General features: G+C 72.8%; 51 protein-coding genes and 1 pseudogene (2 of these 52 cut by a window edge). 28 read left to right on the top strand and 24 right to left on the bottom strand.

Annotated features, from left to right (window positions below):
- Positions 1-240: the beginning of a hypothetical protein gene (locus tag ACIQFX_RS19705; RefSeq protein ID WP_402464751.1), read on the bottom strand. It extends 840 nt beyond the left edge of the window; 240 of the gene's 1080 nt are visible here — the first part of the coding sequence; the start codon lies at positions 238-240; its stop codon lies off the left edge, out of view.
- A 205-nt stretch (positions 241-445) separates the two neighbouring features.
- Between ACIQFX_RS19705 and ACIQFX_RS19710 the strand changes: the two genes are divergently transcribed.
- From ACIQFX_RS19710 to ACIQFX_RS19725, 4 genes and pseudogenes are all read left to right on the top strand, one after another.
- Positions 446-2263: a glycoside hydrolase family 15 protein gene (locus ACIQFX_RS19710; RefSeq protein WP_402464753.1), complete on the top strand. Its 1818-nt coding sequence runs from the start codon at positions 446-448 to the stop codon at positions 2261-2263.
- A gap of 112 nt (positions 2264-2375) precedes the next feature.
- On the top strand, positions 2376-2762 hold the full coding sequence (locus ACIQFX_RS19715; RefSeq protein ID WP_402464755.1) for a cytidine deaminase family protein: 387 nt from the start codon (positions 2376-2378) through the stop codon (positions 2760-2762).
- A gap of 130 nt (positions 2763-2892) precedes the next feature.
- On the top strand, positions 2893-3324 hold the full coding sequence (locus tag ACIQFX_RS19720) for a VOC family protein (protein WP_402464757.1): 432 nt from the start codon (positions 2893-2895) through the stop codon (positions 3322-3324).
- A 166-nt stretch (positions 3325-3490) separates the two neighbouring features.
- Positions 3491-4167, top strand: a pseudogene (locus ACIQFX_RS19725) (2-phosphosulfolactate phosphatase).
- Between the two features lie 177 nt (positions 4168-4344).
- On the opposite strand, the gene ACIQFX_RS19730 reads toward ACIQFX_RS19725, so the two are convergent.
- Together ACIQFX_RS19730 and ACIQFX_RS19735 are read right to left on the bottom strand one after the other, a co-directional pair.
- On the bottom strand, positions 4345-5043 hold the full coding sequence (locus ACIQFX_RS19730) for a VOC family protein (RefSeq protein WP_402464759.1): 699 nt from the start codon (positions 5041-5043) through the stop codon (positions 4345-4347).
- Positions 5044-5077: 34 nt separating this feature from the next.
- Positions 5078-6421, bottom strand: coding sequence for an MFS transporter (locus ACIQFX_RS19735; protein WP_402464761.1), 1344 nt, complete (start codon positions 6419-6421; stop codon positions 5078-5080).
- 340 nt (positions 6422-6761) lie between these two features.
- Between ACIQFX_RS19735 and ACIQFX_RS19740 the strand changes: the two genes are divergently transcribed.
- The 5 genes from ACIQFX_RS19740 to ACIQFX_RS19760 all read left to right on the top strand — a co-directional run bounded on the left by ACIQFX_RS19740 (position 6762) and on the right by ACIQFX_RS19760 (position 10603).
- The gene (locus ACIQFX_RS19740; protein WP_402464763.1) at positions 6762-7076 is read left to right on the top strand and encodes a rhodanese-like domain-containing protein; all 315 of its coding nucleotides are present in this window, start codon (positions 6762-6764) and stop codon (positions 7074-7076) included.
- 171 nt (positions 7077-7247) lie between these two features.
- A complete protein-coding gene (locus ACIQFX_RS19745; protein ID WP_402464765.1) occupies positions 7248-8636 on the top strand; it encodes a rhodanese-like domain-containing protein in 1389 nt (462 codons plus the stop codon).
- 135 nt (positions 8637-8771) lie between these two features.
- Entirely contained in the window at positions 8772-9353 is a 582-nt protein-coding gene (locus tag ACIQFX_RS19750) for a rhodanese-like domain-containing protein (RefSeq protein ID WP_402464767.1), read from the top strand.
- Entirely contained in the window at positions 9350-10273 is a 924-nt protein-coding gene (locus ACIQFX_RS19755) for a sulfite exporter TauE/SafE family protein (RefSeq protein ID WP_402464769.1), read from the top strand. The genes ACIQFX_RS19750 and ACIQFX_RS19755 overlap by 4 nt, the downstream gene beginning before the upstream one ends.
- Before the next feature lie 87 nt (positions 10274-10360).
- A complete protein-coding gene (locus ACIQFX_RS19760) occupies positions 10361-10603 on the top strand; it encodes a metal-sensitive transcriptional regulator (protein ID WP_376482374.1) in 243 nt (80 codons plus the stop codon).
- A 70-nt stretch (positions 10604-10673) separates the two neighbouring features.
- Here ACIQFX_RS19760 and ACIQFX_RS19765 read toward each other — a convergent pair whose 3' ends face one another.
- The 3 genes from ACIQFX_RS19765 to ACIQFX_RS19775 form a co-directional block, all read right to left on the bottom strand.
- Positions 10674-11102 (bottom strand): VOC family protein, encoded by a 429-nt coding sequence (locus tag ACIQFX_RS19765; RefSeq protein ID WP_402464771.1) that lies wholly within the window; start codon positions 11100-11102, stop codon positions 10674-10676.
- A gap of 126 nt (positions 11103-11228) precedes the next feature.
- A complete protein-coding gene (locus ACIQFX_RS19770; protein WP_402464773.1) occupies positions 11229-12005 on the bottom strand; it encodes a hypothetical protein in 777 nt (258 codons plus the stop codon).
- A gap of 81 nt (positions 12006-12086) precedes the next feature.
- The gene (locus tag ACIQFX_RS19775; protein WP_402464775.1) at positions 12087-12761 is read right to left on the bottom strand and encodes a uracil-DNA glycosylase; all 675 of its coding nucleotides are present in this window, start codon (positions 12759-12761) and stop codon (positions 12087-12089) included.
- A 151-nt stretch (positions 12762-12912) separates the two neighbouring features.
- Here ACIQFX_RS19775 and ACIQFX_RS19780 point away from each other — a divergent pair, with 151 nt between their 5' ends.
- Positions 12913-13473 (top strand): PadR family transcriptional regulator, encoded by a 561-nt coding sequence (locus ACIQFX_RS19780; protein WP_402464777.1) that lies wholly within the window; start codon positions 12913-12915, stop codon positions 13471-13473.
- 274 nt (positions 13474-13747) lie between these two features.
- Positions 13748-15496: an acyl-CoA dehydrogenase family protein gene (locus tag ACIQFX_RS19785; RefSeq protein ID WP_402464779.1), complete on the top strand. Its 1749-nt coding sequence runs from the start codon at positions 13748-13750 to the stop codon at positions 15494-15496.
- 415 nt (positions 15497-15911) lie between these two features.
- Here ACIQFX_RS19785 and ACIQFX_RS19790 read toward each other — a convergent pair whose 3' ends face one another.
- Together ACIQFX_RS19790 and ACIQFX_RS19795 are read right to left on the bottom strand one after the other, a co-directional pair.
- Positions 15912-16580 carry a DUF4232 domain-containing protein gene (locus ACIQFX_RS19790; protein WP_402464781.1) on the bottom strand — a complete coding sequence of 223 codons (669 nt, stop codon included), beginning with the start codon at positions 16578-16580 and terminating at the stop codon, positions 15912-15914.
- Positions 16581-16775: 195 nt separating this feature from the next.
- Complete coding sequence (locus ACIQFX_RS19795; protein WP_402464783.1) at positions 16776-17762, bottom strand: aminoglycoside phosphotransferase family protein; 987 nt, start codon at positions 17760-17762, stop codon at positions 16776-16778.
- Positions 17763-17773: 11 nt separating this feature from the next.
- On the opposite strand from ACIQFX_RS19795, the gene ACIQFX_RS19800 reads away from it, so the two are divergent.
- The 3 genes from ACIQFX_RS19800 to ACIQFX_RS19810 all read left to right on the top strand — a co-directional run bounded on the left by ACIQFX_RS19800 (position 17774) and on the right by ACIQFX_RS19810 (position 22161).
- Positions 17774-17920 carry a hypothetical protein gene (locus tag ACIQFX_RS19800; protein WP_402464785.1) on the top strand — a complete coding sequence of 49 codons (147 nt, stop codon included), beginning with the start codon at positions 17774-17776 and terminating at the stop codon, positions 17918-17920.
- Between the two features lie 143 nt (positions 17921-18063).
- Positions 18064-21582 carry a hypothetical protein gene (locus ACIQFX_RS19805; protein ID WP_402464787.1) on the top strand — a complete coding sequence of 1173 codons (3519 nt, stop codon included), beginning with the start codon at positions 18064-18066 and terminating at the stop codon, positions 21580-21582.
- A gap of 189 nt (positions 21583-21771) precedes the next feature.
- Positions 21772-22161, top strand: a complete 390-nt coding sequence (locus ACIQFX_RS19810) for a hypothetical protein (RefSeq protein ID WP_402464789.1) — start codon at positions 21772-21774, stop codon at positions 22159-22161.
- On the opposite strand, the gene ACIQFX_RS19815 is transcribed toward ACIQFX_RS19810, so the two are convergent.
- Entirely contained in the window at positions 22151-23641 is a 1491-nt protein-coding gene (locus tag ACIQFX_RS19815) for an MFS transporter (RefSeq protein ID WP_402464791.1), read from the bottom strand. The genes ACIQFX_RS19810 and ACIQFX_RS19815 overlap by 11 nt on opposite strands.
- Before the next feature lie 73 nt (positions 23642-23714).
- On the opposite strand from ACIQFX_RS19815, the gene ACIQFX_RS19820 reads away from it, so the two are divergent.
- Together ACIQFX_RS19820 and ACIQFX_RS19825 are read left to right on the top strand one after the other, a co-directional pair.
- Complete coding sequence (locus ACIQFX_RS19820) at positions 23715-24704, top strand: GlxA family transcriptional regulator (protein ID WP_402464793.1); 990 nt, start codon at positions 23715-23717, stop codon at positions 24702-24704.
- A 116-nt stretch (positions 24705-24820) separates the two neighbouring features.
- Complete coding sequence (locus ACIQFX_RS19825) at positions 24821-25861, top strand: vWA domain-containing protein (RefSeq protein ID WP_402464795.1); 1041 nt, start codon at positions 24821-24823, stop codon at positions 25859-25861.
- Between the two features lie 140 nt (positions 25862-26001).
- Here ACIQFX_RS19825 and ACIQFX_RS19830 read toward each other — a convergent pair whose 3' ends face one another.
- Complete coding sequence (locus ACIQFX_RS19830; protein WP_402464798.1) at positions 26002-27207, bottom strand: erythromycin esterase family protein; 1206 nt, start codon at positions 27205-27207, stop codon at positions 26002-26004.
- Positions 27208-27266: 59 nt separating this feature from the next.
- Here ACIQFX_RS19830 and ACIQFX_RS19835 point away from each other — a divergent pair, with 59 nt between their 5' ends.
- From ACIQFX_RS19835 to ACIQFX_RS19850, 4 genes are all read left to right on the top strand, one after another.
- Positions 27267-28004, top strand: coding sequence for a TioE family transcriptional regulator (locus ACIQFX_RS19835; RefSeq protein ID WP_402464800.1), 738 nt, complete (start codon positions 27267-27269; stop codon positions 28002-28004).
- Between the two features lie 116 nt (positions 28005-28120).
- Positions 28121-28792, top strand: a complete 672-nt coding sequence (locus ACIQFX_RS19840; protein WP_402464802.1) for a hypothetical protein — start codon at positions 28121-28123, stop codon at positions 28790-28792.
- Positions 28792-29631: a PP2C family protein-serine/threonine phosphatase gene (locus ACIQFX_RS19845; RefSeq protein ID WP_402465606.1), complete on the top strand. Its 840-nt coding sequence runs from the start codon at positions 28792-28794 to the stop codon at positions 29629-29631. The genes ACIQFX_RS19840 and ACIQFX_RS19845 overlap by 1 nt, the downstream gene beginning before the upstream one ends.
- Before the next feature lie 123 nt (positions 29632-29754).
- Positions 29755-30282: an NUDIX hydrolase family protein gene (locus ACIQFX_RS19850; RefSeq protein ID WP_402465609.1), complete on the top strand. Its 528-nt coding sequence runs from the start codon at positions 29755-29757 to the stop codon at positions 30280-30282.
- Positions 30283-30367: 85 nt separating this feature from the next.
- On the opposite strand, the gene ACIQFX_RS19855 is transcribed toward ACIQFX_RS19850, so the two are convergent.
- From ACIQFX_RS19855 to ACIQFX_RS19875, 5 genes are all read right to left on the bottom strand, one after another.
- Entirely contained in the window at positions 30368-30973 is a 606-nt protein-coding gene (locus tag ACIQFX_RS19855) for a hypothetical protein (RefSeq protein ID WP_402464805.1), read from the bottom strand.
- Positions 30970-32628: a serine/threonine-protein kinase gene (locus tag ACIQFX_RS19860; protein ID WP_402464808.1), complete on the bottom strand. Its 1659-nt coding sequence runs from the start codon at positions 32626-32628 to the stop codon at positions 30970-30972. Before ACIQFX_RS19860 ends, ACIQFX_RS19855 begins: the two co-directional genes overlap by 4 nt.
- 148 nt (positions 32629-32776) lie before the next feature.
- Positions 32777-33976: a S8 family serine peptidase gene (locus ACIQFX_RS19865; RefSeq protein WP_402464811.1), complete on the bottom strand. Its 1200-nt coding sequence runs from the start codon at positions 33974-33976 to the stop codon at positions 32777-32779.
- 213 nt (positions 33977-34189) lie between these two features.
- Complete coding sequence (locus ACIQFX_RS19870; protein WP_402464814.1) at positions 34190-35698, bottom strand: right-handed parallel beta-helix repeat-containing protein; 1509 nt, start codon at positions 35696-35698, stop codon at positions 34190-34192.
- Positions 35699-35738: 40 nt separating this feature from the next.
- Positions 35739-37328: a hypothetical protein gene (locus tag ACIQFX_RS19875; protein WP_402464816.1), complete on the bottom strand. Its 1590-nt coding sequence runs from the start codon at positions 37326-37328 to the stop codon at positions 35739-35741.
- Positions 37329-37445: 117 nt separating this feature from the next.
- On the opposite strand from ACIQFX_RS19875, the gene ACIQFX_RS19880 reads away from it, so the two are divergent.
- Together ACIQFX_RS19880 and ACIQFX_RS19885 are read left to right on the top strand one after the other, a co-directional pair.
- Positions 37446-38630 (top strand): sensor histidine kinase, encoded by a 1185-nt coding sequence (locus ACIQFX_RS19880; RefSeq protein WP_402464819.1) that lies wholly within the window; start codon positions 37446-37448, stop codon positions 38628-38630.
- The gene (locus ACIQFX_RS19885; protein ID WP_402464821.1) at positions 38627-39298 is read left to right on the top strand and encodes a response regulator transcription factor; all 672 of its coding nucleotides are present in this window, start codon (positions 38627-38629) and stop codon (positions 39296-39298) included. The genes ACIQFX_RS19880 and ACIQFX_RS19885 overlap by 4 nt, the downstream gene beginning before the upstream one ends.
- 47 nt (positions 39299-39345) lie before the next feature.
- Here the strand turns inward: ACIQFX_RS19885 and ACIQFX_RS19890 are convergent, their stop codons facing one another.
- The 5 genes from ACIQFX_RS19890 to ACIQFX_RS19910 all read right to left on the bottom strand — a co-directional run bounded on the left by ACIQFX_RS19890 (position 39346) and on the right by ACIQFX_RS19910 (position 44354).
- Entirely contained in the window at positions 39346-40254 is a 909-nt protein-coding gene (locus ACIQFX_RS19890; protein ID WP_402464824.1) for a hypothetical protein, read from the bottom strand.
- Positions 40255-40356: 102 nt separating this feature from the next.
- Positions 40357-41001: a response regulator gene (locus ACIQFX_RS19895; protein WP_402465613.1), complete on the bottom strand. Its 645-nt coding sequence runs from the start codon at positions 40999-41001 to the stop codon at positions 40357-40359.
- A gap of 56 nt (positions 41002-41057) precedes the next feature.
- A complete protein-coding gene (locus ACIQFX_RS19900; protein ID WP_402464826.1) occupies positions 41058-42443 on the bottom strand; it encodes a sensor domain-containing protein in 1386 nt (461 codons plus the stop codon).
- A gap of 107 nt (positions 42444-42550) precedes the next feature.
- Complete coding sequence (locus ACIQFX_RS19905) at positions 42551-43405, bottom strand: maleylpyruvate isomerase N-terminal domain-containing protein (RefSeq protein ID WP_402464829.1); 855 nt, start codon at positions 43403-43405, stop codon at positions 42551-42553.
- Positions 43406-43505: 100 nt separating this feature from the next.
- A complete protein-coding gene (locus tag ACIQFX_RS19910) occupies positions 43506-44354 on the bottom strand; it encodes an SDR family NAD(P)-dependent oxidoreductase (RefSeq protein WP_402464831.1) in 849 nt (282 codons plus the stop codon).
- A 103-nt stretch (positions 44355-44457) separates the two neighbouring features.
- Between ACIQFX_RS19910 and ACIQFX_RS19915 the strand changes: the two genes are divergently transcribed.
- Positions 44458-45069 carry a CGNR zinc finger domain-containing protein gene (locus ACIQFX_RS19915; protein WP_402464834.1) on the top strand — a complete coding sequence of 204 codons (612 nt, stop codon included), beginning with the start codon at positions 44458-44460 and terminating at the stop codon, positions 45067-45069.
- 71 nt (positions 45070-45140) lie between these two features.
- Here ACIQFX_RS19915 and ACIQFX_RS19920 read toward each other — a convergent pair whose 3' ends face one another.
- The gene (locus tag ACIQFX_RS19920) at positions 45141-45644 is read right to left on the bottom strand and encodes a DinB family protein (RefSeq protein ID WP_402464836.1); all 504 of its coding nucleotides are present in this window, start codon (positions 45642-45644) and stop codon (positions 45141-45143) included.
- A gap of 43 nt (positions 45645-45687) precedes the next feature.
- Complete coding sequence (locus ACIQFX_RS19925) at positions 45688-47709, bottom strand: SpoIIE family protein phosphatase (RefSeq protein ID WP_402464839.1); 2022 nt, start codon at positions 47707-47709, stop codon at positions 45688-45690.
- Positions 47710-47935: 226 nt separating this feature from the next.
- Between ACIQFX_RS19925 and ACIQFX_RS19930 the strand changes: the two genes are divergently transcribed.
- From ACIQFX_RS19930 to ACIQFX_RS19940, 3 genes are all read left to right on the top strand, one after another.
- Complete coding sequence (locus ACIQFX_RS19930) at positions 47936-48730, top strand: YqjF family protein (protein WP_402464841.1); 795 nt, start codon at positions 47936-47938, stop codon at positions 48728-48730.
- A gap of 301 nt (positions 48731-49031) precedes the next feature.
- Positions 49032-49727 (top strand): type 1 glutamine amidotransferase domain-containing protein, encoded by a 696-nt coding sequence (locus tag ACIQFX_RS19935; RefSeq protein WP_402464844.1) that lies wholly within the window; start codon positions 49032-49034, stop codon positions 49725-49727.
- A gap of 75 nt (positions 49728-49802) precedes the next feature.
- Positions 49803-50753, top strand: a complete 951-nt coding sequence (locus tag ACIQFX_RS19940) for a LysR family transcriptional regulator (protein ID WP_402464847.1) — start codon at positions 49803-49805, stop codon at positions 50751-50753.
- A 39-nt stretch (positions 50754-50792) separates the two neighbouring features.
- On the opposite strand, the gene ACIQFX_RS19945 is transcribed toward ACIQFX_RS19940, so the two are convergent.
- Complete coding sequence (locus tag ACIQFX_RS19945) at positions 50793-51947, bottom strand: sensor histidine kinase (protein ID WP_402465615.1); 1155 nt, start codon at positions 51945-51947, stop codon at positions 50793-50795.
- A gap of 292 nt (positions 51948-52239) precedes the next feature.
- Between ACIQFX_RS19945 and ACIQFX_RS19950 the strand changes: the two genes are divergently transcribed.
- Positions 52240-52794: a heme-binding protein gene (locus ACIQFX_RS19950; protein ID WP_402464850.1), complete on the top strand. Its 555-nt coding sequence runs from the start codon at positions 52240-52242 to the stop codon at positions 52792-52794.
- A 102-nt stretch (positions 52795-52896) separates the two neighbouring features.
- The gene (locus tag ACIQFX_RS19955) at positions 52897-53523 is read left to right on the top strand and encodes an ankyrin repeat domain-containing protein (RefSeq protein ID WP_402464852.1); all 627 of its coding nucleotides are present in this window, start codon (positions 52897-52899) and stop codon (positions 53521-53523) included.
- 80 nt (positions 53524-53603) lie between these two features.
- On the opposite strand, the gene ligA is transcribed toward ACIQFX_RS19955, so the two are convergent.
- Positions 53604-55201: the 3' portion of an NAD-dependent DNA ligase LigA gene (gene ligA / locus ACIQFX_RS19960; RefSeq protein WP_402464855.1), read on the bottom strand. Its footprint extends 478 nt past the window's final position; only the last 1598 of its 2076 coding nucleotides appear in the window; its start codon lies off the right edge, out of view; its stop codon occupies positions 53604-53606.

Raw genomic sequence — 55201 nt, forward strand, 5'->3', positions numbered from 1 at the left:
GCCGTCGTCGAGCCGGTAGCCGGTCTGGCTCGGCTCCGCCTCGCACGGGGCGTAGAGGACCTCGACGCGCTGGCCGTCGAACAGGCCTGGGGAGGTGGAGGGGAGGGTGAGGGTGCCGCGTCGGGGCGGCAGGGCGTGGAGGGTGGTGTCGGGGTCTCCGTACCAAGTGCCGTGGGCATCGCGGAAGGCGTAGATCAGCATGGCGGGCAGCCCCTTCGGCCGGATGAGGTGTCGGTACATGATCGCTTGACCGTGCGGGGTTCGGCCTTGGGTTTCCGCTCATGGCATCGGCGGTCTCCCTGGGGCATGGGCGAGGGCGGACGTTCGTCCCGTACATGACACTGCTCGGAGTGGGTCGGAGTAGCTCGGGTGGCTTGGCGGCGCGTCCCGTCGCAGGGTGGTGTGGAGGACCGCCTACTGCCCTGAGCCCGCGAGGACGACGCCGATGCATCGCTATCCGCCGATCGCCGACCACGGTCTCGTCGGAGACCTGCAGACGTGTGCGCTGGTGTCGGCCGAGGGGGTGGTGGATTGGTTCTGCTCGCCGCGCTTCGACTCGCCGAGCGTGTTCGGGCGGCTGCTGGATCACGAGCGCGGCGGACACTTCTCGATCACGGTGGAGGTTCCGGGGACGACGGTGCGTCAGCTGTATCTGGCGGACAGCGCGGTGCTGCTCACGCGTTTCCTCACGCCGGACGGTGTCGGTGAGGTGGCGGACTTCATGCCGCTCGCGGCAGACCCGGCCGTGCCGACCGATCGGCACACCTTGGTGCGGGTGCTGCGCGTGGTCCGTGGCACGGTTCGGTTCGCGGTGGAGTGCAGGCCGCGTTTCGACTACGGGCGGGAGGCGCACGAGCTGGTGCTCGAAGGGGCCACCGCGCGGTTCACGGGGGCGACGACCGGCGCGCACCTCCAGGTGCTCGGCGCGATCGAGCTGGAGCGGGACGGGGAGGACGTCCGCGCGACGGTGGAGTTGTCCGCCGGGCAGCGTGCCGCAGCGGTCATCACCCTGGACGCGCCCGGCGCGGAGCCGCCCGTACCGGCCGACCCGGTGAGCCTGCAGGCGGCCTTCGACCACGTCCGCTCGTTCTGGCACGAGTGGATCAGCCGCTGCCGGTACCGGGGCCGCTGGCAGCAGCAGGTCAACCGTTCGGCGATCACGCTGAAGCTCCTCACGTACGCCCCGTCCGGCGCTCCGGTGGCCGCCGCGACCATGGGGCTGCCCGAGCAGGTCGGCGGCGAACGCAACTGGGACTACCGCTATACGTGGGTCCGGGACGCCTCCCTGTCGGTGCGCGCCATGGTCGACCTGGGCTTCACCGAGGAGGCGGACGCCTTCCGACTTTGGCTGGGCGCCCGGTTGCAGGCCGGTGGCACGGTCAGCGGCGAGCCGCTGCAGATCATGTACCGGGTGGACGGCGATCCGCACCTGCGCGAGGAGGTGCTCGACCATCTGGAGGGCTGGCGCGGGTCGGCTCCCGTCCGAGCCGGCAACGGCGCCGCCGACCAGCTCCAGCTCGACATCTACGGCGAAGCCGTCTACGCCCTCGCCCAGTCCCGCGACCTCGCCCAGCTGGCCGGCTACGACGGATGGCAGCGTTTCGCCGCCACGGTGGAGTGGTTGTGCGGCCACTGGGACCGTCCGGACGAGGGCATCTGGGAGACCCGCGGCGGCCGCCAGGACTTCACGTACAGCCGCCTGATGTGCTGGGTCGCCTTCGACCGCGCCGTACGCATGGCCCATGAACTCGGCCGCCCCGCCGACCTCCCCCGCTGGACCGCCGCCCGCGACGCCGTGCTCCACCAGGTCATGGAGCACGGCTGGTCCACCGAGCGCCAAGCCTTCGTCCAGCACTACGGCAGCGACGTACTCGACGCCTCCCTCCTCCTCATGCCCATCACCGGCTTCGTCGCCCCACGCGACCCCCGCTGGCTCTCCACCCTCGACGCCATGGACGCCGAACTCGTCTCCGACAGCCTCGTCTACCGCTACGACCCCGCCGCCTCCCCCGACGGCCTACGCGGCTCCGAAGGCACCTTCTCCCTCTGCAGCTTCCTCTACGTCGACGCCCTCGCCCGCGCCGGCCGCACCGAACAAGCCCGCTACGCCTTCGACAAAATGCTCACCTACGCCAACCACGTCGGCCTCTTCTCCGAAGAAATCGGCCCCACCGGCGAACAACTGGGCAACTTCCCCCAGGCCTTCACCCACCTCGCCCTGATCACCGCCGCCCTGTCCCTCGACGCGGCCCTCGACCGGTGAGCCGCCACCTCGCCCTCATACGAACCCACCCAACGGCCGAAGCCCGCCCCGGCCCCCACGTCCCCGCCCCGCCCCCGCCCCCGCCGCCATCGCCCTCCAGGCCCGGACCCACATGGCCGACGTAGTCGAAGCCGCGGCGCATGTCGCTCGTACGCGGTGCCAAGGCGACAACCACACCATGGCGGCGGGTCGTGCTCGGGACGGCAGGATCGTCACCGCTGTGAATGCCTACCACTTCACCGGAGGTCCGTGCGCCGAGCTGGTGCTCATCGGGGCGGCTGCGGCTCAGGGTGCGTACGAGCTCGACACGATCGTCGCCGTGGGTGACAGGGATCGGGGGGTGGTGCCGCCCTGCGGTCGGTGTCGTCAGGTGCTGATCGACTACTTCCCGGCCCTGAAGGTCATCGTCGGTGGAGGCGACCGCATCCGAACCGTGCTCATCGCCGACCTGCTGCCCGAGAGCTACGTCTGGGCTGATCACCAGCTCGACACCGAGTGAGTTCCCGTCGCGCCCGCACGGTGCGGCGCGGCGGACCCGCAGGGGCGATTACCCGAAGGGGCGATTCGGCTTCCAACGTGCCTCTTTCAATGGGGAGATGGGCTGCGGAGCCCCCTGCTACCGTGGGCCGATGGCAGCGATCAAGGAAGTCCAGGTCACCTTCGACTGTGCTGAACCCGACCGCGTCGCACGCTTCTGGGCGGCGGCGTTGGGGTACGTCGCATCGTTGCCGGAGGGGTTTGCGACGTGGGAGGAATTCGATCGCCCGCGCCCGCCTGGCCACCGGGTTTCCTCGTCCGCATGCGCGGATCCCTCGGGCGAGGGCCCACGACTGTACTTCCAGCGGGTTCCCGAGGGGAAGGTCGTCAAGAATCGGGTGCACCTCGACGTACGCGTCGGCACCGGACTCGTGGGCGCGGAACGCCTTGCCGCCCTTGAAGCCGAGTGCACGCGACTGGTCGCCCTCGGTGCGGTGCGCGTACGACTGCTTCCCGCCGATGGCTTCAACGAGTCGTGCATCGTGATGCAGGACGTCGAAGGCAACGAGTTCTGCCTCGACTGAGCGGCCGGCCAGCGGCCTGCAACTGGCAACCGGCAACCGGCAACCGGCAACCGGCGGTCAGCCGATCGCGGACGCTACCGCGGCGCTGGTCATCTGGTCACGGTCATGAATCGATGCGCTGGTCTTCCGTCCCGGACTCGGCGAGCCCGGTGCCCGGCGGCCAGCGGTGGCCGGCGTCGTGCAGATTGGTCAGCGCCAAGTGGTCGATGTGATGCGCGCCTTCACAGTGGCGGGTTGGGCCTTCGCCCGGGGTGCGGAGAAGATCGTTCTTGCCGAGTCGCTGGACGAGGCACTGGCGCTGAAGGCGGGCCACCCGGGGTGGGTGGCGCTCAAGGACGGTCCGCCGGCGCCCGGGTTCGACGCGGTCAACTCGCCGGGGCGGCTGAGGTCCGTCGACCTCGCCGGGCGGACGGTCGTGCAGAAGACCACGGCGGGGACGGTCGGGGCCCTCGCGGTCAAGGAGGCGTCGCTGGTGCTGCGTGCCGGCTTCGTGGTCGCGGAGGCGACGGCGCGGGTCCTGCGGGCGCGTGGGGGTGACAGCGTCACGTTCGTGGTGACCGGCGAGGAGGGGCGCGCGGACGAGGATCTGGCGTGTGCTCAGTACATCGCCGAGAGGGCCGTCGGGGCTGACGTGGATGCGTCCGAGTTCCTCCGCCGTGCCGGCGAGTCGCGGGCCGCGGCCGAGTTGACGGAGCGCGTGCGCAAGGGGTTCACCGTGATGACGTCGAACTCTGCCTGGAACTCGACCGGTTCCCGTTTGCCATGGTGGCAGCGCTGGAGGACTCGCTGATGGCGCTCCGGCCGTACGCGGTTCCCTCGCTGACCGACGGCACTTCAAGCTGACCCGAGTACGTGTGACGTATGACGTGTGACCTGAGTACGTGTGACGTGTGACGTGTGACGACCGAGCCCGTCCGCTCCGAGCTCCCCTCGCCCTGCCGCCCGCGGTGAGGGCGTCGGGTGACACGTCCACCGCGTCACGGGGTGCTCAGGGGACGGACGTCCGCCCGCGTGGGGTGCTCACGAACGGGTGGTGGCGGGCTCCGGGGGGCCGGCGACGCCGATGCAGGCTTCGTTGCCCTCGGGGTCGGCGAGGACCCAGTTCGACGGAGCGTCGGTGTCGTTGACGAGGCGGCCGCCGGCTGCGAGGGCGGCGGCGATGCGGGCTTCGGCCTGGTCGTACGGCACCCAGACGTCCACGTGGACGCGGTTGCGCTGCGGGCGGGGTGCGTCCATCTGCTGGAAGTAGAAGGGGGCGCCGCGGCGGTGCGGGTCGATGAGGTCCTCGGCGCTGTTCGCGCGGTCCTGGTAGCCGAGGAGCGCGCGCCAGAAGGCCACCACGCCGGGGGCGGCGAGGGCGTCGACGGTGACCTGGACGGTCTGGACGGCGGACGGGTCGGCCGTGACGTCCAGGGTGCGGGCAACTGCCGAGATCTGTCGGGCCAGTTCGACGTGCTGCTCGGTCAGGCCGTAGTAGTCGTCCGTGACCCTGATCAGTCGGACGAACACGCCCTCCTGCCTCACGTCGACGTCGGGGTGGTGGTCCGCGACCGCCGGGATCTCACTGATCACCCGTACGAACTCGGCGCCCGCGGCGAACGTTCCGGTGCGGAAGTACGCGCACGCGCCTTCGCCCACCACGCGCCAGTCCTCCAGCCCGGCGGTCCCGTGGAACTGCTGCGGCCTGATGCGCTCGATCGTGGTCTCTTCGTAGGTCATGGGGTCAACGTAGCGCGCCGGTCCGACACTCTCATCAGCCGTTACGCAAAGCGGTCGTTGCGTCGCTGTCGCGGCCGTCGCGGCCGTCGCGGCCGTCGCGGCCGTCGCGGCCGTCGTGGCGGTCGTGGCGGTCGTTGAGCCAGCGGGCGGCGAGGAGGCCGGAGGCGGCGGTGAGGAGGGCGGCTGCGATGACGGTGGCTTCGAGGCCGAGGAGGTCGGCCAGGAGGCCGCCGACGAGGGCTCCGGCCGCGTAGCCGATGTCGCGCCAGAAGCGGTACGTGCCGAAGGCGTTGGCGCGCCAGGCGGGGTGGGCGCGGTCGGAGACGGAGGCGATGAGGGCCGGGTAGACCATGGCGGTGCCCAGGCCGAGGGCGATGGCGGAGAGGAGGCCGGCGAGGAGCGGGCGGTCGAGGAGGGCGAGGGCGAGGAGGAGACCGGCGGACTGGACGAGCATGCCGGTGACGATGAGGGGTTTGCGGCCGATGCGGTCGGCGAGGTGGCCGGTGGGTATCTGACCGAGGCCCCAGAGGATCGGGTAGAGGCCCTTGATGAGGCCCACGGCTGCGATGCCCAGGCCGTGGTCGGTGAAGAGGAGTGGGAAGACGCCCCATGTCAGCCCGTCGTTGAGGTTGTTGACCAGGCCGGCCTGACTGGCGCCGCGCAGTGGGCGGTCGCGCCAGGAGGTGCGGACGAAGGTGGCCCCGAGTCCGGCGTCCTCGCCCGCGGGGAGGGGCGTGGGGTGCTGGGCCAGTTCCAGGGCGACGTGCGCGGCGGTGTCGCGGACGACGAGCGCCAGGGCGAGGCCGGCGGCGACGAAGACGACGCCGACGAGTTCGGGGATCGGGCGCAGGCCGTGGGCGGTGGCGAGGTAGCCGGTGAGCAGGGCCGTGACGCCGACGGCGGTGTAGCCGGCGGCTTCGTTGAGCCCGGTGGCGAAGCCGCGGCGGGTCGGACCGACCAGGTCGATCTTCATGTTGACCGTCATCGACCAGGTCAGCCCCTGATTGAGGCCGAGCAGCACGTTGGCCGCGACGATCCAGCTCCACGAGGGCGCGTACGCGAGTACGAACGGGACGGGGACACCGATCAGCCAGCCCGCCACGAGGAGCTGCTTCCGGCGGAAGCGTGCGGTCAGCGCCCCGGCCGCGAGGTTGGTGAGGGCCTTGGTGAGTCCGAAGGCGATGATGAACGAGAAGACCGCCAGCTCACTGGTCAGACCGAACGTCTCCGAGCCGATCAGCGGCACGGTGGTGCGTTCCAGGCCCACCAGACCACCCACGGCCATGTTGACCACGACCAGTAGGGAGAACTGGAGCCAGTTCTCCCTGAGCCCCAGTCGTACGGGGCGCGCCGAGGTGCTGATGGTGCCGTGGTTCATGGGCGGGTGTCCTTCGGGACGGGAACGGCGTACTGCGGTGCACAGATGCCGCCGTCTGGATGTGGCGGTCCATGCGGCACGGACAGCCCGGGCACGGACAGCCCGGGCACGGGTAGGCGTGGCAGGTCGCGCGGGGCGGCACGTATGGCCGGGCCGCGCGGATCAGCGTGTGTAGCCGCAGGCCAGAATACCCCTACCCGTATTTTTGTCGAGCATCGGGACGCTTCCCACCCCACCTCACTCAATACCCAGGGGGGTATTTGACTTCCCGCACGGGATGCCCTTACGGTCGAGTACATCAATACCCCGGGGGGTACCTGCGAGAATGAGGGATACCTCGATGCGTGAAGTAGATCTGGAGGCCTTCGCGGCCGGCCTGGCCGCCGGCGCGTTCGTCATCGACGTCCGTGAGCCCGACGAGTACGTGGCGGGCCACGTACCGGGGGTCCACAGCGCACCACTGTCCGCGCTCGGGTCGGTCCTCGACGGGCTGCCCGCCGACCGGCCGGTGTACGTGATCTGCGCGAGCGGCAACCGGAGCCTGTGGGCCGCCGAGCAGCTCGCGGCCCACGGGGTGGACGCGACCTCCGTCGCGGGCGGCACCGCGGGCTGGGCCCGCACGGGTCGCCCGCTCGTGAGCGGCTCAGCCGCCTGAACGCCGGGCCGCGCAGGAGCCCGATCACCTGAGGGCCCTGCCCAGCCGTACGTACGTACGCACGCCGGCGCGCGCGACCACCCCTTACTCAGCCTTACGCACCCGCCCCGATCGGATCGATCGGCCCGATCGATCCGGTCCGGGTGCACGTTTCCTCGAAAGGGATCCATCATGTTCTTCAGTCAGTACTACCTCGACTGCCTCTCCCAGGCGTCGTACATGATCGCCGACGAGACGACCGGGCAGGCCGTGGTCGTGGACCCGCGGCGGGACGTCTCGGAGTACCTCGCCGATGCCCGGGCCCGCGGGTTCACGGTCGTCGGGGTGATCAACACGCACTTCCACGCGGACTTCGTCGCGGGCCACCTGGAGATGGCGGACGAGACCGGCGCGTGGATCGGCTACGGGTCGCGGGCCGAGACCGAGTACCCGATCCGCAAGCTCGCCGAAGGTGAGCGGATCGCGCTGGGCGAGGTCGCCCTGGAGGTCATGGAGACGCCTGGGCACACGCCCGAGTCGATCAGCGTGCTGGTGTACGAGCGGGCCGACGACGAGGTTCCGTACGGCGTGCTGACCGGCGACGCACTGTTCATCGGTGACGTCGGTCGGCCCGACCTGCTCGCTTCGGTGGGGGTGACCGCCGAGGCGCTCGGCGCGATGCTCCACGACAGCGTGCAGAACAAGCTGATGGGCCTGCCCGACGCGGTGCGCGTCTTTCCCGCGCACGGCGCGGGATCGGCCTGCGGCAAGAACCTGTCGACGGAGAAGCAGTCGACCATCGGCGAGCAGCGCGCCACCAACTACGCGTGTGCGCCGATGGGTCGCGAGCAGTTCGTCGCACTCGTCACCGCAGGCCAGTCGGCCGCGCCCGGCTACTTTGCGTACGACGCGGAGCTGAACCGCAAGGACCGCGTGCGTTACGACGCGACGGCCTCGGCCCGGCCGCTGACGCTCACCGAGTTCGTGGCGCTGCGCGCCGGCGGGGCGGTCGTCGTCGACGCCCGCGACCCGCAGGAGTTCGCCGCCGGGCACCTGCGCGGCGCGGTCAACGTGCCCGCCGACGGCAGGTTCGCCGAGCAGGCCGGCACCGTCCTCGACCCGGCCGACGAGCTGGTGGTCATGGCGCCGCAGAACCGGGAGGAAGAGGTCGTCACCCGGCTCGCCCGTATCGGCTTCGACCGGGTGGTGGGCTACGTACGCAACCCCGAGGACGCCCTCAGGGTCATGGACGACGAGGTCACCCCCGCCAGCCGTGTCACCGCGGCGCACCTGAAGGCCGCCCTCGCCGGCGACAACCCGCCGCTCGTCGTCGACGTCCGCACCTGCGGCGAGCGCCAGGCCAACGGCTTCATCCCCGAAGCCCTGCACATCCCCCTGAGCGAACTCCCCGCGCGCGCGGACGAACTCCCCGCCGACCGTCCGCTCGTCCTGCACTGCGCCGGCGGCCACCGCTCCTCCATCGCGGCCAGCCTCCTTCGCCACCGCGGCGTCGAGGACGTCTCCGACATCCTCGGGGGTTACGCCGCCTGGGCCCTCGCCGTGGAATCCACCGACGCCTGACGGTTCCCCGGCCCCCCCACACCCTGCCCCCACCCCTCCCCTTGCCCCTACGCCCAGGCCCCCACCTGTCACCCACCACTGGGTCTCGACACCCCCGCATATACCCCCCTGGGTATCAATCCATCGGAGTCACGCATGAGTGCCAAGTCCACCGCCCCGTCCATCACCACCGCCGTACTGCGCAAACTCACCGAGGAAGGACGCGCACCGCGCCTGCTCGACGTGCGCACTCCCGCCGAGTTCCGCACCTCCCACATCCCCGGCGCCTACAACGTGCCGCTGCACACCCTGCGGGAGCACCGGGCGGAGCTGCGGTCCCACCTCGACGAGGAGATCGTGCTCGTCTGCCGTTCGGGGGCGCGGGCGTCGCAGGCCGAGCAGGCGCTCGCCGAGGTCGGGCTGCCGAACCTTCGCGTCCTCGACGGCGGCATGAACGCCTGGGAGGCGGCCGACGCGCCCGTGAAGCGGGGGCCCGAGCGCTGGGACATGGAGCGGCAGGTTCGCCTGGTCGCCGGCTCGATCGTGCTGACGACCGGACTCCTCGGCGTCCTGGTGCCCGGTGCCCACCTCATCGGTACGGCGGTCGGCGCGGGGCTGACGTACGCGGCGCTCAGCAACTCCTGCATGATGGGCGTCCTGCTGTCCAAGCTGCCGTACAACCGGGGCCCGCGCACCGACATCAGCGCGGTGATCGCGGAGCTGCGGAGCGCGGCGTGACCGCCCTCATCATCGCGGCCTCGCTGCTGATCGGCGTCAGCCTCGGCATCCTCGGCGGCGGCGGGTCGATCCTGACCGTTCCCATCCTGGTCTACCTGGCCGGGCAGGAGACGAAGGAGGCCATCGCCACCTCGCTGTTCGTGGTCGGCGTCACCAGCATCGCCGCGCTGATCCCGCACGCCCGCGCCCACCGGGTCCGCTGGCGGACCGGTCTGCTCTTCGGCGCGTTCAGCATGGCGGGCGCGTACGGGGGCGGCCGCCTCGCCGAGTACATACCCGGCACGGTGCTGCTCGTCGCGTTCGCCCTGATGATGCTCGCCACCGCCGCGGCCATGCTCCGCAAGCCGCGACCCGGCCGCGAGCGCGTCCGGACCGCGCACAAGGACCTCCCCCTGAAGCACATCGCCGTCGAGGGCCTCGTCGTCGGCGCCGTGACCGGCCTCGTCGGGTCGGGCGGCGGATTCCTCGTCGTACCGGCGCTGGCCATCCTCGGCGGACTGCCGATGGGCATCGCGGTCGGCACGTCGCTCCTGGTCATCGCGATGAAGTCCTTCGCCGGACTCGCCGGCCACCTGTCAGGCGTCTCGATCGACTGGGGCGTGGCCCTGACCGTGACCGTGGCGGCGGTGATCGGCAGCCTGATCGGCGCCCGGCTCGCGGGACGGATCCCGCAGGACACGCTGCGCAAGGCCTTCGGCTGGTTCGTCGTCGTGATGGGCGTCTTCGTCCTCGCCCAGCAGCTCGACACCGCCGTGTGGACCCACCCGGCCACCTGGTCGGTGCTCGGGGCCGCGGCGACGGTCACGGTCGCCGTTCGACTGCTCCGGCACGCGAGGCAGTCGCGCGCGGGCGCGGGGTGCCTCTCCCGGGAGCACCCGCGGCCCGAGGGCAGACCCCGCCAGCGCACGGTATCCAAATAGATCACATTCGCACCATTTATACCCCTAGGGGTATCATCGGGAGGGGGAAGGAAAAGGAGGAGATCCGTGCAGGTCGAAGAAGAAGCGATGAAGCCGGTCCTGAACCGCCTCAGGCGGGCCCAAGGACAGCTGGCCGCCGTGATCGCGATGGTCGAGTCCGGCCGGGACTGCAAGGACGTCGTCACCCAGCTCGCCGCCGTCTCCAAAGCCCTGGACCGGGCCGGCTTCAAGATCGTGGCCAGCGGCATGCGCCAGTGCCTCGCCGACACCCCCGATGCCCCGCCCATGACACAGGACGAGCTGGAGAAGCTCTTCATGGCCCTCGCCTGAAGTCGCCCCTCTCCTCTCCCTCTCCCCCTCCCCCTCCCCCTCCCCCGGATCGAGTGCCACTCGGAGTGGGTCAGTCGATGCAGAACTCGTTGCCCTCGATGTCCTGCATCACGATGCACGAGTCGTGGCCGTCGTAGAGGAGCTGGACGCGTACGGCTCCGAGCGCGACCACGCGCGTGCACTCCGCTTCGAGGGCGGCGAGGCGCTCCTCACCGACGAGCCCGGTCCCGACGCGGATGTCGAGATGAACCCGGTTCTTGACCACCTTGCCTTCGGGAACGCGCTGGAAGAACAGGCGCGGTCCCACACCGGTGGGATCAACGCACGCGAACCACGACCCCTGATCCTCGGGAGGCCGAGACTCCTCGTACGCGTCCCACGTGGCGAAACCCGTCGGCGGTGGCGGTACGACATAGCCCAGCAGTTCGCACCAGAAGCGAGCGAGACGCTCGGGTTCCGCGCAATCGAAGGTGACTTGGAACTTCCTGATGACCGACACCAGCGCACCCTAACAAGGGGCGCTCGGCCGACGAACGGGATTTTCGTCGGCCGGTCGACCGGTCGACAGCCCGGTCGGCCGGTCGGTCCTTCAGAGCCTTCAGGGCCTTCAGGGCCTTCAGGGCCTTCAGTCCGCCAGTAGGCACACCTTGTCGTCGTCCGTCACCTCGTACACGTCGATGCGGAGTGACCGACGGACATGGGTCGGGACGCGTTGGGCGGCTTTCGTCGACGAGGTGGGGACGACGAGGGCGTAGCGGATGCCGGGATCCTGGTCGGTCATGCGGCGGAGCAGCTGGCCGTAGGCGATGTCGGCGTCGATGCCCTTCTCGCTGGTACGGCCCTTGGCCTCGCAGATGAGCCGTTCGGGACCGCGTACGGCCTCCAGGTCGGTCCAGCGGTCCGTGGGGTCGACGGGGGTCCAGCCTTCGGCGAGGAGCCAGGTGCGGAAGGCGTCGACGACGCGGTCCTCGTCACTGGCGCGGGCCAGGAGTGCGCGCAGGGCCGCGAGGTCGGCCTCCGCGTTGCGGCGCAGGCGTCCGCGGGTGTCCGCGTCGAGGTCGGCGGGGCGGACGACGACGAGCCGCAGCCCGTGCGCGGGGATCTCGGAGTCGCGCCGGGCGTCGTACAGGGCGCGCTGTTCGCCACGGTGGACGCCGCTGACCGTCATGCGGTCCGGCTTGTCGAAGTGGGGCGTCGGCTGGTCGTGCTGGAGCTCGCGGTACTCGACGACCAGTCGATGGCCGGGCCAGTACGCGTCCACCGGCAGCCTGGCCCGACGGCCACCCGCCCCAGGATCACCGAGCAGCCAGTCGAACTTGTGCTGCGTCGAAGCGACTTCGCCGAGGACCTGGTTGCACAGCCCGACGACGTACGCCTCGTCGCTGTCGTCTCTCGTTCCCATGACCAGGCATCCTTCCACGCCATACCGACAGACGCCCCGAGGTCGGACAACTCCCTTGGGGCGACGCCATGTACGCCTTTCTCAGTGGGAGTTCAGAAGGTCGGCCGCCTGGCGCAACACGTCCAGGATCTCCTGGCGGGCCGTGGGCCGGGAGGCGAAGACCCGAGGGCTGGGGTGCCACGTGGGAAGCGTGTGGACTTCGGGAGCGTGTGCTTCCTGGTAGGCGGCCCAGCCGGCCTGGGCTTTGCGGCCCATGGGGACGACGACTTCGAGGGCGGGGAGCATGGAGATCACCTCGTGCAGGAAGGGCGCGGCGCGCTGGATCTCCGTCTTCCCCGGTGCAGCGATGCGGTCCGCCGTGCCCAGGTACCACGGCACGACGTTCCAGTGCAGGGACAGTTCGTAGCGGAGGCCGGCCTCGTTGCGCAGGTTCCAGCAGTTCTGCGCGGTCGGATCGTCGTTGTCGACGGAGATGATCCCGCTGCCCGTGCGGCGCAGCGCGGCCTCCGCTCCCATCGCCTTCCGGCCGGGCGCTTCCAGCAGGAACAGACTCCGCGCCTCGACGCCCCCGGACGCGGGGTCGAACCACGGCACGGACTCCCCTTCGCCGAGGCGCCCCCGCAGCTTCTCCACCCAGTCGTTCAGTGGCCGCACGACCGGCTCCGTCCGCACGGCCTCCAGCCTGGTCCGCAGGGCCTCCGGGTCACGGAGCGACCGTGGGGCCGTGGAGCGGAGGCGGTTGCGTGAGGGCGTCATGGCCGAGAGTGTGCCAGGCCCTCCGGCACGCCACGCAGGAGGGCGAGAAGCACGTCCGGACGGTCGATCGATCCGGCGCGCAGGGGTGAGCCGCGTCTCACCGGCGCGGTCGCGCTTGCTATGCACCTCGTTGCATAGCAAGATCCGGCACATGGCGCTCGACCACGCGATCCTCGTGTCCCTCCTCGAGAAGCCCGGGTCCGGCTACGAGCTGGCTCGGCGCTTCGAGCGGTCCATCGGGTACTTCTGGACGGCGACTCATCAGCAGATCTACCGGGTGCTCAAGCGGATGGAGCAGGACGGGTGGATCGATGTGCGGGAGGTCCCGCAGCAGGGACGACCGGACAAGAAGGAGTACTCCGTGGCCGGGCGGGGGCGGGAGGCGCTCTCCGAGTGGCTGCAGGAGCCCATCGAGCCCGAGAGTGTGCGACACGACCTCGCCGTGAAGATCCGAGGGGCCGCGTTCGACGATCCGGCGGCCTTGATCGGTGAGGTGGAGCGGCACCGGTCGGCGCACGCGGGGCGTCTCGCGCACTACCGTGCCGGCGAGGTGCGGGACTTCGGGGAGACGGTGCCTGGGGACGGTCCGCTGGACGCCGAGCGGGAGCTCCAGCACGTCGTGCTGCGGGGCGGGATCGCCTACGAGCAGATGATGATCGCGTGGCTCGACGACGTCCTCGCCACGCTCGAACGATTCCGCACCGAGCGGTGAGCCGGGCAGCCTCCGTCGCCGTACGGCTGCGGCCGCAGCCACGGCCACGGCTACTCCCGCACCCGCACCCGCACCCGCACCCGCACCCGCACGATACGGGCACATACCCGCCCGTCCCGTAGACAGCCCCACGCGCCGAGCTCCGGCGTGCCCCGTACACCCCGCACGGCGACCACTCGCACCACCGACCAGCGTCACGGCCGTACAGCCAGCATGTCCGTACGGCCGTGTGCAAGCACCACCACCCTCATCCCCAGCCGGAAAGGCGGACGTCATGGCCGACGCGCTGCTGTTCAACCCGCACACTTACGACCCCGCACACTTCGACCCGGAGACGCGCCGGCTGCTGCGCGCGACCGTGGACTGGTTCGAGGCGCGGGGGAAGCGCCGGATCATCGAGGACTACCGGACGCGGGCGTGGCTGGGTGACTTCCTGGCCTTCGCGGCCGAGGAGGGGTTGTTCGCGACGTTCCTCACGCCGTCCGCCGACGCGGGCGCGGGCGCGGGTCAGGACGAGGGTCAGGGCGGGGGCGACAAGCGATGGGACACCGCTCGTATCGCCGCGCTGAACGAGATCCTCGGCTTCTACGGGCTCGACTACTGGTACGCCTGGCAGGTGACCATTCTGGGACTCGGTCCGGTGTGGCAGAGCGAGAACGCCGCCGCGCGTGCCCGTGCCGCCGAACTCCTCGCCCAGGGCGAGGTGTTCGCGTTCGGCCTGTCCGAGAAGTCGCACGGCGCGGACATCTACTCCACGGACATGCTGCTGGAGCCCGACGGCGAGGGCGGCTTCCGGGCGACGGGTTCCAAGTACTACATCGGGAACGGCAACGCGGCCGGGCTCGTGTCGGTCTTCGGGCGCCGGACGGACGTCGAGGGCCCGGAGGGTTACGTCTTCTTCGCGGCCGACAGCCGCCACCCGGCGTACCACCTGGTGAAGAACGTCGTCGACTCGTCGAAGTTCGTGAGCGAGTTCCGGCTGGAGCAGTACCCGGTCGCCGCCGAGGACGTCCTGCACACCGGGCGTGCCGCGTTCGACGCCGCGCTGAACACCGTCAACGTCGGCAAGTTCAACCTGTGCACCGCGTCGATCGGCATCTGCGAGCACGCGATGTACGAGGCCGTCACGCACGCCCAGAACCGCATCCTGTACGGGCGTCCGGTCACCGCGTTCCCGCACGTGCGGCGGGAGTTGACCGACGCGTACGTGCGTCTGGTCGGCATGAAGCTGTTCAGCGACCGTGCCGTGGACTACTTCCGGACCGCGGGTCCCGACGACCGGCGCTACCTCCTCTTCAACCCGATGACGAAGATGAAGGTGACCACGGAGGGCGAGAAGGTCATCGACCTCATGTGGGACGTCATCGCGGCCAAGGGCTTCGAGAAGGACAACTACTTCGCCCAGGCGGCGGTGGAGATCCGCGGCCTGCCGAAGCTGGAGGGAACGGTCCACGTCAACCTGGCGCTGATCCTGAAGTTCATGCGCAACCACCTCCTCGACCCGGTGGCGTACGAGCCCGTGCCGACGCGACTGGACGCGGCCGACGACACGTTCCTCTTCCGCCAGGGACCGGCGCGTGGCCTGGGTTCGGTCCGCTTCCACGACTGGCGGGCGGCCTACGACGCGTACGCGCACCTCTCCAACGTCGCCCGCTTCCGCGAACAGGCCGACGCACTCTGCGAGTTCGTCCTCAAGGCGGCGCCCGACGAGCAGCAGAGCCGCGACCTCGACCTGCTCCTCGCCGTCGGCCAGCTCTTCGCGCTCGTCGTCCACGGACAGCTGGTCCTGGAGCAGGCCGCGCTCACCGGTCTGGACGAGGACGTGCTCGACGAGCTGTTCGCCGTCCTCGTCCGCGACTTCTCCGCGCACGCGGTCGAACTGCACGGGAAGGACTCCGCGACCGAGCAGCAGCAGCTCTGGGCCCTGGGCGCCGTCCGCCGCCCCGTCGTCGACGAGGCGCGGTCGGGCCGCGTGTGGCAGCGCGTCGAGGCGCTGTCGGGTGCGTACGAGATGGCGCCGTAGGCGTCGGAGCAAGGCTCTCGGCGTCGGCCCCGCCCTCGGCGGCATCGTTGGCGTCGGCTGATCGAGGGGTCTTCCCCTCCGACCGGGCCCGTATCCGTCCCGTACCCCCGGGAACGGTCTGGTCGGAGGGGCAAGTCCTCGTCGCGACGCAGGTGGAGAGGAACTCGTCGACGCCGTCGAGCGCCACCTCGTCCGGCAGGGGCTGCGGGGCCCCCACGGCGAGTTGGGCGTCGTACGTGTGCACCGCCATCTCCTGGAGCTGGTGCCGGGCCACGGCGTCGCTGGTGCGGGGCGCCGACCGAGCTCCGGTGCCTTCGCCGCGGGGCGAAAGCACCGGAGAACATCCGGGTGGGGCAGGCCCGCACTACAGACAGATCCGTACTACGGGCAGATCCGTACTACGGGCAGATCCGTACTACAGGCTGAGCGCGTCCTCGGCGTTGTCCACCCACGCGGTGACGGAGTTGTCCTCGGAGACGTTCAGGCCGGGCGTCGAGGCCTTGAGCGGCACCTGCGTGAGGTCGGACTCCGTGTTCATCTCCATGGCGATCGACGAGACCGTCTTGCTTTTGGGGCCCTTCAGGCCGCCCATGAGTCCAGCGTAGGCCGACTGGCCCGGGGCGAGCCGGATCGCGTCCTCGATGCCGGGAGCGGTGCCGCGCTCGGTGGCCTGTCCGTCGAGGTCGCCGAAGGTGACGACGGGGTGGCCGAGCACCCGGCAGGGCTTGCCGGTCTTGTTGGTGATCTTCAGCAGGTAGCTGCTGGTCGTGGGCTCGGCGAGGTTCGCGGTGAACGTCACGTCGAAGGTGCTGCAGGGGAAGACGTCGTAGTCCGGGTCCGTCGTCGGCTTGCCGGGCTTGGCGGGCGGCGTCGTCGGCTCGGCCGGCTTCGACGTCTTGGCGGGCGCGGAAGGGGTCGAGGGCGTCGTCGGCTCGGCCGACGCGGACGGGGAGGCCGAGCCGGTGGGGGCCGCGGTGGGCACGTCGGGGCCGCCCGAGGCACCGTCCTCGGAGGGCCCGCAGGCGGTGAGGGCCAGCGCGGACGCGGCGACGAGGACGACGGCGGCTCTGCGAACGGTGCTCATGGCGGTGCTCCCCCCGATGTCAGCGCACGGACCGCGCTGTGGTGAAGACCAGATTTGCGCGCTTGTTTCACAGTTCGGTGACGGCGTCTTACCGAATTCACCACGGTTCGCCCCAGGATTCCCAGAGGGATTTTCGGCCTGGGCGCCGACCCGGGGATCGGCACGACACCCACGCCTCCAGCACCTCCGACACCTCTAGGAACGCTCGGTGAGCAGCTCCGCCAAGCGGTCGACGAACTGGGTGAGCCAGTCCAGCCGCGGGCCGCTGCGGGCGGCCCGGAAGCCGTGGTGGCGGCCCCAGTAGGCGGCCTTCACGGCGTGGAACTGCGACCACCGCCGGACGCGTTCGCGGTCGAGTTCCGCGGCGTCGGCGAAGACGTCCAGGACGCGGTGGACGGCCTTGCCCAGGTCGTCCGCGGCGAGGAGGGACAGAGCGCGTGACTTCAGGAGGGTGCCGCCGTCGTACGCGGGGTCGCCCGCGTATCCCTTGGGGTCGACGACCAGCCACGGCTCGCGGTCGGCGGCCAGGATGTTGCGGGCGTGGAGGTCGCCGTGGAGGAGCGTGTCGGGCTGGTTCCGGCCGAGTTCACGGATGGTCGCCAGGGCGGCGTGCAGTACCCGGTCCGGTAGTGCGTGGGGCAGCTCCTCGGCGTCCGCGCGCAGCTGTTCCGCCCAGGCGTCGGCCTGTCGGCTCAGGCGGGGCAGGCCGGGTGGTGCGGGGATCGCGAGGCGGTGGTTGAGACGTCCGGCGACCGTCACCACCACGTCACCGTCCTCGACGTCCGCCAGGGTCGTCGGTCGGACCCGCTCGAGGAGCATGGCGAACCGTGCGTCGTCCCGCTCGTACAGGTGGACGGCGCCGCGGCCACCCCAGGCCGCGAACGCGTCCGGTTCATGGACGTTGCCGGGGTGCGGAAACGACACCTTGAGGACGGCGCCCTCCTCGGCCGGCCCCGGTACCGGTACCGGTCCCCGTCCCTGTACCGGCCCCCGCCCCTGTCCACGTCCGCGTACCGGGACGATGACGCCGACGCCGCCGTGCATGACCTCGCCGTCCGGTACGCAGTCCCACTGTTCGAGCAGCGTCTCCACGATCCCGGGCAGCTCGGCGAGCCAAGCCGCTCCCGCCCCTCCTTCGCGGTCGACGGTGCTCCGGGCGAACTCCTCCGGCATCGCGATCATCCCGGCAGCCTATGCGGCTGCTCGTCGCCTCCGCCAAGGACTTCGAGCGGGCGGCGCCGGCGGTGACGACGGAGGACCTCGGCCCGTTCTGGACGGAGCACCGGATCCTGTGGCCGACGGCCGGGGGCCGGGGGGGCGCGCGGACCGTGCGCCGGTGAGGGGCCGCCGAAATCGGATGGGCGGCACCCGGGACGTGGGGGACAATGCCCGCGATGATCTCCCCTGCAGAAGCGTTTCTCGCCGCTGTCGAACCCCTGTCACACGCCGCACGGCTCCGGTACACCGCCTCACGGCCCGTAGGTTGGGGGCCACCGGTGGACTACGGCCCCTTCTCTCGGCCCTTGACGGGCTCGGGCCGTACGAGCGCCGCCTCGCGGCGCTGGCGGCCCTGACCGCTGAGGAGTCCGGCCATCTGGCGGCACGGCTCGGCGACCCCGACCCCGTGGTGCGGCGGTACGCGCTGCGCGGCGCCCGGCGGCTCGCGGTCCCCGACGCGGCCGTCGAGGCCGCGTACGACGACGCGCCCGCGGTGGTACGCGCCGACCTCGCGCGCCTGCTGCGCGACGGGCGGCGGAGCGGACTCGCCGAGCGGTTGGTGGTCCGGGTGCGGGCCGAGTACGGCGACCGGGACGCGGCCCGCCTGTTGCCGGGCTGCTCGCCGGAGTTCACCGCGCGGCTGCTGCCGGAACTCTGCGGGGCGCTCGCGTTCGAGGACTGGAGCACGCTGGCCGTCCGCCATCCCGTCGCCGTCCTCGACCACGTGGAACGGGAACTCGCCGACCTCCCGCCGCGGTTGCGCGACACCTGGTGGCGGCGGCACGCCACCGGAATCGCCGCCGCCCTGCCCGCCTCTCCTGCGCGCGTCGTCGACCTGCTGGAGCGGTACGGCCCCGACAACCTGCCCGATCCGGTCAACGACCGGCTCGGCCTGCTCGTCTCGGCGGACGCCGAACGGGTCGCCCGCTGGATCATCGACCCCCGCCGAGCGGCCGCGCGTTGGGAGCGGACACCCGGCCCGTCGGTGATGCGCCAACTCGTGGCGGCGGATCCCCCGTCCCTGCCCGGAGTCGGGGCCCGCTGGTTCCACCGCAAGGCCTTCGGCGTCCTGCTGCGGTCGCTGCCACCGGCACGCCGGGCGGATTTCGTGGACGCCGTCATCGCCGCGAGCGGCCCGCGCAACACCCTGCACGCGCACGAACGAATCCTCGCCCCGCTGCCCGCCGCCGAACGCCACGCCCGCGCCCGTACCGCGATCGAGGAGGTCCGCACCGGACACCCCTCGGGCTGGTCGGGCTGGGACCTCTGGGGCCCGCTCTCCCTGCTGCCGCCCGCCGAGGCACGCCCCGAACTGCTGGCGGCCCTCGGCGGCGCCGACGCCGACGAGCGCGGCACGCTCTGGAGCCGGCTGGTCTTCAACGCCGGCCTCACCCGTGATCCCCGGCAGGTCGCGGAAGTCCTCGCACTGGCCGCCGCGCGTCTGGCGAACGACCGTGATTCCGTACGCGAGGAAGCACTGTCCGCCGTAGCCGCGCTGCCGACGGCTGTGCTCGTGGCGAGCACGAGCGCCCGGACCGAAGCCGTATCCGAAGCCCCCGTGCCCGTACCGCTGCCCATGCCCCTGCCCCTGCCCCTGGAGAAGCTGTGCCTCGACGCCCTGCGGGCCCGGGACTGCTCCTCCAGGACCCGGGCCACGGTCCGAAGCCTGGCGGTGACTCTGCTCGCAGGCTCCCCGGAGGGAGCACCAGCCGGCAGCCTCGGTGGTGCGGCGGCGCGCAGGACGGCGGTACGCGTCCTGGAGGCGCTGACCGCGCACACCGGAGCGGTGGATCTCGGACGGCTCGGCGGGGTGCTGCGCGGAAGCGGGACGCGGGCCGTCGTGGACGCGCTCGGCCCGTGGCTGGACCGGGCCGCGGCTCGCGGCGACTTCGGGCCCCTGCTCGGGCTGGTCACGTCGTACGGGCACCACGCGTACCGGGTCCAGGAGCTTCAGGACCGTCTCGAACAGGCCTTGCGCAACTGCCCGGACGGTGATTTCGGGGAGGTCGCCGCGGCTTGGCTGGCCGACCGCGCGACCCGTGGCGACCGCGTGGCCGCACTGGTGGCGTGGGAGCCGTCCGCCGTCTTCGTGGCTCCCGTTCTCGCCGTACTGGCGGCGGAGCGGACCGATCTGCTGGATCGGGCGACAACCGAACTGCCGGCCTCGGGAGGCCGGTTCCCGGTGACCGGCACGGCCCGGCCGCTGCCTCCGTTCCGGTACGCGGACCGGTGGGTGCCCCGGCAGCAGGAGGCGGCGGTGCGGTTGGCCGCGGCCGTCGTCTCCGATCCCGGGCGGGGGATCGACGAGCGTGCCGCGCTGCTTCGCGCCGTGGCGCCGGTTCCCGTGCACGGGCGGGCGCTTCTCCGGCGCTACACCGCCCCCGTACCGGACGCCGACGGGCTCGAAGGCACGGCGGGGTCCGCCACCGCTCCGTCTTCGGAGTTCGCCGACCCACCCTCGTCCGAGTCCCCGTCCAAGTTCTCGTCCATGTCCTCCGCCGCGCCCCCGCCGGGGTCTCCCGTCGACCCGGGCGAGTCCGCTCTGCGGGCGGCTGCTCTGGACGCGGCCGCCCACACGGACGATCCGGCGTCGGTGCTCGGCACCCTGCTCGACCATGCCGGCGACGACCGGGCGGCCGCGGCCTGGTCCGCCGCCGCGCGTGCTGCCGCGCATGCCCGGCCCGCACAGGTGGCGGCCCTGCTCCGTGACGTCCTGACCCGTGAGAACGGGGTGAAGGTGACGGTCGGGAAGGCCGCTGCCCGGCTCGCCGTGCACCACCTTCCCCGGGGAGCCGCTACGGCGCTCCTCGCCGCCGTGGCCCGCACGCCCGGCCTCCACCCGGACGTGCACGCCACCGTCGCAGGGCTGGCGGCCACGCTGCTGCCGGCCGAGGAGATGTGGGCGCTGCTGGAGTCGGTGGTGACCGACGGTCCGGACGAGGCCCGGCGCGCGATCCTGGACACAGGTCCGGCGGATCTGGCGCCGACCGATCGGCCGCGCTACGGGGAGCTCGTCGCCCGGCTGCCGTTCGTCGCCGAGGAACAGACGGCGGAGCAGGCCCTGTTCGGCCTGTGCGACTGGGCGCAGTACACGCCGGCGGCCGGCGTGGCGCTGGCGGAGGTGTACACCGACCTCGCCTCTCCGCTCAACATGTGGCGGGCGAGCTACGGGCTGACCACGCTGGCCCAGTCCGAGCTGCCCCATCCGACGGGCGGCGTGGAGCCCGGCAGCCTCGTCGGCGACGTCGTGGACCGGCTGCTCGAACTCGTCGCGGCCGGCGAACCCGAGGGCGGTGGGCGCGGTGGGGATCTCCCGGCACGTCGTCGTCTGCACTCGCTCGTGGGCTCGTCCCTCCGGGACCCTCGGCTGTGCGCCGTCCTGGCCCGCCGCCTGGCGTCCGAACCGGCGGTCGTCACGACCCGTACCGCCCTTCTCGTCCGGGCCGTCGACCTGACAGCCACCGAGATCGAACTCATGAGATCCATAAGGGAGTTGACGGCCGCCATCGAGGGCCGTCCCGTCCTCGCGGTCCGGGTGGCCGAGGATCTGGAGGAGGCGCACCAGTACGGCGCCTCTCTCTCCGACCCCTCCCCCGCCCTCGCCGCGGTCCGCGCGCTGGCCGGGGACGGAGGTGTCGTGGAGGGCCTGCTCGCCGTCGCTCTCGCCTCGACCGTCGGAGCCCGCCAGGGCTGGCCGGACGCCTGCCGGACAGCCGTGGTCTCCTTGCGCCGCCACGCGGATCAGGAGGTCCGGGAGGCGGCGCACACCACGGAGGTGGGCTGAGGCGAGCGGGGGCGGGGTGCGCGGAGGTGAGTGAAGTGCCTGGGGCGACCTGGGTGGGACGGCTTGGGACGGCCTGGGGCCGAGGCGTGCCCGCGCCCCGTGGTCACGCTGTACGCGCTCCCACGCGCCCCTCGCCCTCCGCGACGACCTGCCCGGTATGGCCTCTTGCAGGCCGTACCGTCCTTCCTCGTGATCACCCCCGTACACGAGAAGGACGGCGCCGTGCCCGCGTTCAGGAAAGCCCTCAGCTCGATCGCCTCCGCCACGGCCCTCGCCATGGGCCTCGGCCTCGGCGCGGCCTCGCCCGCGTACGCCGCGAGCTGTCCCTCCTCCGCCGAGCCGACCTTCAGGGGCGCCAAGGCCGAATGGGTGCTGAGCTGCTCCCGGGGCAGGCTCAAGGTGTACGGGTGGGTCGAGGACACCCTCCCGGACGGGCGCAGCGCGCTGGTCGACGTGTGGCCGAGCGGCGGGCACCACTGGAAGCTCGTCGAAGCGGACGGGGTGGGCGAGAGGACCAACTTCGACTTCGAGTTCCCCGGGACGACGTCGGCGTCCGTGAAGCTGCGGCTCAGCCGCTGACCGGAGCGTCCTGCGCGGGTGCGGCGACGCGGCGCAGCGTGCGGATCGCCGGGGTCGCGAGGAGGGCCACGCAGCCCGCCAGGCAGGTGCCCGCAGACAGCAGCAGGAACCGCTGCGGGGAGAGGAGGGCGGTCGCCGGTCCGGCGAGTATCTGGCCGAGCGCGATACCGGACACGGAGCCGGCCAGTTCGTAGGCGGTGACCCGGTTGAGTACGGCGGGCGGGGTGTGGGTCTGCACGCCGGTGGCCCACATGACCGACCAGAACGCCAGGCCACCACCGCCGAGGGCGTGGCCCGCCAGGAGGCCCGGCAGTCCGGCACCGAGCGCCACGGACAGGGGCAGCGCGGTGTAGAGCGCCATGGCCACGGCGCCGGCGGCCAGGGGTCGGACCGGGTGGACGCGCAGGGCGAGGAGTCCGCCGAGCACGGTGCCGACGCCGAGGAACGAGACGGCGAGGCCGTAGGCGTCGGGGCCGAGCCTGTTCCCGATGAGCGCCGAGCCGAGGGGGACGAGCGGGCCGAAGACGAGCACCCCGTAGGCCACCCAGATGAGGATGACCGCCCACATCCAGGTGCGGGCGCGGAACTCGTGCCAGCCCTGGCGCAGGTCGCGGCGGAGTGAACCGCGGTTCGGCGTAGAGGGGACGGCGTCGGTGGCAGGAGGGACCGAGGCGGTGTCCGAAGGGGCGAGGCGGATGAGTGCGAGGCACACGGCGCTGAGCAGGAAGGTGCCGGCGTCGATCGCGTACACGGTCCCGGCGTTGGTCAGGGCGATGAGGAGTCCGGCCAGGGCGGGGCCGAGCAGGTGGGCGAGGGCGTCGGCCACCTTGAGCGTGGCGTTGGCCCGCTGGGGGTCGCGGGCGACCAGCGGGACCATGCCGTTGACGCCCGGCAGGAACATCGCGACGGCCGCGCCGGCCACGGCGGCCATGGTCACGAGCAGCCAGAACGGCGGCGGCCCCGCGAAGAACGCCACCGCGAGCGCGCCCTGGGTGAGCACCCTGACGAGGTCCGCGGCGACCATCATGCGGCGTGCGCCGAAGCGGTCGGCGAACACTCCGCCGAACAGGACGAGGAGGACGAACGTCCCGGTCCAGACGCCGAGGACGAGGCCGACGCCGAAGATGCCGTAGAGCGCGCCGACCGCGAGGGCCGCGGCCACGGGCATCATCGCGTCACCGACGAGCGAGACCGTGCGGGCGGTGAAGTAGAGCGTGAAGCGGCGGTCCCACAAAGGGGTGCTGACGGGCGGTCGGCTGGCGGGCGTGGTGGCGGGGGCGGACGCCGTTGCGGGCCGGTCCCGGGAGGGGGCGCCGGGTCGATGACCGGACGGATCGCCGGAACGGTCGCTGGGCAGGTCGCCGGGCGGATCGTCCTGCGGCGAGGACGGCTGGGTCTGGCCGGAACGGTCGCTGGGCAGGTCGCCGGGCGGATCGTCCTGCGGCGGGGACGGCTGGGTCTGATCGTGCGTGGTGGTCACGGCTCGCCATCCTGGTCTACACCAATCGGCCGTCCCCAGTGTCCCGACCGACATGATGGGGTACTTTCGCGCCATGACGCCTCGTCCGCTGCCGAAGTCCCCGGCGCCGCACCGGGTGGTGGCCCTGCTGCAGTCCCCGCAGGCGACCTTCCCGCTGGCCTGCGCGGCGGAGGTGTTCGGTGATCACGGCCCGGCGGTCCCGGCGCGCTACGCGTTCGAGGTGTGCGCCGAGCACCCGGGGCCGGTCCGCACCCAGGCCGGTTACGACATGCTGGTCACGGCGGGCCTGGAGGCGCTGGAGCGCGCGGACACGGTGGTGGTCCCGGGTCGGCAGCAGCCGGCCGGCAGCACCGTGCCGCCGGCGGTGGTCACGGCGGTCCGCCGGGCGCACCGGCGGGGCGCGCGGATCGTCGGCATCTCCTCGGGCGCGTTCGTGCTCGCCGCCGCCGGGCTCCTCGACGAGCGGCGGGCGGCCACCCACTGGGCGCAGGCGGCCGAGTTGGCCGCCCTGTACCCGCGCGTGCGGGTCGACGCGGGGGTGCTGTACGTGGACCACGGCGACGTCGCCACGAGCGCCGGATCGGCGGCCGGCGTGGACCTGTGCCTGCACCTGGTGCGGACCGATCACGGCGCCGCGTACGCGATGCGCATCGCCCGCCAGATGGTGATGCCGCCGCACCGCGAGGGCTGCCAGCTGCAGTACGCCGAACTGCCCACGTCCGGACCGGTCGCCGACTCCCTGGCCCCGCTCCTGGAGTGGCTGGGAGGCCGGCTCGACCAGCCGGTCAGCGTGGCCGACATGGCGCTCCGGTCCCAGGTCTCGCCCCGCACCCTCACCCGACGCTTCACCGAGCAGCTGGGCATCAGCCCCGGTCGCTGGCTGCTCGACCGCCGGCTCGCCGCCACCCGGGCCCTGCTGGAGGAGACCGACCTTCCCGTGGAGACCATCGCCCGCCGGGTCGGCCTCTCCTCGGCCGTCAACCTCCGGCGGCGCTTCCACGAGGCGCTGCGCACCACGCCCGCCGCCTACCGGCGCACGTTCCGCGCGGACGAGGCCGGATAGGCGGGCCGGGGCCTCCTCGGACGGTTCGCCGGGCGGGCCGGGAGCCGGGGTCGATTGTCAGTGGTGGATGAGACGGTAGGAGCATCAAGTCGGGAACGGGATGAGGGGGATTCGCCATGTCCGGAAACCAGAACTACATCAACCACGTTGCTCTCGTTTTGGATGCCAGTTCGTCCATGTCGCACCTGAGCCGCAAGGTCGTCGACGTGGCCGACCAGCAGATCGAGTACCTCGCCCGGCGTTCGCGGGAATTGGACCAGGAAACCCGTGTCACGGTGTACGTGTTCGCGGACACGGTGGAATGCGTCATCTACGACAAGGACGTGCTGCGCATGCCGTCCCTGAAGCAGCTGTACCGGGTCGGCGGCATGACGTCGCTGCTGGCGGCGGCGCTGAAGTCGCAGCGTGAGCTGGCGGCGACGGCGCAGCTGTACGGCGACCACAGCTTCCTGACCTTCGTGCTGACCGATGGTCAGGAGAACGCGAGCCACCGCTGCCCGGATGCCCCCGCCCGGAATGCGAGCGCCTTGGTCAAGGCCGTCGCCACGATGATCGAGAAGCAGCAGGACAATTGGACGCTGGCCGTTCTCGTACCGGACCAGATGGGAAAGCGGGAGGCCATGCAGTGCGGTTTCCCGAAGGAGAACGTCGCCATCTGGGACGCCACGAGCACGCAGGGCCTGGAAGAGGCCGGACAGGTCATTCGGGAGGCGACCGAGAAATTCATGGTCGGCCGCACGAAGGGCATTCGTGGATCGCGGGCGGTGTTCTCGACGGGCGCGGAGGCGGTCAACAAGGACACCATCAAGGCCGCCGGTCTCACCCCGGCCGATCCGTCCGCGTACCAGCTGATCCCGGTCGCCCGTGACGCGGCGATCCGGGAGTGGGTCGTCGAGAGCGGGCACACCTACCGCACGGGCTGCGCCTTCTACCAGCTGAGCAAGTCGGAGAAGGTCCAGGCGCGGAAGCAGATCGCCGTCCTGGAGAAGAAGACGGCCCGGGTGTACACGGGACCCGAGGCCCGGGCCCTGCTCGGCCTCCCGGACGTGGAGGTGCGCGTCAAGCCGGACCTCAACGACGACTTCACCATCTTCGTGCAGAGCACCAGCGTGAACCGCAAGCTCGTCCCGAACACGCAGCTCCTGCTCATGACCTGATCCCCCGACGTCTCCAGCATCCCCGACATCCGCGGCGGGCCCCGGCGCTTCGGCGTCCGGGGCCCACCGCCGCCGGCGCGGGGGGCGTTCGCGAGCGGGCAGGCGTTCGGGGCGGCGGAGGGGCGGCCCGCGGGGCGGAATCAGTTCTGCGGCATGTCCTTGAGGAAGACGATGCCGTCGCTGTCCGCCAGGTGGGTCGGATCGAGCGGGGCGTAGCCGAACCAGGGGGAGACGCGGGGTTCGGGTGGGGTGTCGCGGAGGGCGGTGGCGAGGCGGGGGCCGTCGGCGAGGAGGCGGTCGTGCGGGAGCGCGTAGAGGAGGCCTTCGAGGGTGTTCGGCGGGGGTGCGTCCACGCCTTGGTGGCGGATCGTGCCGAGGGCGGTGGCGACGAACGCGTACTCCGCGCCGAGTCGGGTGCCGACCAGCGCGCCGGCGCTCCACCAGCGCAGCAGGGTCCCGCCCATCGGCATCGAGCTCTCGTGCCGCTGGAGATGGGCGTTGTGGGCGTGGACGAGGACCGGGCCCGTGGCGGCGAGGGCGAGGAGGTTCTCGGCCATCATCTGGTCGCGCAGGCCCACCAGGCGGGTCAGGCGCGCGGGCGAGTCGTCGGCCGTCCAGTGGTGGTAGCGCAGCAGGCCGACGGCGGTGCGCCCGTAGAGGCCCGCCCGGTCGAATTCGTCGCGTGAGGTAGCCGCGACCAGGTGGGGTTCGTGAGCGGCGAGCAGTGCCACGAGGTCGTCGGCGAGCAGGCGCAGGCGACGGGCGTCGGCGGACTGCCCGACGGATCGGGACGGGTCCCTCATCGCGGCGGGCTCGGTCCACCGGCCGTCCGGGCCGAGGAGGTCGTCGAGCGTGGCCGTGGCGCAGGGGAGCAGGTCCGCGTCCACCCGGGCGGCGAGGTAGCCGTGGAGGGCGAGCAGGGCGAGCCGGGGGCTCTCGGCGCCGGTGATCTCCAGTGGGCCGTCGAAGCCGGCGAAGCCGACGCGCTCGGGCGCGGGCTTGTCGGCGTTGTGGGCGCGCATCCACCGGACGAGCTCGCGGTTGCTGGCCGAGGCGCCCCAGCCGTGGCTGAAGCCGTGCTCCATGACCTCGTCGAGGGTTCCCTTGCCCGCGGTGACGTAGTCGTCCACGGCCAGACCCCGCAGGCAGTCGCTCTCGATCGCGACGGTCCGGTAGCCCTCCTGCTCGACAAGCTCACGGAACAGTTCGTTCCGCACCTCGAGCAGCATCTCCTCGCCGTGCGTGGGCTCCCCCAGGGCGAGCACTCCAGGCCGGGCCGGGAGCAGCCCCATGACAGCGGCCGCCCCGACCGCGTGGATGGTGTCCTTGATGTCAGTCGTCGCCATGCCTTCAACGGTATCGTTGAAGCTTCGGTGGAAACTTGGACGCGATAGCGTGGGGTTTCATGGGGCGAAACCTTCAAAGCGGTGATCGGCTCAGGCCGGTCGATCTGGCGCGCGAGCACGGTCTGTCCACCCAGGCGGTCCGCAACTACGAAGAGGCCGGCATCCTCCCCGCCGCACAGCGCACGCCCCACGGCTACCGCACCTACACGCCCCGCCACGCCCAGGCCCTCCGCACCTTCCTCGCCCTCGCCCCCGGTCACGGTCACCGGACGGCGACCGAGATCATGCGGGCCGCCACCCGGGGCGCGGTCGACGAGGCCCTGCGCCTCATCGACGAGAGCCACGCCCGGCTCCTCGACGACCGGCGCACCCTCCAGGCCGTGGAGGCCGCCCTGCGCGACCTGGAACCCGGCGACGCGGCGTCTGCCCGTGCGGGGGTCGTCGGGCCCGGCGAGATGTTCATCGGGCCCCTCGCCGACCAGCTCGGCATCCGGCCCGCGACCCTCCGCGCATGGGAGCGCGCCGGCCTGGTCCACCCCCGTCGCGACCTGCGGACCGGCTACCGCGTCTACGACCCCGCCGCCGTCCGCGACGCACGCCTCACCCATCAGCTCAGACGGGGCGGCTACCTCCTGGAGCGCATCGCACCCCTGATCGACCAGGTGCGGACGGCCGGCGGCCTGGAGCCGCTGAAGGCCACGCTCGGCGACTGGCACGCCCGGCTGTCCGCCCGGGGCCGGGCGATGCTCGCCGGCGCCGCCCAGCTGGACACGTACCTCGGGCGGGAATCGCTTTAGTTCTCCACGAAACGAATAAATCATACTTTTATGATCTTCGGTACTTACACCTGCACGCACCCCGCGGCGAGGCCGAGGAGGGGAAGCAACGGGGGAACCGTCAGGGAGGCGTCTTCATGATCGGGACCATCAGACAGGAACAGGCCGCGGGCGCGACCGTGATGGCGCCCGCGGGGCGGGACGGGTCGCCTCTCGTGGCCGGTGCGGTCCGGGGCGCGACGCTGGTGGCCGGGCTCGCGCTCGGCTTCACGCAGACCGTGCTCACGCTGGCGGTGCCGACGCTGACGGCCGCGGCGGGTGCCTCCGCCGAGGGCGGCGCGCTGGTGCTGTCCGCGTTCGGCGCGGGTGGGGCGGCGGGGTGCCTCGTGGTCCGGCACCGGAACGTGTCGCCGCTGGCCGGTCCGTCGCTCGGCCTGCCGCTCGCGGCGCTCGGGCTCCCCCTGCTGCACGTCCTCCTCGACCGCGGCGGTCACGCGATGGCCGGCGGCCTGGCGACCGTGACGCTGATCGGCTTCGGCATCATGCTCGCGATGACGCCGCAGATGGCACGGTTCCTCGCCGCCATCCCGCGCCCCCATCTCGGCGTGGAGGCCGCCCTGCTGCCCTCGGCCATTCTCGTGGGGTCGCCGCGGCGCAGGCGATGCCGTACACGTCGGCGGCGGGTGTGGTGCCGCTGCCCGCGGAGGCGCGGGAGCCGCTGTGGATCGGGACGGTCGTGGCCGCGCTGGCGCTCGGCCGTCCCGTCGTCGCGCTGGCCGTGGCCGCCGCCGCGGCGCTCCAGTACGTGATGGCGGACGCCGACACGAGCCCGTCGGTGAGTGTCGTCGTCGCGCCGGCCGTCGGGGCCGTCGCGGGCTCCGCCGCGTGGTCGCGGCGCGAGCAGACCGAACGCCTCAGCCGTACGCGCGCGACCGCGAGCGCGCTCCAGCACGCCGTGCTGCATCCCATCCCCCGGTCGCTGGGCGGCCTGCGCCTCGCCGGTCTCTACCGGCCGGCGACCGTCGACACCGCCATCGGCGGCGACTTCCTCGAAGCGCTCGACACCCCGCACGGCACGCGCATCCTCATCGGCGACGTGCGCGGCAAGGGCCTCCGGGCCGTGCAGACCGTGACCGACCTGCTCGGCTGCTTCCGCAGCCAGGCGCACGAGACGGAGGACCTCGGGCGGGTCGCCGCGTGCCTGGACCGCCAGGTGCGGCGCGCCGCCGAGGCCCGGGGCGACGACGAGCTCTTCGCCACGGCGCTGCTCCTCCAGCACCCCGGCGCGACGCACGAGCTGGAGGCCTTCAACTGCAGTCACATCGACCCCGTGGAGGTCACGGCGGCCGGCACCCGCGAGCTGTCCGTTCCGGCCGAACTCCCCCTGGGATTCGGTGCCCTGCGCAGTGGCGCGGCCGTCCGCCCGCACCCGGTGCCCCTGGCGTCCGGGGCGACGCTCCTCGCCCACACCGACGGCCTCAGCGAGGCGCGCAACTCCACCGGCGAGTTCTATCCGGTCACCCGGCGCGTGGCGGAGACGCCCCGGCGCGCCCCGGACGCCCTCGTGCGCCACCTCGACCAGGACGTCCGCGACTGGACCCACCGCCTGACCGACGACGTCGCCGTCATCGCGCTCGCCCGGCGCTGACGGGAGCGGCCGCCCCGGGTCCGCCGCACCGGGGGCCTCGGGTGGGGGAAGTCCCACCCGGCTGGCAGACACGCGACCTGGGCCGAGAGGGGGCGCGGAAAGTATGATCAGGCGATGTCCGACATGACAGAGACCACGCCCGGCTGGCTGACCACGGATGAACTGGGCAGCGCCAGGGCCCTGATGCCCATCCTGTACGTCGAAGCCGTGCCCGTACGCGTGGACGACAGCGGCGAAGTCACCAGCATCGGCCTGCTGCTGAGGATCGGCGCGGACGGAACGATCAGCAGGACGCTGGTGTCCGGCCGGGTCATGCACCACGAGCGGGTCCGCGACGCGCTGTTGCGCCACCTGGAGAAGGACCTCGGTCCGGTGGCGCTGCCGCGTGTGCCCGCGTCCCTGCAGCCGTTCACGGTCGCCGAGTACTTCCCGACGGCGGGGGTCACGCAGTACCACGACCCGCGTCAGCACGCCGTGTCGCTGGCGTACGTGGTGCCGGTGACCGGCGACTGCCGCCCCCGGCAGGACGCGCTGGACCTGGTGTGGTTCAGCCCGCAGGAGGCGGCCTCGCCGGCGGTGCAGGGCGAGATGCCGGGCGGTCGGGGCGTCCTGCTGAAGCAGGCACTCGCGCACGTGGGGCACGTGTACTGAGTCCTCGCCCCGGGGCTCTCCCTCGGCGGACTCGGCCGCGGTCGTACGTGAACGCCGTCCCCGCCCGGGATCTCCCCGGACGGACTCAGCCGCAGTCGTACGTGAAGGTTCCCTCGGCCGCGTGGGACGTGGGCGAGGTGATCACGAGGCGGGCGACGGCCTGGTGGGAGCCGGGCCCGTGGAAGGTCCACAGGAGGTGCAGGCGCGCCTCCTCCTGACCGCGGGTCAGGGTCTCGCGCAGGGGTGCGGACCGGGTGCCGTCGCTGCGCTCCCAGTGGTAGGTGAGGGTGCCGGGGCGGCCGTCGGTGCGGACGACGCCGACCACGTTCGCCGTTCCGTCGCAGCCGAGCGGCCGGTCGGGGGCGGTGACCGCGACGGCCCGCACGGCGACCCGGGGCCCGTACTCGCGCCAGGCGAGGAAGGCCAGGACGGCGACGAGGACGAGGGCCGCGAGGGCGTACCGCCACAGCCGTCGCCGGCGGGGCGCCGGCGGTGGCGGGGCGCCGGGCAGGGTGCCGTGCCAGATCTCGACGGCGGTGGGAGTGTTCTGGGCGCGGCGGGCGGCGACCGCGGTGACGCCCGGGCCGAAGCGCAGGACCTCGCCCTCCACGCGGTCGGGTACCGGGTCGGGTGTCGGGCCCTCGAACCAGTGGCTGCCCAGTTCGGTGGCGCTGTAGTCGTCGTCGTTCACGTGATCACACACCGTCGGATGAAGACCTGCTGGAAGGAACCGCCGTTCCCGGCGGTCGGGTTCGTGGTCGCGCGCGCTCCCCAGTAGCAGCCGGCGCCGCGGACGGTGTGGGGAACCGTGAGGGTGTACCGGGTGGATCCCTGGCGCCGGAAGGTGTCGGTGCCGTCGGGGGCGCCCGGCGAGCCCTGCTCGTCGCCGGTGGACCACGCGACGACGAGGGTCACCGGTCCCGTGCCGTCCGTCGTGATCTCGATGGTGGCCTCGGCGGAGGTCGGCCCGATCTGGCGGAGGCTCGTGACGGAGACGGCCTTGACGGAGACGGCCGGGGGCCTCGTCGGAGCCGTGGTCGGCGGGGTGGTGGGCGGGGTCGTGGTGGGGGTGGGCGGGGGCGTCGTCGGGGGCTCGGTGGTGGGTGCGGTGGTGGTGTCGGTCGGGTAGGGGGCGGTGGTGGTCGCGGTCGGGGTGGGCGTGTCGGACGAGGCCGAGGGTTCGGGTCCGGTCGTCGTCGCCGTCGGACTCGCGGTCGCGGTCGGGGTGGGCGGCGGGGAGGTGGTGGGATCCGGCGGGGCCGTGGTCTCCGTGGTGTTCGTCGTCGCGAAGGCCTGGGCGGCCCGGTCCTCGTCCGAGGGTTCGCTCCCGGCGCGTGCGGCGACGGCGATGAGGAGCGCGAGGACGAGCGCGGCCGCGCCCGCGGGCAGGCCGCGCGGGAACCGGCGGCGGGGGCGCGGCGCGGGAGGCGGGGTGAAGGTGGTCGTGGCGAGCGCGGTCGTGCCCTGCGCGGTACCTCCGGAGGAGGGGAAGAGGAGGGGCAGGAGCGCGGCCAGCGCGGCGAGTCGGCCGCGTCCGCGCTCCTCCCAGTCGGGGCCGTAGGCGGCGGTGGCGACCGACTCCAGTTCGGTGACGAAGGCGGCCGCGTTCTCCGGCCGCTCCTGCGGGGTCTTGGCGAGGCCGCGTCGGATGAGCGGGCGCAGCGCTTCGGGTGCCTGCCCGTCGGGTACGGGCGCCTCCAGGTGCTGGAGGGCGAGTTCGGCGAAGTTGCCGCCGGCGAAGGGCTTGCTGCCGGTGAGGCATTCGAAGAAGGTCGCGGTGGCCGCGTAGACGTCGGCCGCCGGTGTGGCGGGGGCGCCGTTCCACTGCTCGGGTGCCATGTAGGCGGGTGTTCCGGCGATGCCGGGTCTGCTGTCCTGTCCGGCCGCGATGCCGAAGTCGACGAGCTTGGAGGCCCCGTCGGCGGCGACGAGGACGTTCTCGGGCTTGTAGTCGCGGTGCACGACGCCGGCCCGGTGCGCGGCGGCGAGGCCGAGGAGCGAGCCCTTCAGGACGACGAGGGCGGCTTCGGGGCCGGTCGAGCCCTCGCGGGCGAGGAGCGCGCGGAGCGCGACGCCGTCCACCAGTTCCATGACGATGGCCGCGCCCTGGGGGGCTTCGACGTACTCGTAGAACCCCACGACGTACGGGGTGTCGAGGGCGCCGAGGAGGCGGGCCTCGGAACGGAAGCCGTGGAGGAACGCCTCGTCGGAGCGGAGGCGCTCGCCCAGGTACTTCACCGCGACCGGTGTCCCGGTCGCGTCGTGTCTGGCCAGCACGACGCGGCCGCTGCCGCCCGCGCCAAGTTCCCGGGACTCGGTGTATCCCGGGACCACCCATGCGCTCATGTGTTTCCCCCCTCGGCGCCGTGGCCGTTCGTCCACAGGGACAGATTCTCGCCACGGCCGGTTCCCGGGGAAAGGGAGGGAAGCGGAAAAACGGGGACGGCCCCCCACGATGTGGGGGGCCGTCCGTGCGCGGTGTGCGCCGCGGGGGTCAGGGAGTGATCTTCAGGAGCTTGTTGGCGGTGCCGGCGGAGGGGTTCTTGATGGTGTCCGCCGTGGCCGCGCCGGTGAGCGCGGCGGCGGTGTCGGCCGGGGTGGCCGTCGGGTTGGCCGCCAGGTAGAGGGCCACGGCTCCCGCGACGTGGGGCGTGGCCATGGAGGTGCCGGAGATCGTCTTGACCCCGGTGTCGCTGTCGTTCCAGTCGGACGTGATGTCCGAGCCGGGGGCGTAGAGGTCGACCACGGCGCCGAAGTTGGAGAAGTCGGACTGCTCGTCGTCCTTGGTGCTCGAGGCCACGGTGAGGGCTTCGGGGACCCGGGACGGCGAGCCCTGGCCGGCGTCGGAGGATTCGTTGCCCGCGGCGACGGCGAAGGTCACGCCGGAGGCGATGGCGCGCTGGACGGCCTCGTCGAGGGCCTCGTCGGCGCCGCCGCCGAGGCTCATGTTCGCGACGGAGGGGCCGGTGTGGTTCTTCGTCACCCAGTCGATGCCCGCGACGACCTGCTCGGTGGTACCGGAGCCGTTGTCGTCGAGGACCCGCACGGCGACGATCTTCGCCTTCTTGGCGACTCCGTGGGAGGTGCCGGCGATGGTGCCCGCGACGTGGGTGCCGTGGCCGTTGCCGTCGTCGGCCGAGTCGTCGTTGTCGACGGCGTCGAAGCCGTGGGTGGCGCGGCCGCCGAAGTCCTGGTGCGAGATCCGGACGCCGGTGTCGATGACGTACGCGGTCACGCCCTCTCCCCCGCCGTCGGGGTAGGTGTACTTGTCGTCGCCGGCGGTCTCGGCCTGGTCGATCCGGTCCAGGCCCCAGGACGGGGGCTTCTCCTGGGTCTCCTTGATGCTGAACCGCTTGTTCTGCACGACGGTTTCGACGGCGGGGTCGGCGGCGAGCCGCTTGGCCTCCTGGACGGTCATGCCGGAGGCGGAGAAGCCGTTGACCTTCGAGCCGTAGGAGCGCTGGAGGGTGCCGCCGTACTTCTTCGCCAGGTCCTCCTTGTTCGCGGATGCGTCGAGGATGACGACGAAGCTGCCGTCCACGGCGCCGGGGGCGCCGAGTCCGTGCACGGTCCCTTCGGCCGGGGTTGCGGCCCCGGCGAGGTTGGTCGCGAACAGCGCGGCGGCGGCTGCTCCTGCCACACCTGTGACTATGGCCGCGTTGCGAAGTCCGTGGGATCGCTTGTGAGTTGCCATGGAAGTGGTTCTCTCCTCGTGTTGACGTGTGGGGCGTCAAACGTTCGAGGGAAACCCTGTGCGGGTTGGCAGGAGCAAATCAAGTGCGAACCGGCGGTACGGGTTATTCAACAAGCTTTCTCAAAAAGCTCTCCGCACCGCCTCCACCTCGCACACCCCCTCCCGCGAACTCCTCCCTGAAACACACACGTTCGGCGGCAGGGCCCGGGAGGGCTACAGGCCCGGGCCGTTGTAGGCGCCGCGGTGCGGCTTCGTGGTCGCCGAGACCGGGTTGCCCCAGTAGTCGCGTCCGCCGTTGCCGCTGATGACGGAGCCGTTGTTCAGGCCGGGGGAGGTGGCGCGCAGCTTGTACCCGTCGACGGAGTGGATGGTGTCGCCGCCGGTGCCGGGGTTAACGAACTGCGGGTCGGCGGCGATGCCGTTGGCGGTGGGCCGGGGTACGCCCTGGAAGACGTTCCACAGCCAGGAGATCCCGGGGCCGGTGGGGAGCCGGGAGTCGCTGGTGCCCACCCAGATGTTGTTCTCCATCACGCTCTCCTCGGGGAGCGTGATGTCGAACTTCTTGTCCGTGCAGTAGAAGACGTTGTTGTACATGTGCAGCGCGGACCGGCCGGCGCTGACGCTGCTCATGCGGCAGTCGTTCTCGGAGATGTTGTAGCGGATGACCTGCTGGGCGCCGCCGATGGTGCCGCACCCGTCGCAGTCGAGGAAGAAGCCGCCGATGTTGTCGCGGCTGAAGTTGTACTGGATCGTGCAGGTGCCGGTGTTGCCCCAGTCGCAGTCGAAGGCCTGGCTGTCGGCGACGGACATCCGCGTGATGCCGTACACGGCGTTCTTCTGGATGGTCGGGTCCTTGTCGCCGAGCACCCAGATGCCGGCGAAGTTGCCGCCTGAGAACGGGTAGACGCCGTTGCCGACGCCGGAGGCGTTGTTGTATTGGATCATGGGGGCGTCGGCGTAGCTGGCGATGATGCCGTCGCCGCCGACGTCCTTCAGGGTGTTGTTCTCGATGAGGACTCCGGTGCCCTTGACGGCCATGGCGCCGACGCGGATCTTGAGGCCGCCGCCGCCGGTGTTGCTGATCTGGTTGTCGTGGACGTGGACGTCGTTGAGGGTGGAGTTCGTGCCGCTCGCGCCGGTGACGATGCCGGCGGACTGGACGAAGTCCTCGGTGGTCGGGCTGTTCTTGCTGGTCTGGCCGGCGACGCGGTCGATGACGAGGGGACCGATGTCGTAACCGCGGTGCGCCTTGCCGTCGGTGGCGGAGATCCGCAGTCCGGTGCGCCGGGCGAGGGTGGCGGCGGGGTTGGTCAGTTTGAGGTCGGCGATCCGCCAGTGGTCCTGGTTGGTCAGGGTGACGGCGCTCGCCGCCCCGCCGCCGTCGATCACGGGCAGGGCGCCGGTGCCGTAGCGGGTGAGGGTGATGGGGGCGGCGGCGGTGCCGCTGCCCTGCGGAGCGAGCGAGCCGGTGCAGGTGGTGCCGGAGGCGAAGGCGAGCGTGTCGCCGGGGCCGTACGCCGTTCCGTTGGCCTGGGCGATGCTGTTGAAGGGGGAGGCCTGGCTGCCGTCGCCGGCGGACGGCCGTGAGCAGTCGACGTAGGTGGTGGTCCCCACCGCGGCGGCGGGCGCGTCGACGAGGGCGACGGTGCCGCCGAGGGCGAGGGCCGCGGCGAGGAGGCCGCGGCCCGCCAACTGTCGTACGGGGAATGGTCTGGTGGTCATGGAGCGCGACACCTTTCTGACGGTCCGGTGCCGCCAGAAGCTAGGTGCGGTCGATGATCGAGTCAATGCGATCCTGTCGATTGATCGAGTTTCGATCAGAAGATGGGCGATGGGTCGATCTCCTCCGCTCGTCGGTGGCGGGCACGCGCTTCAGGGCGAGCGCCAGCACCGCCGCCGCGTAGGCGCCGAGGACCCCGAGCCCGGCCCACCAGGGAAGCGGGAAGTACCCGGTGGACGGCGCGTAGTGGGCGAGGACGTGGGGATACGCGGTCAGGGTCTGCTGGGTGGCGAAGCCCGCGGCCGGAGTCAGGCGCAGCAGCCACCGGGACGGGCCGTCGGCGAGCAGCGGGAAGGACGTCACCACGTACGGGACCGCGACCGCCGACACGGCGACGACGAGCGCGGCCCAGGCCCGTCGAAGGAGGGCGCCGAGGGCGAGGGCGAGCACCGCGGAGAGGGCGAGCGCCGTGGCGGTGCCGACGACCACGCGCGCGCCGGTGAGCGGCGACACCGCGGGGACGGGGATCCCGTTCCCCTTGAGGACCGCCGCTCCCACGGGGATCACGAAGCCCAGGGCGAGGAGGCCCGTCCCGAAGACGGCGGCGGCCACGACGGCCGCCTTCGCCGCGAGTTCCGTACGGGTGGGCGGCGGCCCCGCCGCGGGGTCGCGTCGGTACGCGGTCGTGGCGAACCGCACCGCGACCACGAGCACGACGAGCAGGGCGAGGGCCAGGCCGCCGAGGGTGCGCTCCACCGGGCGCGCGCCGTCCTCGGCGCCCGCCGGGCCGATGTCGCCGGCTCCGGTGACGGTGATCGTGCCGTTCTTCCGCACCGCGCCCGATCGTGTGAAGTGCTTCTCCCAGTCGGTACGGTTCGCCTCGCCGACGAGGGTCTCCCTCCAACTCGCCGCCGGAGCCGTGCCGGTGACTGCCACGTGGTCGAAGACGCCGCTCGCCTGCGTCCAGCGCACCTGCTCCGTGGCACCGCCGAGGCCGGCCGGCCGCAGCGTCAGATCGCCGGGAGAGGTGGCGAACAGGCCGACCTGCACGGTCTCGGGGAGGCCGGGCAGCCGTGCCGTGCCGACCTTCGTCCAGTGCTCGCCGTCGGCGGACTCGTGGCCGGTGACGCTGTCGCCCGACCGGGTCAGCCGCAGCCAGCGCGGCGAGCGGGCCGAGACCCCGCCGCCGCTGCCCGCGATGTCGTGGAGGTAGTCGTACTGCATCCGCACGCCGTGGCCGCCGGTGAGCATCAGCGCCGCGTAGGAGGACCCCGGGCGGACCCCGTCCTTGATGACGATCCCGGCCTTCGCCCACGGGACCAGGCCCGGGACGAGCCGGTCGTGGTGCGGCGGCGGGTAGGTGATCGTGCCCTTCATGGACGTCAGCCGGACGGTGATGCCGCCGTTGCGCCCCAGGTCCTGGTGCAGGAGGGAGAACTGGTCGTTGACGAGGGTGCCGTCGGGGCCGGTCGGATCGGCCGGACAGGGGCCGTCGCAGGAGGCGCGGTTGCCGTGCGCGTGGAGCAGGCCGAGGGCGACGACGGCCAGCGCCGCGAGAACGAGGGCGACGAGTCGTCCCGGCCGCCGGAACCTGGTCCATTCCCGCCGGAGTGCTTCGTTGGTCTTCTCCATGGCTCGGTTGTACGGACACGGCCGTGACAGGGGCCGAACCGCGTCTGTCATGTCGCTGTTAGGTGCGGCACGGCATGCTGGGTCCGGCCGGACGCGAACGGGAAGAGGACCATGGGCATGCTGCGGGGCGGAACGGTGCGACGGCGCTTCACGATCTTGTACGCGGCCGGGTTCCTCGGCTCCGGGATCGTGCTGCTCGCGCTGACCCATCTGATGTCCGGCGTACGGCTGAGCACGGTCGCCCCCGGCCGGGCACCGACGCCCGTCCCGGCCGGCGAGTCCCGTCCCGCCGCCGAACAGCGCATCCGGTACCTGGAGGGGCAGCTCGCGGAGGCGCACGGGCAGCAGGGCCAACGCCTGTTCCTCGGCTCGCTGATCGCACTCGTGGTGATGGTCGGGCTCTCGCTGCTGCTCGGCCGGTTCCTGGCGGACCGGGTGCTGCGCCCGCTGCGCCTGATCACCGCGGCGACGCGGCGCATCTCGGCGGAGAACCTGCACGAGCGGCTCGCCGTGGCCGGACCGGCCGACGAGGTCAAGGAGCTCGCCGACACCGTCGACGGCCTCCTCGAACGCCTGGAGGCGTCCTTCGACGCGCAGCGCCGGTTCGTCGGCAACGCCTCGCACGAGCTGCGTACGCCCCTGGCGACGCTCCGGGCGACGCTGGACGTCGCCGTGGCCAAGCCGGAGCCCGCCGCGCAGACCCTGGCGCTCGCCGGTCGGCTGCGGACCGAACTGGACCGCCTGGACCACCTCCTCGACGGCCTCCTCGTCCTCGCCCGGGCGGAGCACGGCGCCTTCGCCGACCGGACCCCGGTGTCGCTGGCGGAGCTCGCGCGGGCGGCGCTGGCCGACCGGGCCGCCGACATCGCCGCCGGGGGGCTGACGCTCGACGCCGAGGTACGGCCGGATGCCTGGGCGCGCGGGAGCGGCGTGCTGCTGTCGCGAACGGTGCGGAACCTGGTCGACAACGCGATCGTGCACAACGAGGCGGGCGGCTGGATCCGGTTCTCCACCGACGACGACGGCACCGAGGCCCGCCTCGTCGTGGAGACGGGCGGGCGCGTCCTCGACCAGGGCGAGGTGGATCGCCTGGGGCGGCCGTTCGAGCGGCTCGGGGCCGCCCGCACGGGACCGGAGGGGAGCTCGGGCCTGGGGTTGTCGATCGTCTCCGCGATCGTCGAAGCGCACGGCGGCCGCCTCTCGCTCCGGGCACGGCCGGAGGGTGGCCTGTGCGTCACCGTGGCGCTGCCGGCCGCGTCCGACCTGCCGGACGCGGCCGCGAAGGCCCGGGTGACGGCATGAGGATCCTGGTCGTGGAGGACGCGCGGTCGCTCGCCGACGTCGTCGCCGAGGGGCTGCGGGACCAGGGGATGGCCGTCGACGTCGCGTACGACGGCCTGGAGGCCGCCGCGAAGCTCGACCTGAACCCGTACGACGTGGTCGTCCTCGACCGGGATCTGCCCGGCATCCACGGCGACGCGCTCTGCCGGATGATCACGGAGCGGGACGACCGCGCGACGGTCCTGATGCTGACCGCCGCCGGCGCGCCCGGCGACCGGGTCAGCGGACTGACCCTCGGCGCCGACGACTACCTCGCCAAGCCCTTCCACTTCCCCGAGCTGGTCCTCCGCGTCCGGGCACTGGCCCGCCGCCGGCCGACCACCCGGGCCCGCACCCTGCGTGCCGCCGGCCTCGAACTCGACCCGGTCCTCCGCACCGTGCTCCGCGACGGCCGCCCCCTCGCCCTGTCCGTCAAGGAGTTCGCCGTCCTGGAGGCGCTCCTGCGCGCCAGTCCGGGATTCCTGAGCGCCGAGGACCTCCTGGAGAGGGTGTGGGACGAGAACGCCGACCCGTTCACCAACACCGTCACCGTCACCGTCGGCCGGCTGCGGCGCAAGCTGGGCAGCCCGCCGGTCATCACGACCACGACCGGGGTGGGGTACCGGATCGCCGATGCACCGGCGCCGTGACGGCCCTGCCGCGCCGCTCGTACCCGCCCGCCCGGACGGGTCACGGCTCACCACCCGCCGTCGAAGAACGCCAGGAGCGCGGGGCCCGGGTCCGCCGCGGTCGTCGTGTTCGCCGCCGCGACCAGCACCGCGGCCAGCGCCGACGACACCGAGAGGACCACGAACGACGCCCGGACCAGCCGCGTCGGCCGGTCGGACGCCACCGTGCTCCGCGACCTCCGCCATCCCGCCACGCTCGCGCCGAGGAGGACGACCGCCACGACCGCGGCGATCACGGCCATCGCCAGGTGGTACCGGGCGAAGTCGCCGACCATCACGTCGAGGGCGGGCGGGGTCGGGCCGCCCGCGTCCGAGGGGTCGGCCAGTCGCTCCCTCACCTCGGCGAGGACGGCGGCGAGTCGGCCGTCGGCGGTCGCGCCGGTCGGCAGCACCGGGAAGAGGGAGGCGAACGGGGCCGCCGCTCCCTGGACGTTGGCCATCAGCGCCGCGAGCGAGACCGCGGCGAGTGGGATCACCGCGAACAGCGTGCCGAGCATGCCTGCCGACGCGAGAGCCGGCCTCCTTTCCGCGCCGTGCCCACCGGCCGTCAGGAAGGCCTTCCAGAGCAGGGCGGCGAGCGCGATGAGCGTGATCAGCAGCAGAGCGGCGATCACGGCCTTGACCACGTGGAACCGGAACCAGTGGTCGACGACCCTCGCCAGGTGCGGGGAGGGGTCACGGTCGCCGGAACTCCAGTACGCGACGAACGCCCCGCGGAACTCCCGGGCGAGGCCGCGCCGGTCGGCGAGAGCACCGTCCGCGCCGGTCGCCGCCGCCGTACGGGGGACGAGGACGAAGGCCGCCATGAGGACGCAGGACAGGGTGCCGAGGGCGGCGAGGGCGCGCCGGGGGATGCCCGCCGGTCGCGACGGGTCCGTGGGGTCGGTGTGGCCGGTGAGGCTGTGTGCTGGGGTCATGCCGCCACCGTCGCGTACGGGTGGCGGCGGGGTCACCGGAGCCTGCCGCACCTCCGGGGGTGTGGCAGGCCGTACCCCCGGAGGACGTACGGGACGACGCCGTCAGCCCCTGAGGTGGGCGAGGACGGCGAGGACCCTGCGGTGGTGGGCGTCGTCCGGAAGCAGGCCGAGCTTGGCGAAGATGTTGCCGATGTGCTTCTCCACCGCGCTGGCGGAGACGGCCAGTCTCCGGGCGACGGCCGTGTTGGAACAGCCCTCGGCCATGAGTGCCAGGATCTGCCGCTCCCGTGGGGTCAGGGTGTCGACGGGGCTGTCCCGGCGGCGCTCGGCGAGCAGTTGGGCGACGACCTGGGGGTCGAGCACCGTCCCGCCGCGGGCGACCCGGTCCAGCGCGTCCAGGAACTCGTCGATCCTGGCGACGCGGTCCTTCAGGAGGTAGCCGACGGCGCCGGAACCGTCCGCGAGCAGGTCCCCGGCGTAGGAGGCCTCCACGTACTGGCTGAGCATCAGCACGGGGGCTCCGGGCAGCCGCGAGCGGACGGCGATCGCCGCCCTCAGGCCCTCGTCGGCGTGCGTCGGCGGCATCCGTACGTCGACGATCGACACGTCCGGACGGTGCGCGAGCGCGGCCTCGACGAGGGAGGGGCCGTCCCCGACCGCGTCCACGACCTCGTGTCCGTCCTCGACGAGCAGGCGGACGAGGCCTTCGCGCAGCAGCACCGAGTCGTCGGCGACGACGATCCGCAGGGGGCGGCGCGGCGGCGCGGGATCCGGTGGCGGCACGGACTCCCGTACGGGCGGGGTCAGGGGCACGGCAACTCGGCGGTGATCGTCGTCGGGCCTCCGGCGGGGCTCTCGACCCGCAACCGGCCGCCGACCGCGCGCAGTCGGTCCTCCAGCCCCCGCAGCCCGTGTCCCTTGCCGAGCGCCGCGCCGCCCACCCCGTCGTCCGTCACCCAGACCCTCAACGTTCCCCCACCGTGCCGTAGGCCGATCGCGCACCGGTGCGCCCGGCTGTGCTTGGCCACATTGGTCAGCGACTCCGCGATCACGAAGTACGCGGCCGTCTCCACGCCGGCGTCCGGCCGACGGTCCAGGGGTACGGTATCGAGGACGGCGGGGACGGTGGAGCGCGCGGCCAGGGCGGTCAACGCCTCGGACAGGCCCCGGTCGGCGAGGACCGGCGGCGCGATGCCGCGCGACAGCGCCCTCAGCTCGTCCAGCGCCTCCTGGGCCTGCACGATCGCGTCGGCGAGGGCGGCCCGGGTCGCCTCGGGCCTGGTGTCGAGAAAACGCTGCGCCCGCCCGAGTTCCATGGCCAGGCGCACCAACCGCTGCTGCGGCCCGTCGTGGATGTCCCGCTCCAGCCTGCGCAATGCGGTCGCCTCGGCCGTCACCGCGGCGACGGTCTGCGCGCGGGCGGTGTCCCGCTCCCGCTCCAGCCCGCCGATCCTGCGGTGCAGCGCGGACGCGTCGGAGAGCAGCGCCTGTCCGAGCCCGGCCTGGGCCGTGGCGCACGCCCGGGTGACCAGCGGCAGGGCGCACAGCAGCACCAGGCCGGTGACGGTGCCGAAGGCGACCCGCTCGGCCGGCGACGACAGTCCGAGGCTCACGGTGACGTGCGACGCCGCGTCACCGACGTTCAGCGACAAGGGCCGCAGCGATCCGCGCGGCGCGTCCTCGTAGCGCAGCGCGCACGTCACGCAGGCGAGGCCGACGAACCACCACAGCGCGGTCACCACCGCCGTCACGAGGACGACGGGCAGCACCACCACCGCGTGGGCCGCGTCCGGCCAAGCCCCCGGAGCGAGCGCGTCGCCCCTGCCCGTCGGCCTCCGCCGCGGCTCGTACCGCGCCTCCCCCGTCACCTTGGCGATGCGCCACCGCTCCAGGTTCGCGCACCACCGCACGGGCTCCAGCGCCCACACCGCCGCCGGCGCGCCCCCGGGCAGCAGGAGGCCGACCGTCGCGCCCGGCACTCCGGCGAGCACCGCCACGAGTCCCGCCACCGCGGTCACCGGCGCGGTGAGCAGGTAGAGCGAGCCGACGAGCGCGTGCCGCACCGCCCGCGTGAGGGCCGGGGCGACGCCCGGCCGTCGAGGCCCGGCGGGGGCGGTGCCGGTGCGGGTACTGGCGCCGGTGCCAGTACCGTCGGCGACACCGGCTCCGGAGGGGAGTGACCTGGTCATCGGCCCACGCTAATACGGCTGTCGACCGCGCACGGGAGCGGTCCGATCCGGCGTCCCCCGGCCCGTCCCCGTCCCCCACTCCCCCGCTCTCCCGGTCCCCCGGTCCGTCAGGGGTTCGCGATGAGTTCGCCGAGTCGCACGGCCAGCCAGGGCCGGCGTCCGCCGGCTCGCATCCGGCCGCGGGCGACGGCCTTCCAGATCGGGGTGCGGCGGAAGGAGACGAGGAGGAAGTCGACCGGTGCGACGGTGAGGCGGCAGTCGTAGGCGCGGGGTGGCGCGTCGCGGGTGACCGTCATGGCGCCGTCGTCGATGACGACGGCGAGTCGTGGGCCGTCCTTGACGACGAGGTCGAGGGCGAGGGTGACGCCTCGGGCCTTCGTGGTGTCCAGGGCCAGGGTCATCATCGTCGGCATCGTCTGGCCGAGGACGAGCCGGGCCTCTTCCGGGGCTATGGGCCAGGGAAGCCCCGCGCCGCGGGCGATGTCGAGGCCGTGGACAAGGCTCTCGCTGAGCATCAGGCCGGTGAGGACCGCGAGCGTCAGGTCCCGCCCGAACCAGGGGACGGCCACGGGGGTGTCCGGGGCGAAGCCTTCGGTGCCCCGGAGGAACGCCTCGCCCCGCTCGGCGACGAAGTCGCCCAGGCGCGCGCGTTCTTCGTCGCCGAAGAGGCCGATGGCGGTGGCGTTCATCGCCGTGACGCGTTCGCCGAGCGACCCGCCGCCCGGCGGGAGCACGCTGTCCCAGTCCACGGCCTTGTCGTCGAAGGCGAGGGAGCAGTACGCGAGGTACACCGCGGCCACGTGCGCGCCGACGTCGCCCACCGTCCAGACCGGTACGCCGGATGCCGCGTTCCGGTCCGGCACCTCGCGCAACAGCCTGACCAGTCGCGGGATCACGTCGGCGAGGGCGGCACGGGTCCTCTCGTGCTCGACGACGGGATCGAACGCAGTGACGGTACCCATACCACTCCCCACGAGCCACGGATCGGGCCCGCAGATTACCGCCGAGTAGCTTGCTTGCGACACCCCTCCGCGCCCGCCCCCCGCCATCCGTCGCGGGCGGCTACGCGTCCACGGCGTCGGTCACGTGCCGCCAGCCGTCCAGGTCCGCGATGCGCGCCTCCAGGGCGGGGCGCATGCCCGTCGCACTGGACGTGCCGAGGGCGAGGCGCAGCGGGGGGTTGGGGCTGTCGACCGCGATGCGGATGCCCGCGGCGACGCGCGCCGCGTCGGAGAAGGCGGAGGCCGGCAACTCCGCGATGGTCTTGTGGACTTCGCGGACGGTCCCGTCGTAGTCGTCCAGGCCGTCCGCGACGTCGAGGTGGGCGAGGAAGGGGGTCGCGGTCATCCCGGGCTGGACGAGCGTGACCTTGATGCCGAGTGGCGCGACCTCGGCCGCGAGCGCGTCCGACAGCCCCTCGACCGCGTACTTGGTGGCGGCCAGGAGACCCACGCCGGGATGAGCGGACTGCCCGTACACGGACGAGCCCTGGACGATGTGCCCGGACCGCTGGGAGCGGAGCACCGGCAGCGTCGCGCGGAGCACGTTGAGCACGCCGAAGACATTGGTGTCGAACACGGCGCGGACCTGCGCGTCGGAGGCCTCCTCGACGGCTCCGAACAGCCCGTATCCCGCGTTGTTGGCCACGACGTCGATGCGGCCGAAACGGGTGAGCGTGCGCTCCACCGCGTCCCGGACGGCTCCCTCGTCGCGTACGTCCACCGAGACGAGGAGCAGGCGTTCACCATGCGTTTGCGCGAGCTCGTCGAGGGAGGAGGTGTCGCGGGCGAGGGCCGCGACGGTGTCGCCGTTCTCCAGCGCCTGGAGCGCGAGTTCGCGGCCGATGCCGGACGTCGCCCCGGTGATCAGCCATGTGCGGAGCAGGGCCTGGTGGTTCATCGCTTCGTTCACGTTGCGACCGTAAGCCGTTAGCTCGCAACACGTCAACGTCGATCGGCGGTGCAGTTGCCCGCTAGTCGAATTAGCGCCCCGCGCGCTGATGTACCGTGGGGGCATGGTCACCGAGGCAGCCGCGTCCCCCGAACCCAGCGCACGCACCGTCACGCCGACAGTGGAGACCGTTCTCGCGTTCGTGAACACGCGCGCGGACGGATCAGGGCGCCGGGAATTGTTCGGGGACGGGGACGCGCTCGCGGAGTGGCTGGCGGGGAGCGGGGAGTTCGATGGCGAAACCGTGGTCACCGACGCCGACGCCGCGGTCGCGCGCGAACTGCGTGACGCCCTCGTGGTCGTGCTGCTCGCGCACTCGGGCGACGAGGAGGGTCTGGGTGAACCGCTGCTGCGTGCCGAGCGGCACCTGCGACGCGTGGGTTCCCTCTACCCGCTGGCGACGGTGGTCACGGCCGGCGGTGTGGAGCTGGCCTCCCCGCAGACGGGGGTGCCGCGCGTGTTCGGCACCGTACTGGCCGCGGTGACGACCTTCGCGCAGAGCGGCGACTGGAGGCGCATCAAGGCGTGCCGGAACCCCCCGTGCCATTTCGGCTTCTTCGACCGCACCCGCAACGGAGCCGGGCTGTACTGCAGCACCGGCTGCGGCTCCCAGGTGTCCATGCGCAAACACCGCCAGCGGCAGCGCCGTGGCGGTGTTGCGGAGTCCGAGGCGTGAGGGCCCCCTCCGGCGACTGACCGGTGGTGCCGGCCAGCCGGTGGTGCCGCGGCCCAGCCAGTGGTACCGGCCTAGCCGGTGGTGCCGTCGAGCATCTCGCGGAGGATGTCCAGGTGGCCGTTGTGGCGGGCCGTCTCCTCGGTGAGGTGGAGGAGGATCCAGCGCAGGTCGACGTGGAGGCCGTCGCGGACGGGGCGCTTCGCCTGGGTGTCGAGGTGGTGGGCGGCGACGAGGTCGCGGTAGCGGGCGCTCTGTTCGGCGTACTCGTCGAGGAGTCGGGCGAGGGGGAAGTCGACGGCGACACGCATCTCGCGGTCGGGGTCTTCCCGGGTCCAGGGGCCATGGTCGTCCTCGCCGAGGAAGACGACCTGGAACCAGTAGTACTCGACCCAGCGGAGGTGGTTGATCAATCCGCTCATGGTCATCAGCGGTGAGCCGGGCAGGAGCGCCTTGCGGGCGTCCTCCTCGGAGAGGCCGTCGCACTTGGCGCGGGCGGTGCCCCGGGTGTAGTCGAGGAACGTGGTGAGCTGGGTGCGCTCGTCCCACGCGGACGGCGTGTCATCGGTTCTGGTCATCGTGGTGAAGAGTCCCCGATCACCGTGACCGGTGTCGACGGATTTACGGAGCGTGCGGGCGGACGGGCCCCGCGGGATCGGGGGCGGGCCCGGCGCGGAAGGCGATCATCGCCGTGTCGTCGCCGTGGTCGGACAGTTCGTCGAGGAGGAGGAGCAGGGCGGGGAGGGGCTCGTCGCGGTGGTGGGCGGCGGCTTCGGCGAGGCGCCGCTGGCCGTCGGCGAGGGAGGAGCTGCGGGACTCGATGAGGCCGTCCGTGTAGTGGAGCAGCGTGTCGCCGGGAGCGAGGGTGTGGTGGTGGCTCGTGCGGGCGATGCGGGGTCCGACGCAGAGCGGCGGGTCCTCGCCGCTGCCGGTGAGGAAGCGGGGACTGCCGTGGGCCGGGACGAGCAGGGGCGGCGGGTGGCCCGCGTTGGACCAGGTCATGTGCCAGGTGCCGTCGGGGCGGGGACGGAGGTGGGTGTGGACGGCTGTGGTGAAGGGGGCGCCGGCCAGGCCTTCGGCGACGTCGTCGAGCATGGAGAGGACGGTGGCGGGGGTGCGGTCGGGGCCCTTGTGCCAGGCGAGGGCGCGGAGCATGCTGCGCAGCTGGCCCATGGCCGTGGCCGCGGCCAGGTCGTGGCCGGCGACGTCGCCGATGTCGAGGACGAGGGTGCCGTCGGGGTGGACGATCGCGTCGTACCAGTCGCCGCCGATCTCGTGCGAGGAGCTGGCGGGCTCGTAGCAGGCGGCCAGGTCGGCGCCGGGCACCTCCGGCGGCCGGGTGAGGTGGGCGCGCTGGAGGGCGAGGGCGGTGCGGCGGGCCTGCTGGAGGTCGACGGCCTTGCGGATCGGCCGCTGGGCGTGGTGCAGCACCTCCCGCAGCAGCTCGACGTCGGCCGCCGCGGGGACGGGCGTGTCGCCGTTGGTGCTGGTGGCCGCGTATCCGAGGACGATGCCCTCGACGACGAGCGGGACGAGCGTCAGGCTCGTCGCGCCCGAGGCGACGAGCCACCGCTCGGTGACGGCCGGGACGAGGTCGCGCGGCACGGGCCCGCCCTCCGGGAGCAGGAACGTGCGCGGCACCCCTCGCTCCAGCACCTCGCGCACCGTCTCGGTGACGGTCACCCGCTGGCCGAGCAGCGCCGGCGGTGCGGGGAGGCCCGGGCGGGTGGCGGAGGCCACGCGGCGAGCGGTGACCGTGGCGTTCTCGGGCAGTGGCCACTCCTCGTGGGACAGCAGCAGGATCAGGCACGCGTCGGTCAGCTCGGGCACCACCACCCCCACCACGGCGGCGAACGCCTCCTCCGGGCTCCCGCCCGACACCGCGGCCACCTGCGCGAGGAGGCTCTCCCGCAGGTGCGTGCCCCAGGTGTCCTCCACGTCGGCGGTCGCCGCGATCCACTCCGTCACGCGGCCCTCCTGCACGATGGGGACGCTGCGCGTGGACAGGTGCCGGTACGAGCCGTCGGCCGCCCTGATCCGGAACGTGCCCTGGAAGACGCCGCTGCCGCCGCGCTCCGAGGCCGCCCGCCACGCGCCCCTGAGCCTCTCCCGGTCGCGGGGGTGCACGAACGCGTACCAGCTCCCGTCCGCCCGGCCGACCCACGGCGCCCCGGTGAGCTGCTCCCAGCCGGACACGACCTCCTCCACGGAACCGTCGGCGTGCAGCACCCAGACCATCTGCGAGACGGCCGAGACGAGCGCCTCGTACCGCTGGAGCGCACGGCTCTCCGGCGTCGTGTCCATCGCCACCACCAGGATCCCCGAACCGTCCCTGGTCGTGACGGGACTGCACGAGTAGACGAAGCGCGCCGCCTGCTCGACCGCGCCCGGATCGGTCTCCCGGGCGCCCGTGACCTGCCGGGCGCGTCCCGTGGCCCGCACGTCGGCGAGCACCGACAGGAACCGCCCCGCGTCCGGGTCCGGGAACGCCTCCCGGGCCGGCAGTCCCACCGACCGCGGGCCGAACATCCTGGTGAAGGCCTCGTTCGTGTAGATCAACCGGTGCTCGGGCCCGGCGAGCAGCGCGACCGCCGCGATCGTCGCGTCGAACAGCTTCGGGTCCAGCGCCCGGGCCGAACTCATCGCGCCCCCGCCGCACCGAACGCACCGAGGCCGTCATCGAGGATCCGGGCGCGAGGCCCCGCCACGGAGGTCCACCCGTCTCTCATCACACCAGCGCCGCGCATTTCCTCATCTTCCCTGGTCAACCGGTTCGTTCCGCCGCGCCACGCGGGCTCGGGAAGGCCTCGGCCCGAGAGCGGCCCCAGGGGGCGGCCGCGTCGTGCCGCCGATCCTGGATACTGCTGCGATGCAGCAGACGCCGCCCGTGGAGCCCGAGCCCGTGTCGGCGGACCCTCCGCACCGCACGGACCGCACCCTGCTGACCCAGTCCTGGCTCGACCTGGCGTTCCTGCACTGGCCCGTGGAGCCCGCCGAGGTGGCGCCGCTGTTGCCCGCCGGTACGGTGCCGGACACCCTCGACGGGGTCACGTACGTGGGGCTCGTGGCGTTCCGGATGCACCGGGTCGGCTGGTTCCGGCTCCCGGGGATCCCGTACCTCGGGAGCTTCCCCGAGACGAACGTCAGGCTGTACTCCGTCGACGGGCACGGGCGTCGCGGGGTGGTGTTCCGCTCGCTCGACGCGTCCCGACTGCTTCCGGTGGCCGTCGGCCGATGGGGGTTCCGGATCCCCTACGCCTGGTCGCGGATGAGCGTCCGGAACGACGGCTCCACCGTGACGTACCGCAGCAGGCGGCGGTGGCCCGGGCCGCGCGGGGCGCACAGCGCGATCACGGTGGACGTCGGGGAAGCGGTCGAGGAGCCCACGGCGCTGGAGCACTTCCTGACCGCGCGGTGGGGCATGCACAGCTCCCTCCTCGGACGGCCCCTCTACCTCCCCAACACCCACCCGCGGTGGCCGCTTCACCGGGCCCGGCTCGTCTCCCTGGACGAGAGCCTCCTCACCGCCGCGGGACTCACCCGTCCCCTCGGCGAGCCCGTCAGCGTGCTGTACTCCCCCGGCGTCCCGGTCCGGTTCGGCGGTCCGCCCCGGCAGCCGTTCGGCGCGGGCGTCCCGCACCAGCGACGGTCCGGCGGCGGCTGACCCGCCGCGGTACCGGTCGACGTCACCGGCCTGGAGATCCGGGACCGCACCGTCCCCGGCGGCCCTGGACGACGCGTACTCGGGTGCGGTCGGGTGCGGTCGGACCCTGGGTATTCCCCGGCGACCCATCGGAATCCCGATGGCGGGCATCGGGTTCTCCATTGGTGGGGTGTTCGTGGCGGGTCTACGTTCGAGGACATCGCCGCACCGACGGTCCGGAGGGACGCGTCGGGGTGGGCGGTGGTGATTCCCCGGGCCCGGAGGGCCCGCATTCGGGCCCGCACTTCCTTGGAGCGAGAGCATGTCGAAGATCCTTTTCGTGATGACCGGTGCCGACCACTGGACGCTGGCGGACGGTACGAAGCACCCGACCGGCTTCTGGGCGGAGGAGGCGGTGACGCCGTACGAGGCGCTGACGGCGGCGGGGCACGAGATCGTCGTGGCGACGCCGGGCGGTGTGGTGCCGACGGTGGACCGGGGGAGCCTGGCGCCGGAGGCCAACGGCGGGCAGGAGGCGGCGGACAGGATCGCGGCGGTGCTCGCGTCGATGGAGGAGCTGGAGAAGCCGATCCGGCTGGAGGACGTGGAGCTGGGTGAGTACGCGGCCGTCTTCTACCCGGGCGGGCACGGCCCGATGGAGGACCTGGCGGTGGACACCGCGTCCGGCAGGCTGCTGGTCGAGGCGCTGGAGTCCGGGAAGCCGCTGGCGGTCGTCTGCCACGGGCCGGCCGCCCTGCTGGCGGCGACGCGGGCCGACGGCGGGAACGCGTTCGCCGGGTACGAGGTCGCCGCGTTCACCGACGCCGAGGAGAAGCAGGCGGGGTTCGCGGACAAGGCGAAGTGGCTCCTGGAGTCCCGTCTGGTCGAGGCCGGTGTCCGGGTGCGGGTGGGCGAGCCGTGGGCTCCCCACGTGGTCGTCGACCGCAACCTGGTCACCGGGCAGAACCCCGCCTCCTCCGCGCCGCTCGCGGCCGAGGTCGTCAGGATGCTGGGCTGACCGGGGCGACACCTCCCGGTCGGACCGTCCACGGCGGGCACCCCGTACCCATAGGGCGATCGATAGGGTGACGGGGTGGCGCATGTGAATTCCGATGGCACCGCGGCGGTGCCGCCGTCCGGCACCGCCCCCGTGTCGGACCTGAATCTGCTGCGTACGTTCCTGGCGGTCTACCGCTCCGGCTCGTTCACGGCCGCGGCGGGACTGCTCGGCCTGTCGCAGCCGACGGTGACCGCGCAGATCCGTTCGCTGGAGCGCCAGACGGGCCGGGAGCTGTTCGCGCGGCTGCCGAGGGGGGTCGCGCCGACTCCGGTCGCCCACGACCTGGCGGCGCGCGTGGCCGCGCCGCTGGACGCGCTCGCCGCCGCGACGGGGCACGACGACGCGCGCGACGAGCGGGCCGCGCCGGTCCATCTGGCCGGACCCGCCGAGCTGCTCTGTACGCGGGTGATGCCCGCGCTCGCCCCGCTCGCCGCCGAGGGGGTGCGGCTGCGGGTGACGCCGGGGCTGACGGATCCCCTCCTGGACGAGCTGCGGGCGGGCCGGCACGACCTGGTGATCGCGACGTTCCGGCCGCGCGGGCGGACGCTGCTCGCCGTACCGCTGATGGACGAGGAGTTCGTCCTCGTGGCCGCCCCGGTGTGGGCCGACCGCCTCGGCGAACGCCTGACCGGGGAGGGGCCGTCGGCGCTGCACGCCGTACCGCTGGTCACGTACGCGGAGGACGTGCCTATCGCCCGCCGCTACTGGCGGCACGTCTTCGGCACCCGGCTGTCCTGCCCCGCCGCCGTCACCGTGCCCGACCTGCGCGGCGTCCTGGCGGCGGTCGTCGCCGGGGCGGGCTTCACGGTCCTGCCGCGCTACCTCTGCGAGGTCGAGCTCGCCTCCGGTGCCCTCGCGCTGCTGCACGATCCCGAGGAACCGCCCATCAACACCGGCTATCTCGTCCAGCGCCCCGGGCGGCCGGACAATCCCGATGTCGTCCGGGTCCGCGATCTGCTGGTCGACGCGGGCCGGAGCTGGTGATCCGGTGGGTACGGGGAGGGCGGCCGCCGCGGGCCGGGGTCAGGCGGCGGGGGTGAGGGGGATGGCGGCGGAGAGGACCGTGCCCTCGCCCGGGGCGGATTCGACGGTGAGGGTGCCGCCGAGTTGTCGGGCGCGGACGCGCATGGCGGGCAGGCCGTGGCCGCGGACGCCGCCGGGGGTGTCGGCGGGGTCGAAGCCGTGGCCGTCGTCGGCGATGTCGAGGACGACCTGGTCGTCGAGGTAGGTGAGGGTCAGGGCGGCGGATTCGGCGCCGGCGTGTTCGCGGATGTTGGCGAGGGCGCCCTGCGCGATCCGCAGCAGCGCGGACCGCACCCGCTCGGGGAGGGGCGTGAAGGGGACTCCGTCCTGGTGGAAGTGGACGCGGAGGGTTCCGGAGGCCTCGCGTTCGGCGAGGCCGCGCAGGGCGTCCTCCAGGCTTCGCCCGTCGGCGAGGTCGGCGGGGGCGAGGTCGTGGACGAAGCGGCGGGCCTCGGTGAGGTTGCGCTCGGCGATGGTCTCGGCGGTGCGGATGTGGCGGCGGGCGGCCACCGGGTCGCTGTCCCAGAGCCGGTCGGCGGCCTGGAGCAGCATCTGCTGGCTGGACAGGCCCTGGGCGAGGGTGTCGTGGATCTCCATCGACAGCCGCTGGCGCTCCGCGAGCGTCCCTTCGCGCCGCTCGGTCGCGGCGAGTTCCCTGCGGGTGCGGACGAGGTCGGTGATGACCGTGCGCAGCCGGTCGGCCTGCCTCTGGGAGTACACGAAGACCGCGGTGGCGACGGCGGCGCCGGCCGGCGGCGCGAACAGCAGGTTGGGGTCGAAGCCGAAGCGCAGCCGCAGCTTCATCTGGCCGGCCACGACGCAGGCGGTGATCAGGGCGGCCAGGAGGATCGCGGACCGGGTACGGAGGGACCGCAGGCCCGTGTAGTAGAGCGGCACGGCGCACCAGGCGAAGCTGGGCGCGAGCACCACCAGGGTGCACCACGAGCCGATCACGGCGGCCAGCCAGAGTCCGTGGGTCGCGGCACGGCCGCCGGGGGCGGGGGTCCGCCCGGGGCCGAGGATCGGGCCGAGGACGTAGAGGAGGGCCAGCGCGGCGGCGAGGACGACCACCCAGGGGGTGGCGGGGGCGCCGGGGTGGACCATCAGGTAGCGGGTCAGCGACGAGCCCAGGAGGACGAAGAACGCCACGTGCATCACGGTCGCGAGCCAGCCGGCATCGGGATCGGCGTCCTCCGTGTCCAGGGGCCACCGTTCGTTCGTCCGCACCGTTCGCTCCTCGTCTCCGGCCGTCTCCTCGGGGTCAGGTTATCCGGAATGATCTCTTCCGTATCAACCGATCGGCTGACCCCCGGGTCCCCCACCGGGTGCGCCGGGCCGAGCCTCCAGGCCGACCGGAACGGCCCGTGTCCGGACCCAGGATGGATGTCAGAGCGGGAACGCAGAGGCTTCCCGGCCCCGAGGGGCGATCACCAAGGAGCTGAAAACCATGAAGAAGCTGTCCCTGCGCACCCGTGTCCTCACCGGTACCGTCGCCGCCGGCGCCCTCGCCGCCGGTACGTTCGGCGCCGTCTCCGCCAACGCCGCCACGCCGGCCGCCGCCCCCGCCGCGGTCACCGCCGACGCCGCGAACGGGAACACGACGCAGTCGACGCACCTGACGATCGAGGCCGCGACCAAGGCCGCCCAGGCCACCCTCGACGCCGCCGAGAAGGAGAACCAGCGCGTCTCCGTCGCCGTCGTCGACCGCAACGGCAACACCCTCGTCACCCTCCGCGGCGACGGCGCCGGCCCGCAGTCCTACGAGTCCGCCGTCAAGAAGGCGTACACCGCCGTCTCCTGGAACGCCCCCACCTCCGAACTCGCCAAGCGCCTCACCAACGCCCCCACCCTCAAGGACATCCCCGGCACCCTCTTCCTCGCCGGCGGCGCCCCCGTCACCGCCAAGGGCGCCCCCATCGCCGGCATCGGCGTCGCCGGCGCCCCCTCCGGCGACCTCGACGAGAAGTTCGCCCAGGCCGGCGCCGCCGCCCTCGCCAAGTAGGCGCCCCCAGAACGCCGGCGGCACCCGTCCCCCCGTACAGGTGCCGCCGGCTCTTCCCCACGGTGACGACGGGCATCGGCATGACGGACCTGGAGGACCGAGATGAGCGACTGCAACCACCGCCTGCTGGTGGCCGCCCGCCGGGGTGACGCCCACGAGGTCCGCGCCGCTCTGGAGGCGGGCGCCTCCGTGGAGGCCCGCGACGAGGAACTGCGCTCGCCGCTGCTCCTCGCCTCTCTCGGCAGCCACGTCGAGGCCGCCCGGGTCCTGGTCGCCGCCGGCGCCGACCCCGACGCGCAGGACCGCAGCCACGACAGCGCCTGGCTCGTCACCGGCGTGACCGGAAACGTCGAGATGATGCGCGTCCTGCTGCCGGCGGGCCCGGACCTGACCCTGCGCAACCGCTTCGGCGGCATCTCGCTGATCCCCGCGGGCGAGCGGGGCCACGTCCCGTACGTCCGCGCACTCCTGCGGGAGACCTCCGTCGACGTCGACCACGTCAACGACCTCGGCTGGACGGCCCTCCTGGAGGCCGTGATCCTCGGCGACGGCGGCCGGTCGCACCAGGAGGTCGTGGAACTCCTCCTGGCCGCCGGCGCCGACCCCGCCCTCGCGGACGCCGACGGCGTCCCGCCCCTGCACCACGCGGAACGCCGCGGCTTCACCGAGATCGCCGCCCTGCTCAGGGCGGCGCGAGGCCCCGTCGACGACGCGGCCCTCACCGTGTGAGCAGCCCTGCCGCCCGGACCGTGTCCGGGCGGCAGGCGTGACGCGTCACTCGGCGCGGGCCGTCGGCGACGTGCGGCGGCTCAGTCCATGCAGACGGCGACGAGGGTGGCGAAGTCCTCCGGGGTGAGGACCTCGACGCCGAGCTCCTGCGCCTTGACGGCCTTCGAACTCGGCTTGCCGCTCGCGGACGGCGCGGCGACCAGGTAGGTGGTCCGCGCGTTGACGCCGCTGCCCACCCGCCCGCCGGCCTTCTCGATCAGGGCGCCCATCTCGGAGCGCCCCCAGCCGTCGAGCGGGCCGGTCATCTTCCCGGTGACCACGACGGTCTTCCCGGTCAGCGGTCCCTCGACCGGCTCATCGGCCCCCTCCTGCCGCGGCTCCGACATCGAGACGCCGGCGGCGATCAGCTTGTCGATCACCGGGGCCAGCGCGGCGACCTGCTCGACGACGACCGGAGCCTTCTCCGGACCGATGCCCTCGACGTCCTGCAGGACGGCCGCGTCGGCCGCGCGGATCGCCTCCATCGTGCCGAAGTGCGCGGCGATGCGCCGGGACATGCTCCGTCCCGTACCCGGGATGCCCAGCGCGCAGAAGACCCTGCTGAGCGGCCGCGACTTGGCGAGCCGGATCTGCTCGGCCAGCTTCGCGCCCCGCTTGGCGCTGCCGGACGCGGCCGTGAGCTGCTCCTCGGTGAGGGTGAACAGGTCGGCGACGTCCCGTACTTCACCTCCCGCGATCAGCGCGTCGACGTACTTCCTGCCGAGGCCGTCGATGTCGAGGATGTCCCGCCCCGCGGCGTACTCGATCAGTGGGGCCAGCGCGCAGGCGGTGCCCTTCCCGCAGCGCCACCGCTCCTGGCTCCGGTCGATCTCGCCGCCGCAGTGCGGGCACTCCTCAGGCAGCGGGACCGGTACGGCGTCCCGGGGCCGGAGCTCGACGACGGCGGCCTGGACGCGCGGGATGATGTCGCCGGCCTTGTGGACCGTCACGGTGTCGCCGAGGTGGAGGTCGCGCCGGAGGATGTCGGCGGGGTTGTGCAGGGTGGCGCGGGTGACGGTGGAGCCGTCGAGCTCGACGGGATCGAGGATCGCGGTGGGCGCGAGCACACCCGTACGTCCGACCTCCCAGACCACGTCGCGCAGGACGGTCTGCCGCTCGACGGCGGGGAGCTTGAAGGCGATGGCCCAGTAGGGGAAGCGGCTGCCGAGTCCGACGGCGGCCTGCTCGGCCGCACTGTCGGCCTTGATGACGACGCCGTCGATGCCGAACGGCAGGGCGGCGCGCATCGCGGCGATGGCGTCGACCCTCCGCTGGGCCTCGGCCAGTGTGGCCACCACGTGCAGTCCGGCCGGAGTCGCGGCCGTCGTCCGCACACCCGCCCGCTCGACCGCGGCCAGGGTCTCGGCGTGCGTGGCCCCGGCGGGCGGGAACACGCCGTCGTCCAGGCCGACCGCGCCGTACGCCCAGAACGTCATCTCCAGGCGGTAGGGCCGGTCCTTGGCCCGCAGGGTGCCCGCCGCGCCGTTGCGCGGGTTGGCGAAGACCCCGGCGCCGTGTGCCGTACGTATCTCGTTCGCGGTCTCGAACTGCTCCTGGGTGAAGAGGACTTCGCCGCGCGCCTCGAAGGTGAGCGGTTCCGCCAGCCGCTCCGGCAGACCCGCGATCGTGCCGATGACGT

The organism is Streptomyces sp. NPDC093089 (genome assembly GCF_044754405.1).
In the GTDB taxonomy this organism is placed as follows: domain Bacteria; phylum Actinomycetota; class Actinomycetes; order Streptomycetales; family Streptomycetaceae; genus Streptomyces.

Coding starts and splice junctions, on each gene's coding strand:
- ACIQFX_RS19710 (WP_402464753.1), top strand. CDS start 446: ATGCATCGCTATCCGCCGATCGCCGACCACGGTCTCGTCGGAGACCTG.
- ACIQFX_RS19715 (WP_402464755.1), top strand. CDS start 2,376: ATGGCCGACGTAGTCGAAGCCGCGGCGCATGTCGCTCGTACGCGGTGC.
- ACIQFX_RS19720 (WP_402464757.1), top strand. CDS start 2,893: ATGGCAGCGATCAAGGAAGTCCAGGTCACCTTCGACTGTGCTGAACCC.
- ACIQFX_RS19730 (WP_402464759.1), bottom strand. CDS start 5,043: ATGACCTACGAAGAGACCACGATCGAGCGCATCAGGCCGCAGCAGTTC.
- ACIQFX_RS19735 (WP_402464761.1), bottom strand. CDS start 6,421: ATGAACCACGGCACCATCAGCACCTCGGCGCGCCCCGTACGACTGGGG.
- ACIQFX_RS19740 (WP_402464763.1), top strand. CDS start 6,762: ATGCGTGAAGTAGATCTGGAGGCCTTCGCGGCCGGCCTGGCCGCCGGC.
- ACIQFX_RS19745 (WP_402464765.1), top strand. CDS start 7,248: ATGTTCTTCAGTCAGTACTACCTCGACTGCCTCTCCCAGGCGTCGTAC.
- ACIQFX_RS19750 (WP_402464767.1), top strand. CDS start 8,772: ATGAGTGCCAAGTCCACCGCCCCGTCCATCACCACCGCCGTACTGCGC.
- ACIQFX_RS19760 (WP_376482374.1), top strand. CDS start 10,361: ATGAAGCCGGTCCTGAACCGCCTCAGGCGGGCCCAAGGACAGCTGGCC.
- ACIQFX_RS19770 (WP_402464773.1), bottom strand. CDS start 12,005: ATGGGAACGAGAGACGACAGCGACGAGGCGTACGTCGTCGGGCTGTGC.
- ACIQFX_RS19775 (WP_402464775.1), bottom strand. CDS start 12,761: ATGACGCCCTCACGCAACCGCCTCCGCTCCACGGCCCCACGGTCGCTC.
- ACIQFX_RS19780 (WP_402464777.1), top strand. CDS start 12,913: ATGGCGCTCGACCACGCGATCCTCGTGTCCCTCCTCGAGAAGCCCGGG.
- ACIQFX_RS19785 (WP_402464779.1), top strand. CDS start 13,748: ATGGCCGACGCGCTGCTGTTCAACCCGCACACTTACGACCCCGCACAC.
- ACIQFX_RS19790 (WP_402464781.1), bottom strand. CDS start 16,580: ATGAGCACCGTTCGCAGAGCCGCCGTCGTCCTCGTCGCCGCGTCCGCG.
- ACIQFX_RS19795 (WP_402464783.1), bottom strand. CDS start 17,762: ATGATCGCGATGCCGGAGGAGTTCGCCCGGAGCACCGTCGACCGCGAA.
- ACIQFX_RS19800 (WP_402464785.1), top strand. CDS start 17,774: ATGCGGCTGCTCGTCGCCTCCGCCAAGGACTTCGAGCGGGCGGCGCCG.
- ACIQFX_RS19820 (WP_402464793.1), top strand. CDS start 23,715: ATGACGCCTCGTCCGCTGCCGAAGTCCCCGGCGCCGCACCGGGTGGTG.
- ACIQFX_RS19825 (WP_402464795.1), top strand. CDS start 24,821: ATGTCCGGAAACCAGAACTACATCAACCACGTTGCTCTCGTTTTGGAT.
- ACIQFX_RS19830 (WP_402464798.1), bottom strand. CDS start 27,207: ATGGCGACGACTGACATCAAGGACACCATCCACGCGGTCGGGGCGGCC.
- ACIQFX_RS19835 (WP_402464800.1), top strand. CDS start 27,267: ATGGGGCGAAACCTTCAAAGCGGTGATCGGCTCAGGCCGGTCGATCTG.
- ACIQFX_RS19840 (WP_402464802.1), top strand. CDS start 28,121: ATGATCGGGACCATCAGACAGGAACAGGCCGCGGGCGCGACCGTGATG.
- ACIQFX_RS19845 (WP_402465606.1), top strand. CDS start 28,792: ATGGCGGACGCCGACACGAGCCCGTCGGTGAGTGTCGTCGTCGCGCCG.
- ACIQFX_RS19850 (WP_402465609.1), top strand. CDS start 29,755: ATGACAGAGACCACGCCCGGCTGGCTGACCACGGATGAACTGGGCAGC.
- ACIQFX_RS19860 (WP_402464808.1), bottom strand. CDS start 32,628: ATGAGCGCATGGGTGGTCCCGGGATACACCGAGTCCCGGGAACTTGGC.
- ACIQFX_RS19865 (WP_402464811.1), bottom strand. CDS start 33,976: ATGGCAACTCACAAGCGATCCCACGGACTTCGCAACGCGGCCATAGTC.
- ACIQFX_RS19870 (WP_402464814.1), bottom strand. CDS start 35,698: ATGACCACCAGACCATTCCCCGTACGACAGTTGGCGGGCCGCGGCCTC.
- ACIQFX_RS19875 (WP_402464816.1), bottom strand. CDS start 37,328: ATGGAGAAGACCAACGAAGCACTCCGGCGGGAATGGACCAGGTTCCGG.
- ACIQFX_RS19880 (WP_402464819.1), top strand. CDS start 37,446: ATGCTGCGGGGCGGAACGGTGCGACGGCGCTTCACGATCTTGTACGCG.
- ACIQFX_RS19885 (WP_402464821.1), top strand. CDS start 38,627: ATGAGGATCCTGGTCGTGGAGGACGCGCGGTCGCTCGCCGACGTCGTC.
- ACIQFX_RS19890 (WP_402464824.1), bottom strand. CDS start 40,254: ATGACCCCAGCACACAGCCTCACCGGCCACACCGACCCCACGGACCCG.
- ACIQFX_RS19900 (WP_402464826.1), bottom strand. CDS start 42,443: ATGACCAGGTCACTCCCCTCCGGAGCCGGTGTCGCCGACGGTACTGGC.
- ACIQFX_RS19905 (WP_402464829.1), bottom strand. CDS start 43,405: ATGGGTACCGTCACTGCGTTCGATCCCGTCGTCGAGCACGAGAGGACC.
- ACIQFX_RS19915 (WP_402464834.1), top strand. CDS start 44,458: ATGGTCACCGAGGCAGCCGCGTCCCCCGAACCCAGCGCACGCACCGTC.
- ACIQFX_RS19920 (WP_402464836.1), bottom strand. CDS start 45,644: ATGACCAGAACCGATGACACGCCGTCCGCGTGGGACGAGCGCACCCAG.
- ACIQFX_RS19925 (WP_402464839.1), bottom strand. CDS start 47,709: ATGAGTTCGGCCCGGGCGCTGGACCCGAAGCTGTTCGACGCGACGATC.
- ACIQFX_RS19930 (WP_402464841.1), top strand. CDS start 47,936: ATGCAGCAGACGCCGCCCGTGGAGCCCGAGCCCGTGTCGGCGGACCCT.
- ACIQFX_RS19935 (WP_402464844.1), top strand. CDS start 49,032: ATGTCGAAGATCCTTTTCGTGATGACCGGTGCCGACCACTGGACGCTG.
- ACIQFX_RS19945 (WP_402465615.1), bottom strand. CDS start 51,947: ATGCACGTGGCGTTCTTCGTCCTCCTGGGCTCGTCGCTGACCCGCTAC.
- ACIQFX_RS19950 (WP_402464850.1), top strand. CDS start 52,240: ATGAAGAAGCTGTCCCTGCGCACCCGTGTCCTCACCGGTACCGTCGCC.
- ACIQFX_RS19955 (WP_402464852.1), top strand. CDS start 52,897: ATGAGCGACTGCAACCACCGCCTGCTGGTGGCCGCCCGCCGGGGTGAC.